The organism is Acetobacter senegalensis, assembly GCF_001580995.1.
GTDB classification, from domain to species: Bacteria; Pseudomonadota; Alphaproteobacteria; order Acetobacterales; family Acetobacteraceae; genus Acetobacter; species Acetobacter senegalensis.
Window position 1 is genome coordinate 1 of the sequence record NZ_LHZU01000126.1, and the last position, 57,671, is coordinate 57,671.

At 57.6% G+C, this 57,671-nt stretch carries 49 protein-coding genes, 1 tRNA gene and 1 riboswitch (1 of these 51 running past the window's edge); of the genes, 19 read left to right on the forward strand and 31 right to left on the reverse strand.

Annotated features, from left to right (window positions below; translation table 11 throughout):
- Positions 1–221: 221 nt before the first annotated feature.
- From AD948_RS07815 to AD948_RS07845, 7 genes are all read right to left on the reverse strand, one after another.
- Positions 222–1,481, reverse strand: a complete 1,260-nt coding sequence (locus AD948_RS07815) for an NAD(P)/FAD-dependent oxidoreductase (RefSeq protein ID WP_061471409.1) — start codon at positions 1,479–1,481, stop codon at positions 222–224.
- 102 nt (positions 1,482–1,583) lie between these two features.
- The gene (locus AD948_RS07820) at positions 1,584–1,823 is read right to left on the reverse strand and encodes a DUF3297 family protein (protein WP_006560414.1); all 240 of its coding nucleotides are present in this window, start codon (positions 1,821–1,823) and stop codon (positions 1,584–1,586) included.
- 80 nt (positions 1,824–1,903) lie between these two features.
- Positions 1,904–5,248: an efflux RND transporter permease subunit gene (locus AD948_RS07825; protein WP_061471410.1), complete on the reverse strand. Its 3,345-nt coding sequence runs from the start codon at positions 5,246–5,248 to the stop codon at positions 1,904–1,906.
- A 171-nt stretch (positions 5,249–5,419) separates the two neighbouring features.
- Positions 5,420–6,256, reverse strand: a complete 837-nt coding sequence (locus AD948_RS07830; RefSeq protein WP_061471411.1) for a hypothetical protein — start codon at positions 6,254–6,256, stop codon at positions 5,420–5,422.
- 111 nt (positions 6,257–6,367) lie between these two features.
- Positions 6,368–7,330, reverse strand: a complete 963-nt coding sequence (locus AD948_RS07835) for an efflux RND transporter periplasmic adaptor subunit (protein WP_006559761.1) — start codon at positions 7,328–7,330, stop codon at positions 6,368–6,370.
- A 15-nt stretch (positions 7,331–7,345) separates the two neighbouring features.
- Complete coding sequence (locus tag AD948_RS07840; RefSeq protein WP_006559760.1) at positions 7,346–7,552, reverse strand: DUF1656 domain-containing protein; 207 nt, start codon at positions 7,550–7,552, stop codon at positions 7,346–7,348.
- Entirely contained in the window at positions 7,552–9,636 is a 2,085-nt protein-coding gene (locus AD948_RS07845) for an FUSC family protein (protein ID WP_058987050.1), read from the reverse strand. The genes AD948_RS07840 and AD948_RS07845 overlap by 1 nt, the downstream gene beginning before the upstream one ends.
- A gap of 315 nt (positions 9,637–9,951) precedes the next feature.
- Between AD948_RS07845 and AD948_RS07850 the strand changes: the two genes are divergently transcribed.
- Complete coding sequence (locus tag AD948_RS07850; protein WP_061471430.1) at positions 9,952–11,100, forward strand: metallophosphoesterase family protein; 1,149 nt, start codon at positions 9,952–9,954, stop codon at positions 11,098–11,100.
- Positions 11,097–13,823, forward strand: coding sequence for an AAA family ATPase (locus AD948_RS07855; protein WP_061471412.1), 2,727 nt, complete (start codon positions 11,097–11,099; stop codon positions 13,821–13,823). Before AD948_RS07850 ends, AD948_RS07855 begins: the two co-directional genes overlap by 4 nt.
- Here AD948_RS07855 and AD948_RS07860 read toward each other — a convergent pair.
- Positions 13,807–15,267, reverse strand: a complete 1,461-nt coding sequence (locus tag AD948_RS07860) for a carbohydrate porin (RefSeq protein ID WP_058987047.1) — start codon at positions 15,265–15,267, stop codon at positions 13,807–13,809. The two genes, AD948_RS07855 and AD948_RS07860, sit on opposite strands and share 17 nt — an antisense overlap.
- Before the next feature lie 207 nt (positions 15,268–15,474).
- Between AD948_RS07860 and moaB the strand changes: the two genes are divergently transcribed.
- The 3 genes from moaB to AD948_RS07875 all read left to right on the forward strand — a co-directional run bounded on the left by moaB (position 15,475) and on the right by AD948_RS07875 (position 17,330).
- On the forward strand, positions 15,475–16,029 hold the full coding sequence (moaB, locus tag AD948_RS07865; protein ID WP_006559877.1) for a molybdenum cofactor biosynthesis protein B: 555 nt from the start codon (positions 15,475–15,477) through the stop codon (positions 16,027–16,029).
- Positions 16,022–16,603 (forward strand): DJ-1/PfpI family protein, encoded by a 582-nt coding sequence (locus AD948_RS07870; protein ID WP_006559878.1) that lies wholly within the window; start codon positions 16,022–16,024, stop codon positions 16,601–16,603. Before moaB ends, AD948_RS07870 begins: the two co-directional genes overlap by 8 nt.
- A gap of 67 nt (positions 16,604–16,670) precedes the next feature.
- On the forward strand, positions 16,671–17,330 hold the full coding sequence (locus tag AD948_RS07875) for a POTRA domain-containing protein (protein WP_058987046.1): 660 nt from the start codon (positions 16,671–16,673) through the stop codon (positions 17,328–17,330).
- Positions 17,331–17,637: 307 nt separating this feature from the next.
- On the opposite strand, the gene folE is transcribed toward AD948_RS07875, so the two are convergent.
- From folE to metZ, 3 genes are all read right to left on the reverse strand, one after another.
- On the reverse strand, positions 17,638–18,252 hold the full coding sequence (folE, locus tag AD948_RS07880) for a GTP cyclohydrolase I FolE (protein WP_035379600.1): 615 nt from the start codon (positions 18,250–18,252) through the stop codon (positions 17,638–17,640).
- A gap of 41 nt (positions 18,253–18,293) precedes the next feature.
- The gene (gene apaG / locus AD948_RS07885; protein ID WP_035379548.1) at positions 18,294–18,767 is read right to left on the reverse strand and encodes a Co2+/Mg2+ efflux protein ApaG; all 474 of its coding nucleotides are present in this window, start codon (positions 18,765–18,767) and stop codon (positions 18,294–18,296) included.
- A 175-nt stretch (positions 18,768–18,942) separates the two neighbouring features.
- The gene (gene metZ, locus AD948_RS07890) at positions 18,943–20,145 is read right to left on the reverse strand and encodes an O-succinylhomoserine sulfhydrylase (protein ID WP_039905454.1); all 1,203 of its coding nucleotides are present in this window, start codon (positions 20,143–20,145) and stop codon (positions 18,943–18,945) included.
- Positions 20,146–20,258: 113 nt separating this feature from the next.
- Positions 20,259–20,338, reverse strand: a riboswitch (SAM riboswitch).
- 166 nt (positions 20,339–20,504) lie between these two features.
- Here metZ and AD948_RS07895 point away from each other — a divergent pair.
- Positions 20,505–20,936, forward strand: a complete 432-nt coding sequence (locus tag AD948_RS07895) for a nucleotidyltransferase domain-containing protein (protein ID WP_061471413.1) — start codon at positions 20,505–20,507, stop codon at positions 20,934–20,936.
- A gap of 59 nt (positions 20,937–20,995) precedes the next feature.
- Here the strand turns inward: AD948_RS07895 and mutT are convergent, their stop codons facing one another.
- The 4 genes from mutT to AD948_RS07915 form a co-directional block, all read right to left on the reverse strand.
- Positions 20,996–21,982, reverse strand: coding sequence for an 8-oxo-dGTP diphosphatase MutT (mutT, locus tag AD948_RS07900; protein WP_006559885.1), 987 nt, complete (start codon positions 21,980–21,982; stop codon positions 20,996–20,998).
- Positions 21,975–23,081: an aromatic ring-hydroxylating oxygenase subunit alpha gene (locus tag AD948_RS07905; RefSeq protein WP_061471414.1), complete on the reverse strand. Its 1,107-nt coding sequence runs from the start codon at positions 23,079–23,081 to the stop codon at positions 21,975–21,977. Before AD948_RS07905 ends, mutT begins: the two co-directional genes overlap by 8 nt.
- Before the next feature lie 112 nt (positions 23,082–23,193).
- Positions 23,194–23,688: a DUF2721 domain-containing protein gene (locus AD948_RS07910; protein WP_006559280.1), complete on the reverse strand. Its 495-nt coding sequence runs from the start codon at positions 23,686–23,688 to the stop codon at positions 23,194–23,196.
- Between the two features lie 44 nt (positions 23,689–23,732).
- A complete protein-coding gene (locus AD948_RS07915) occupies positions 23,733–24,605 on the reverse strand; it encodes an ATP-binding protein (RefSeq protein WP_061471431.1) in 873 nt (290 codons plus the stop codon).
- Positions 24,606–24,775: 170 nt separating this feature from the next.
- On the opposite strand from AD948_RS07915, the gene yajC reads away from it, so the two are divergent.
- Positions 24,776–25,141 carry a preprotein translocase subunit YajC gene (gene yajC, locus AD948_RS07920; protein ID WP_176364820.1) on the forward strand — a complete coding sequence of 122 codons (366 nt, stop codon included), beginning with the start codon at positions 24,776–24,778 and terminating at the stop codon, positions 25,139–25,141.
- Between the two features lie 126 nt (positions 25,142–25,267).
- Here yajC and AD948_RS07925 read toward each other — a convergent pair whose 3' ends face one another.
- Together AD948_RS07925 and AD948_RS07930 are read right to left on the reverse strand one after the other, a co-directional pair.
- Positions 25,268–26,737 carry a phospholipase D-like domain-containing protein gene (locus AD948_RS07925; protein WP_061471415.1) on the reverse strand — a complete coding sequence of 490 codons (1,470 nt, stop codon included), beginning with the start codon at positions 26,735–26,737 and terminating at the stop codon, positions 25,268–25,270.
- 359 nt (positions 26,738–27,096) lie between these two features.
- Positions 27,097–29,358 (reverse strand): primosomal protein N', encoded by a 2,262-nt coding sequence (locus AD948_RS07930; RefSeq protein ID WP_061471416.1) that lies wholly within the window; start codon positions 29,356–29,358, stop codon positions 27,097–27,099.
- 119 nt (positions 29,359–29,477) lie between these two features.
- Between AD948_RS07930 and AD948_RS07935 the strand changes: the two genes are divergently transcribed.
- Genes AD948_RS07935 through AD948_RS07945 form a run of 3 tightly spaced genes read left to right on the forward strand, consistent with a single transcriptional unit; the run spans position 29,478 to position 32,428 of the window.
- On the forward strand, positions 29,478–30,509 hold the full coding sequence (locus AD948_RS07935; RefSeq protein WP_061471417.1) for a tyrosine recombinase XerC: 1,032 nt from the start codon (positions 29,478–29,480) through the stop codon (positions 30,507–30,509).
- Complete coding sequence (gene pip, locus AD948_RS07940) at positions 30,506–31,468, forward strand: prolyl aminopeptidase (RefSeq protein WP_045542441.1); 963 nt, start codon at positions 30,506–30,508, stop codon at positions 31,466–31,468. The genes AD948_RS07935 and pip overlap by 4 nt, the downstream gene beginning before the upstream one ends.
- 3 nt (positions 31,469–31,471) lie before the next feature.
- Complete coding sequence (locus AD948_RS07945) at positions 31,472–32,428, forward strand: aspartyl protease family protein (protein WP_211264453.1); 957 nt, start codon at positions 31,472–31,474, stop codon at positions 32,426–32,428.
- A 90-nt stretch (positions 32,429–32,518) separates the two neighbouring features.
- On the opposite strand, the gene AD948_RS07950 is transcribed toward AD948_RS07945, so the two are convergent.
- From AD948_RS07950 to AD948_RS07970, 5 genes are all read right to left on the reverse strand, one after another.
- Positions 32,519–32,998: a hypothetical protein gene (locus AD948_RS07950; RefSeq protein ID WP_006559271.1), complete on the reverse strand. Its 480-nt coding sequence runs from the start codon at positions 32,996–32,998 to the stop codon at positions 32,519–32,521.
- Between the two features lie 203 nt (positions 32,999–33,201).
- A complete protein-coding gene (locus tag AD948_RS07955) occupies positions 33,202–34,596 on the reverse strand; it encodes an ammonium transporter (RefSeq protein ID WP_061471418.1) in 1,395 nt (464 codons plus the stop codon).
- A 270-nt stretch (positions 34,597–34,866) separates the two neighbouring features.
- Positions 34,867–36,279 (reverse strand): O-fucosyltransferase family protein, encoded by a 1,413-nt coding sequence (locus AD948_RS07960; RefSeq protein WP_061471419.1) that lies wholly within the window; start codon positions 36,277–36,279, stop codon positions 34,867–34,869.
- Positions 36,280–36,303: 24 nt separating this feature from the next.
- Positions 36,304–37,110 carry a glycosyltransferase family 2 protein gene (locus AD948_RS07965; RefSeq protein ID WP_061471420.1) on the reverse strand — a complete coding sequence of 269 codons (807 nt, stop codon included), beginning with the start codon at positions 37,108–37,110 and terminating at the stop codon, positions 36,304–36,306.
- A gap of 147 nt (positions 37,111–37,257) precedes the next feature.
- A complete protein-coding gene (locus AD948_RS07970; protein ID WP_006560253.1) occupies positions 37,258–37,596 on the reverse strand; it encodes a P-II family nitrogen regulator in 339 nt (112 codons plus the stop codon).
- A 213-nt stretch (positions 37,597–37,809) separates the two neighbouring features.
- Here AD948_RS07970 and AD948_RS07975 point away from each other — a divergent pair, with 213 nt between their 5' ends.
- A complete protein-coding gene (locus AD948_RS07975; RefSeq protein ID WP_061471421.1) occupies positions 37,810–39,060 on the forward strand; it encodes a UbiH/UbiF/VisC/COQ6 family ubiquinone biosynthesis hydroxylase in 1,251 nt (416 codons plus the stop codon).
- Between the two features lie 29 nt (positions 39,061–39,089).
- Complete coding sequence (cysE, locus tag AD948_RS07980; RefSeq protein WP_006560251.1) at positions 39,090–39,944, forward strand: serine O-acetyltransferase; 855 nt, start codon at positions 39,090–39,092, stop codon at positions 39,942–39,944.
- 444 nt (positions 39,945–40,388) lie between these two features.
- Here cysE and ade read toward each other — a convergent pair whose 3' ends face one another.
- From ade to groES, 3 genes are all read right to left on the reverse strand, one after another.
- Entirely contained in the window at positions 40,389–42,092 is a 1,704-nt protein-coding gene (gene ade / locus AD948_RS07985; RefSeq protein WP_061471433.1) for an adenine deaminase, read from the reverse strand.
- Positions 42,093–42,320: 228 nt separating this feature from the next.
- Entirely contained in the window at positions 42,321–43,961 is a 1,641-nt protein-coding gene (gene groL / locus AD948_RS07990) for a chaperonin GroEL (RefSeq protein ID WP_006557940.1), read from the reverse strand.
- Positions 43,962–44,015: 54 nt separating this feature from the next.
- Positions 44,016–44,309, reverse strand: coding sequence for a co-chaperone GroES (groES, locus tag AD948_RS07995; RefSeq protein WP_035379617.1), 294 nt, complete (start codon positions 44,307–44,309; stop codon positions 44,016–44,018).
- A gap of 212 nt (positions 44,310–44,521) precedes the next feature.
- On the opposite strand from groES, the gene AD948_RS08000 reads away from it, so the two are divergent.
- Both AD948_RS08000 and AD948_RS08005 read left to right on the forward strand, forming a co-directional pair.
- Complete coding sequence (locus AD948_RS08000) at positions 44,522–45,208, forward strand: dienelactone hydrolase family protein (RefSeq protein ID WP_039903710.1); 687 nt, start codon at positions 44,522–44,524, stop codon at positions 45,206–45,208.
- A gap of 128 nt (positions 45,209–45,336) precedes the next feature.
- On the forward strand, positions 45,337–45,540 hold the full coding sequence (locus AD948_RS08005) for a cold-shock protein (RefSeq protein WP_006557943.1): 204 nt from the start codon (positions 45,337–45,339) through the stop codon (positions 45,538–45,540).
- A 410-nt stretch (positions 45,541–45,950) separates the two neighbouring features.
- Here AD948_RS08005 and AD948_RS08010 read toward each other — a convergent pair whose 3' ends face one another.
- On the reverse strand, positions 45,951–48,956 hold the full coding sequence (locus AD948_RS08010) for an ATP-dependent DNA helicase (RefSeq protein ID WP_061471422.1): 3,006 nt from the start codon (positions 48,954–48,956) through the stop codon (positions 45,951–45,953).
- Positions 48,957–49,141: 185 nt separating this feature from the next.
- Here AD948_RS08010 and AD948_RS08015 point away from each other — a divergent pair, with 185 nt between their 5' ends.
- Positions 49,142–50,206, forward strand: a complete 1,065-nt coding sequence (locus AD948_RS08015; protein ID WP_061471434.1) for an NAD(P)-dependent alcohol dehydrogenase — start codon at positions 49,142–49,144, stop codon at positions 50,204–50,206.
- 330 nt (positions 50,207–50,536) lie between these two features.
- Here AD948_RS08015 and AD948_RS08020 read toward each other — a convergent pair whose 3' ends face one another.
- A complete protein-coding gene (locus tag AD948_RS08020; protein WP_039903713.1) occupies positions 50,537–51,364 on the reverse strand; it encodes an inositol monophosphatase family protein in 828 nt (275 codons plus the stop codon).
- 41 nt (positions 51,365–51,405) lie between these two features.
- Positions 51,406–51,972 carry an elongation factor P gene (gene efp, locus AD948_RS08025; protein WP_006557949.1) on the reverse strand — a complete coding sequence of 189 codons (567 nt, stop codon included), beginning with the start codon at positions 51,970–51,972 and terminating at the stop codon, positions 51,406–51,408.
- A 160-nt stretch (positions 51,973–52,132) separates the two neighbouring features.
- Here efp and AD948_RS08030 point away from each other — a divergent pair.
- Positions 52,133–52,222, forward strand: a tRNA-Ser gene (locus AD948_RS08030).
- A gap of 968 nt (positions 52,223–53,190) precedes the next feature.
- On the opposite strand, the gene AD948_RS08040 is transcribed toward AD948_RS08030, so the two are convergent.
- The 3 genes from AD948_RS08040 to AD948_RS18165 all read right to left on the reverse strand — a co-directional run bounded on the left by AD948_RS08040 (position 53,191) and on the right by AD948_RS18165 (position 55,520).
- Entirely contained in the window at positions 53,191–54,000 is an 810-nt protein-coding gene (locus tag AD948_RS08040; protein WP_061471424.1) for a hypothetical protein, read from the reverse strand.
- Positions 53,997–54,830 (reverse strand): P-loop NTPase family protein, encoded by an 834-nt coding sequence (locus tag AD948_RS08045; protein WP_061471425.1) that lies wholly within the window; start codon positions 54,828–54,830, stop codon positions 53,997–53,999. The genes AD948_RS08040 and AD948_RS08045 overlap by 4 nt, the downstream gene beginning before the upstream one ends.
- Positions 54,831–55,064: 234 nt before the next feature.
- Positions 55,065–55,520, reverse strand: coding sequence for a hypothetical protein (locus AD948_RS18165; RefSeq protein ID WP_140386082.1), 456 nt, complete (start codon positions 55,518–55,520; stop codon positions 55,065–55,067).
- Positions 55,521–56,004: 484 nt separating this feature from the next.
- On the opposite strand from AD948_RS18165, the gene AD948_RS08055 reads away from it, so the two are divergent.
- From AD948_RS08055 to AD948_RS08065, 3 genes are all read left to right on the forward strand, one after another.
- A complete protein-coding gene (locus AD948_RS08055) occupies positions 56,005–56,244 on the forward strand; it encodes a hypothetical protein (protein WP_061471427.1) in 240 nt (79 codons plus the stop codon).
- 93 nt (positions 56,245–56,337) lie between these two features.
- The gene (locus AD948_RS08060) at positions 56,338–56,997 is read left to right on the forward strand and encodes a hypothetical protein (RefSeq protein WP_061471428.1); all 660 of its coding nucleotides are present in this window, start codon (positions 56,338–56,340) and stop codon (positions 56,995–56,997) included.
- 374 nt (positions 56,998–57,371) lie between these two features.
- The coding region annotated (locus tag AD948_RS08065) for an NACHT domain-containing protein (RefSeq protein WP_156478987.1) crosses the window boundary (this coding region is incomplete at its 3' end): on the forward strand, positions 57,372–57,671 show 300 of its 3,265 nt. 2,965 nt of the annotated region lie beyond the right edge of the window.

Sequence of the window (57,671 nt, forward strand, 5' to 3'; positions counted from 1 at the left end):
CAGTGCCAGTGCCAGTGCCAGTGCCAGTGCCAGTGCCAGTTTGCGGGTGTTTTTGAGGCTGAAGGGGAGAATTTTTGTCTCGACGCCTTGCATCAAGCACCCAACGCCAACGCCAACGCCTTCCGCCACACATACGCCTCGGCAGCGTTTACGCGTTGACTTTACCCAGCGTTTAAAACGTCCCTCTCCGTCAGGAGAAGGACGCTGGTATCATCAATGGGTCAGCCTTTGATCCAGTCCGGATGATGCGGCACGGTGACATCCCGGCCTTTGAGCATCATGTCCCAGTACACGCGCGGGAACACGGTGGATTTCAGGAACCAGGCAAAACGGCTGGGTTTGCGCTGATCATAAGGGAAGCTGGGGGCAGGTTTGCCGCCATACAGGAACTCGGCCAGCACAATCTTGCCGTACGCCACCGTCAGCGGGCAGGCGCCATAGCCGTCGTAAGCCCCTGTCAGCGGTTTGCCATCCAGAGAGGCGAGCAGGTTTTTGGTGATAACGGGCGTCTGGGCGCGGGCTGCGGCCATGGTCTTGGCGTTTGACGTGCCAATAACGTCCCCAAGCCCGAAAATGGCGGGGTATTTGGTGTGTTGCAGGGTGGTGGGGTCCACATCCACCCAACCGCCACCATTGGCCAGCGGGCTCTGCTTGATGAAGTCCGGCGCGCTCTGTGGTGGGGTGACATGCAGCATGTCAAACTCTTTCACCACATGCTCGGTCTGGCCTTCCGCATTGGTGAAGGCAAATGTCGCCTTGCGTTCCGGGCCGTTTACGGCAACCAGATTGTGCTTGTACTGCAGGTTGATGCCGTAATAATCAACGGCTTCCTGCAACGGCGGACGGTAATAGGCCACACCGAACAGGGCATCCCCGGCAAGGCAGAATTCCACATTGGTACGGAACAGCGTGCCGTGCTTGCGCCAGTAGTCAGATGCCAGATACGCGATTTTCTGCGGAGCGCCTGCGCATTTGATAGGCATGGGCGGCTGGGTGAACAGGGCGGTGCCGCCAGCCAGGGACTGAATGCATGTCCAGGTATATTCCACCGTTTCCTTGGAATAATTGCTGCACACGCCATTGCGGCCCAGCGTTTCCTTCAGGCCCTCAATCTTGTCCCAGTCCAGTTGCAGGCCGGGGCAGACCACCAGACGGTTGTAGGCCACGGTGCGACCATCTTCCAGTGTCACCTGATTTTCATCCGGCTGGAAAGAGGCGGCGGCAGCGCGCAGCCAGGTGCAGCCAGAGGGAATAAGGCCGCCTTCCTGGCGTAGCGTGCTTTTCAGGGTCATGGTGCCAGCGCCCACCAATGTCCAACCCGGCTGGTAAGCGTGGGTGGTGGAGGGCTCGATAATAGCGATATCAAGGCTCGGACGTTCGTGCAGAAGACGGGCCGCTACCGCGATACCGGCAGTTCCGCCCCCCACGATAACAACAGTGTAGTGAAGGTCCGGCTTGGTACCGGTTTCAGGCTGGGCCATGAGTGTCTCCCTGGACGCTGTCACATTTACACAATTACGTTAACACACATCGATAATTAGTTAAGTCCCCTAATTATCGATGTGGTATGTGCTGAGAGCAGTTCAGTCCTTGATCCAAACTTCCACCGGGCCCTGAAGTTTCATGGTCAGGGGGTTGCCGTGCCGGTCAACGGTTTTGCCCACGGCCACGCGGATCCAGCCTTCGCTGATGCAGTATTCTTCCACGTTGGTTTTTTCCACGCCCTTGAAGCGCACCCCAATGCCGCGTTCCAGAAGCTCACCATTGAAGAACGGGCTTTCCGGGTTGACGGAGAGGCGATCGGGCAGGGTATCGGCTGACATGGTTTTTCTCGTCCTTGTCTGGTTGGATGAATGGCGTGTGTCTTACCGTCTTTTGGCGGGAATGACCATGTGAGTTGCCCTCAGGAGGGATGAGAGGACGCAACATCCGCATCGGGCCGGTGCCTGCCGGTAAAGCGGTTGCGCAACGCGCTGGCCTTGCGGCGTGTCCACGCGCTGAGGCGATGCATGAACAGATACACAACCGGCGTGGAATACAGGGTGAGCAACTGGCTTGTGGCCAACCCGCCTATGACCGCAATGCCCAGCGGGCGGCGCAGTTCAGAGCCATAGCCATGCCCAAACACAAGCGGCACCGCGCCAAAGGCGGCGGCAAGGGTTGTCATCAGAATGGGGCGGAAGCGGGTGATGCACGCCTGATAGATGGCCTCCCGCGGGGGCAGGTTTTGCTCGCGCTCGACATGGAGGGCGAAATCAATCATCAGAATGGCGTTTTTCTTCACAATCCCGACCAGAAGAATAACACCGATCATGGCGATCAGGGAGAACGGTTCCTGACAGATCCAGAGTGTCAGCATCGCGCCCACGGCGGCGGATGGCAGGGTGGAGAGAATGGTCAGGGGCTGGATGTAGCTTTCATACAGAATACCCAGCGTGACATACATGGTGGCCAATGCCGCTATGAACACCAGCAGTTCATTGATCATGTTTTTCTTCATATCCCCGGCCTGACCGGAGAAATCTCCGTGCAGGGCAATGGGCGTATGAAGGCTGATCATGGCCTTCTGAATTTCAGACGTTGCATCGCCCAGGGATTTTCCGGGGGCGAGGTCAAAGGATATGGAGCCGGAGATAAACCCGTTCTCGTGACTGACCTGTAGCGGGGTGGGGGTAGTGACCAGCCGCGCCACGGTGGGGAGTGGCACCATGGTTTCAGAGGAAGAAGACACAGCCGACCCGTTGGAGGCTCCGGCACCGCCACCTGCCAGCCGGTTGGCAATGGCGTTGCGGAAGGATTGCTCGCTCAGCGTGACGGCCTGCGATGTTGAAGCATCGGTCGGTTTTTTGACGCGCACCGTGTTGGACGCAATGGCGCCAGAGGCCGTGCCGCCAGCGGTGGAGACCCAGAGCGTTTTGAGCGTGTCCGGGTTTTCACGGAAATATTTTTCAACTTCCATCACCACGTAATAGGTTGTTAGCGGTGTGGATATGGCGGAGGCTGTTCTCTGCCCGAAGGCATCATACAGCGCATTCCCGATCAACTGGGGCGTTACCATATAGCGGGCGGCGGTATCACGCTGAATGAGCACATGCATGGCGGTACCGTTGCCGGAAAGCTGGCTGTTGACCCCAACCAGAACCTTGCTTTTGCGCAGCAGTTCTGTCAGGCGCGGCACCCACGTATAGATGTCCTCATCATTATCGCTCTGGAAGATGTAGGTGTAGGTGCCCTGATGCTGGCGCTGCCCACCACCATTGATATCCCCAGCATTGGAAATACTGGCGGTAAGGCCCGGAATATCGCGCACCCGCGCCCGCACACGGGCGGCAATCTGCTCCGGTGTTGATGTGCGGCTTGCCTTGTCCGTCAACTGCGCAAAAACCTGCGCTTCATTGGCGGAATCCTCGCCAGCAAAGCCCAGAACGGCTTCAACATCATGGTCCACCATCATGGCCTGCACCACTTTGCGGGCCTTGTCTGATGTAGCGGTGAAGGAACTGGTCTGGTCTGTGCTCAGATAGCTTTCAATCAACGAGATATCTTCTGCCGGAAGAATGGTTTTGGACATCACGATCAGAATGCCGATGGTGGCAAAGAAGCTGAGCGGCAGGGAAGATAAAATGAGCCACGGATGCCGCAACGCCCAGCGGAGCGAGCGCGTGTAGCCGCGCATCAGCCATTCCAGCCCCTTATCCGTGGCGTCGGCCAGAAGGGAGGCCATGCGGACCAGAATGTTCCTGCTGACGGTATGATGGCCCCCTTCATGATGCACTTCCAGCATGTAGGCGCACATCATGGGGGTGAGCGAGATGGACAGGAAGAACGAGACCGTGACGGCTGTTGTCAGCGTCATGGCGAATTCAAAGAAGATCTTGCCCGGCACACCACCCAGCAGAAGCAGGGGCAGGAAAACCGCAATCAGGGAAATGGTGATGGAGAGAATGGTGAACGCAATCTCGCGCGAGCCCAGAAGTGTTGCCTCCATGCGGGTCATGCCCGCTTCCATGTGACGGGCAATGTTTTCCACCACCACAATGGCGTCATCCACCACAAAGCCGGTGGCGATGGTGAGCGCCATCAGCGAGAGGGTATCCAACGAGAACCCCAGCACATGCATGATGGCCAGAGAACCAGCCAGTGAGATGGGCACGGTAATGGCGGGAATAAGCGTGGAACGCCAACTGCGCAGAAACGCCAGCACCACCAGCACCACCAGCAGGACCGAGATCAGCAAGGTATATTGCGTATCAATCAGAGCGCCACGGATGGATACGGACCGGTCTGACACCAGCTTGAAAGACACATCAGGCGGCAACGCATTGCTGAGAATTTCAGCGCGCGCGCGGATGGCGTCTGTCACTTCAATCACGTTCGCGCCGGGTTGCGGGCGGATAACCGTGATAATGGCGGGCTTTTTATTATACCAGCCCGCCTTGCGCTCATCCTGCGGGCCGTCGCGCACCTTGGCCACATCGGTCAGCCGCACGGGCCGCCCGTTGCGGTAACCAATCACCAGATCCCGATACTGCTCTGCCGTGCGGGCCTGATCATTTGTTTCCAGCGTCAGGCGCTGGCCGCCGGAATCCACAAATCCCTTGGGGGTATTGGCGTTGGCAGAGGCCAGCGCCGAGCGCACATCTTCAAACCCCACGCCATATTTATAGAGCAGCAGGGGGTTCATTTCCACGCGGACCGCAGGCTTGGAGGCACCTACCAGTTCCACCCAGCCCACGCCCTTTACGCCGGAGAGCAGAGGCTTCAGCCGCGTTTCCGCCAGATCCCGCAGAGCGGAGGGGGACCGGGTATCCGATGTCATGGCCGCCAGCATGATCGGGCTGTCAGAAGGGTTGGCCTTATAATATTGCGGCGGCATCAGCAGGGTGTTGGGCATGTCCTGCCGAGCGGCCTGCAAGGCGGCTTCCACATCACGCGCGGCCCCGTTGATATCCCGGCTGTCATCAAAAAACATCAGGACAAAGGCGTCCTTGTCCGTTGAATCGGAGCGCATGCTGGTCAGGCCCGCAATCTGGCCCAGATGCCGTTCAAGCGGGGTGGTGAGGGAACTGGCCATCTGCTGTGGCGAACTGCCGGGCTGGGATGCCACAACATAGATTACGGGGACGGAAATATTGGGCAGATCAGCCACCGGCATGGCGCGGTAGGCAAACACGCCTGCCAGCACAAAGGCCAGGGCCATTAAAATGGTGCCGACAGGCCGCATGATAAAAAGTCGGCAGAGGGACAAGCGTGATCTTCCTTAGCGTACGGGGAATTTTCCCGGCGCTGCGGTGCAACGCGGGGTGAGGTGGGGCACCGTGTCTGTTCCCGGCAGCATAATGTTAAAACTGGGTAACGAAAATACGAATCTGTGGGCCGGGGGCGCTTCTGCGCAAGGCAGAGGGAAAAAAGCGCAGGCTCATGGTATTGCGGTCACACGGTCAGCATGGGTGCGGGGTGGTGGTGCGCTGGCGTCTGGAATAATTTTGCCGCTGCCATCGCGTTCCGTCGCCAGAGTGTCGCCTACCTTGTCCACAATAATGCTGCCGCTGGACATGACATGAAAAACGCCCACATCCGTAGTCCCATGCATCACGGCATCCCCCGTGCTGGCGGAGGTGATTTCAAGCGCCTGCAAATGGCCAGACTGTGCGGTGAAGGTGGCTGATCCACCCAGATAGAGCGCGAGCGCAGGGGCCGTAATGGCGCGGATGGTGACAGGTGCTGCCGTTTCAGAGCGGATGCGCGCGGAATCTGACAGGATGCGGATGGTAATGGGGCCGGTGGAGGTGGAGACCAGCCCCAGTTCGCCCGCCTTGCCCATTTCCACCGGTGCGGACCCGGCACGGATGAACACCGTGCTTTTGCGGTCATCCAGCAAAACTGCCGTGCGGTCTGCGTTGTCTATGGTCAAAGGGGTTGTGGGGCGGGTGGTAATGGTCAGGGCACTGGCCAGTGGTGTGGCGGCCGTGCAGTTGGCCTGGGTAATGTAGATTACGTTGTCCTTGCCCACAGTGGCGGTCACGCCGGAGGGGAGGACGTCTGGCAGTTGGGCCGCGCCATGAATGTCGGTTGAAGCCGCCACATGCAGGCGCGTCAGGCACGGCGTGCTGATGCTTACACCTTTACCATCCAGATCAACCGCAGCGTGCGCTGGGCGTGTGGCCAGTGCCAGAAAGGGAAGGATCAGGGCGGCGCGGGATACAATGTGAACTAGTCGGGCGGCGGAATGCATCATGGCGGTATTATGTGCCATGCCTCAGGCTGGGCCGTCCAGTTGGCGTTGCACCGTGGGCGGCCCAAGTCTTCATAAAAATACCCGGGTGGCCCGTGTTGTTACAGGGGCCGTTTTTTATGCGCAGGGTTGTCAGTCGTGGGTGCCGCTGCCTCCTGTGCCTCCCATAAGGGTGTCATGCAGGCGGTTCAGGGTTTCAGTCAGCGTATCATGGGCACGTTTGCCTTTACTGCCCACAACGGTGACGGTTGTTGTCATGCCCGCGGCAAGCTGGGTGCCGGGGGGAATGCTGTCAATGTGAACACGCACCGGAATACGCTGGGCCAACCGCACCCACGTATAAACCGGATCAACCGAGGGCAGACCCTGCGTGGCGGGTGTTGCGTTGGGGGTTGCAATACCACGGGTGATGCTCACTACATGGCCCCACATGGGGGCGCGGTACCCCATCAGATCCATGCGCACGCGGTCCCCGACATGAATGGCGCGGATCTTGGTTTCTTCAAAATAACCATCCACCCAGTAGGATGACGCATCAATCACCCGGATGTTGGGCTGCCCCGCCGTGGCAAAATCCCCCACACGCATGATCAGGTTGGTGACATAGCCTGTCACCGTGCTGCGAACATGGGTTCGGTCCAGATTGATCTTGGCCTGCGAGAGCGCGGCCAGAGCCTCCCCATACTGGGCTTTGGCAATGTCCGCCGTGGCCTGATACACCTGCTTTTCTTCCCGTGAGGCCGCAGCTTCCGTCAGTTTGTCACGCCGGGTCTGCTGGGTGTCCTTCAACACCATGTCCGCCTGCCGCTCATTCACGCGGGCAGTGGCCGTTGCAAGCGCGACCTTGAAGTCAAAAGGATCGATATCGTAAAGAACATCGCCTGCATGGACAAACTGGTTGTCCCGCACGCGGACATCAATAATCTGGCCGGAAACACGGGGGGCGATATCTGCCACCTGTACACGCACCTGGCCGTTACGGGTCCAGGGCGCGGCGGTATAATAGTCCCACAGCACAAAGGCAACAACGGCGGCAATGGCAAGGATTGTCCCGGTCGTGACAAACTGCAGGGCGCGGCGGGCGCGTTCAAACACGGTGGGAAAGTCCTTTCACAGCAGAATAGTATAAAGGCCGATCAGGCAGACAAGCAGCCCGAATTCAGCCAGTGGCAGGTTCCAGATCACGCGGCGGGCGCGCACCTTTGCCAGAATGGGGCTCAGGATCAGCAGCGTGGCAATGGCCAGCCCGGCATGCACCACAAAAGAGGACACAAGCAGTCCCCCCACATCCAGAACGGGCCTGAGGTCAAGTTCCATCAGGTGGCCTTCCAGCGTTGGTCAGGCAGCGGCAGCAGATCATACAGATGCAGGGCCGAGCGGTTATGTTCCAGCAGCCGGATGGCCCCCACCATGGCGGAGACAGCCGCCAGCGCCGTGGCCATCTGGCCATGTGGCAGGGTGATGCTGTGGTCAAGCAGCAGGCGGGCCTTGTGGCGCATGCGGTAAACGGCGGCATCAATATTGTAGATAATGGTGGAACGGTAGGCGGCCTCTGCATCCGCACGGATGGCGGGAATGGTGGCGGCACGTTGCAGGTGGCGGCGGGCACGGGCTAGTTCCACGTTCAGTTCATCCAGACTGGAAAGCCGCATGAACACGCGGGTCTTGGCCTTGTTGGAGGGCAGGTAGCTGTTCCATTCCAGAATACGGCACAGGCGATCATAATGGCGGCTGATCAGGGCGGAGCCTGCCTGTTCCCCATGTCCTTCAAACTGGAGCCGCAGATCATGCCCGATTGTCAGCGCCACGCGGAAGCGGCGGCGGTTGGCGGAGGGCGGCAGCAGCAGCACCAGTGAAATGAAGATGATGATGGCCGAAAACAGATAGAGCACATTGCGGTCAATAAAGGCCGAGGGCTCGTAATTCTGTTCGTTCGCCACGCCCAGAATGACAAAGAAGAACACGCCGGCGTTGAACCCCACGGTGGCGGTCTTGGGGTTGAGCAGCAGTAGGCAGGCCGCGAAAATAACGGGCAGAATGGCCATGGCCAGAAACGGCATGTCTGCCCCGTGTGGCAGCACGCCAAAATTGAGGACTGCCGCAACCGCAACGGCCAGAGGGGTGCCGATCAGCGCCCCCATGCCAAAGCCGCGGGCATTATAGGTGGTGGCGGCCAGCGTAAGAATAATGGCCACCTGAGACAGCGCCGTATAGGTGGCTGGAATATCGGAAATCACGCACAGCCCGGCAGCGACCGTAAAGCCGACCAGTGTGCGCAACCCGGCCAGCAGGGCGGCAATCACGTCCTGATGTTGGTCAATTTTCAGGTCGGGCGCGGTTGTGCGGGCGCGGCGGCCGTTCTCGAAGGCATCAATGCCGTCCGCGGCCCAGCGGGCATCAGAAAGGAGCGCCATGGAGCGTTCAATCAACCATGCCTCATCCAGTGTCGGCCCGCGGGAGAGTTCCTCGGCATGGGCTTCCCGCGCCAGATCTTCCAGATCATGCACGGCCTGACGGGGGGACGCGACGGGCGTGCCATCTCCAAAAGCTGTACGGATATGGTTGAGCACCGGGCCGGAAATTTCTCCGCGCCGCAGAACAGCGGCAATGGCGCGGCTACAGCTCAGCATTTCCAGCAGGGCCACCATGGCGGAGCGTGCTCCGGCCAGCCGCACATGGGCATCGGGCAGTTCCGTTTTGGCGAAGGAGGCCTGAGACGTCAGGGCGATGATCTCGCCTGCCAGCCCGGCGCAGGCTGTCTCATCAGGAATGCCGTGGCCCGCTATGGCCTCACGCGCAATGCGCTTCACCATGTCTGCTGTGCGGTGGAGGTTGGCGGCCAGTTTTTCAAAGGCGGTGGGGGAGCCAAAAAAGTCGTTTACGGCGGCAGTGGCGGCAATCCCCACGATAATGGCGGACACACGGTTAACCGTGACATCAAAGGCGGCTGCCGGATTATCAATGCAACTGATACCCACAATGGCCACGGTGTAGCCGGAGAGCATGGCGGCATAGGCACGGAAATCTTTTTCCAGCGTGCCGATAATGGTGCACAGCGTCAGCCACAGTGCCACGCCCCCCAGAAACACGCCGCGCTCCTGATTAAAGCAGGCGGTAAGGAACAGGGCCACAAACGCGCCGATCATGGTGCCAGCCAGCCGGTACACCGCTTTGGAGAGCACCTGCCCGCGCAGGGGCTGCGCCAGAATCATCACGGTTACGGCGGCGGAACCGGGGGAAGAAAGTTGCAGCCAGAAGGCCGTGCTCAATGCCAGCACGGCGGAAAGCCATGTGCGCAGGCAGAACAGGAACCAGCCCGGCGGAAACACGCCTTTGGGCAGTGGAAGGCGCACGCCTTTCCAGAAGCCGACAGTAGAGGCGGCTGGGTGTTGTATACTCATCCTTTTTCCGCCCGTGCCGCTTTACTCGAAACCATTTGCGCCAGACATGCGCGACTCAAACCAGCCTGCCCCCGACTCCTATTGGTATAAAGTCTATTAAATTAAAATATAAACTCTGGCGTGATGCCTGTAACGCTGGTCGGGGTTGCGTGGAATGCGCAAGACCCCGCGCCTCCGGCTTTCGGGGCCCGTAACCCTAGAGCCTGCCTTCTTTTATGGCACCTGAATAAGGTGTCACAAAGGCGCACCCGCCATGGTTTTCTTCTTCGGAATGTGATGTTCAAGGGAAGGAATAAGGCCGGATGGGATCATGTGATGAAATTTGTGCACACGTCTGACTGGCAGATTGGCCGGACATTCCGTTTTGCGGATGATGACACTCTGGGCGCCCTTCAGGCCGAACGGGTGGAGGTGATCAGGCGGCTGGGGCAACTGGCCCGGCAGGAAGGGGCTGCCCATGTGCTGGTGGCGGGGGATGTGTACGAGCATGAAACCCCAACCGAGAAAACCCTGCATCAGCCCATGGAGCGCATGCGCCAGTTTCCCGATGTGCAATGGCACCTTATTCCCGGCAATCATGATGCGGATACACCGGAAGGCGTCTGGGCCCGGCTGCTGCGTGAGGAAGCCGTGCCGGAAAACGTGACGGTGCATCGGCAACCCGGCCCCGTTCGGCTGGTGGGGGCTGAAGAGGCATGGTTGCTGCCTGCCGTACTGCAGCGCCGCCATGTGCTGAGTGATCTGACGGCTTATATGGATGAAGCGCCCACCCCACCGGATGCCTTGCGGATTGGCTTGGCCCATGGGTCGGTAACCGGCTTTGGTAATGGAGAGGAAGCCGACCATAATCCGGTTGCCATAGACCGAGCCAGAAAGGCGGGGCTGAGCTATCTGGCGTTGGGAGATTGGCACGGGTTCTGCCAGATTGATGCCCGCACGGCGTATTCCGGCACGCCGGAGACAGACCGTTTTGGAGCCGGTGGTGGCGGTGGCGGCGAGGCGCTGGTGGTAAACCTGCGTTGTCCACGCGCCGAACCAGAGGTTACCCGGCACAGAACCGGGCGTTATGTCTGGAAAAAGTTTGAGGATGTGACCTTAACCAACGCTGAGGATATTCACGCGCTGGAAGCCCGTGTGCGTGGTGTGGCACCGGATAATCCGGGGGCTGTTCTGGTGTGGCTGGTGGTTTCCGGTTTGCTGAATGTGGACGATATGGCGCTGTATGAAAGTACCATCATCCGCCGTTTGAGCGGGGCGGTGGCGTGTCTGCGCCTGTCTGGCGCGCCACAGCTTTCTGCCGGGCTGGATGATCTGGAACGCTTTGGCCCCGGTGGGGCCGTGCGCACGGCGGCGGAGTTGCTGCTTGAGCAGGCGCAGGGCGGAGGAGAGGAAGGCGCAGTGGCCGCCGATGCATTGCAACGGCTTTTTCTGTTCTGGAACGAAGTGGGAGGGCAGGCAGCATGATCCTGACTGATGTGCAGGTTGAAGGGTTTCGCCGTTTTGCTTCGCCCGTAAGGCTGGATGGGCTGGGGCCGGGGCTGAACGTGCTGGCTGCCCCGAATGAAGCCGGAAAATCCACATTGTTGCTGGCGCTGCGGGCTGCGTTGACCCTGCGCCATTCTTCCAAAAGCAGCGTGATCAAGGGGTTTGCACCCTATGGTGGAGGCGCGCCGCATGTGGCCCTGAGTTTTACCTGGAAGGGTATGGCCTGCACGCTGGAAAAACGGTTTCTGAACAAAACCTGCGCGCGATTGCGGCTGGGGCCGGAGCAGTTTGAAGGGGATCAGGCGGAAGAAAAGCTGCGGGATCTGCTGGGGTTGGCGGACGCAGGGAAAGGCGAGGCCGCAGGGTTATGGAATGCGTTGCTGGTGGGGCAGGGAGAAAGTTTTACCCAGCCAAACCTGAATGAGGCAGGCCATGCCAGTTTGCGGGATTGCCTTGAACAGGGCGTGGAAAAAGCCGTGGGCGGTGCCGCGGCCAGTGCCGTACTGGCTAAAGTGCGGGACCGCCTGCTTCTGTTGCAGACAGCCTCTACAGGCAAGCCGACTGGCCGCTACAAACAGGCGTTGGAGCAGGAACAGGCCGCACAGGACCGTTTGCAAACTCTTGAAGCGCGTAAAGCGGCTTTGGAAGAAGATCTGGTGGCGCTGGAACAGGCGCGCCGTATTCTGCGGGAGCAGGAAGACCCGGAGCGCAGGGCGCATGAAGAAGCCGCGCTGAAAGAATTGCGCCTTGTGCGGGACAAGGTGCTGCGGCTGGATGCCGAGGAACACGCCGCCCGTGCTGCACTGACCGCTGCCATTACGGCCTGTTCAAGCGCGCGGCAGGAACAGGAAAGGCGGCAGGAAAATAAGGTAAGGCAACTGCACCTTGAGCGCGCGTGTGCCGAGAGCCAGCAGACGCTGGATGGGCTGGCGCAAAAGGTGCGGCAGGCCCGGCGATGCCTTGATCTGTGTCGTCAGAAACGGGAACAGGCTGAACAGCAACACCAGCACCGCAGACAGCAGCGTATGGTGGCGGCCCGGCGCGCGACGTTGCAGCAGATGCAGGACACGTTGGCGCAGGAGCGGGCGCTTTTGCATCGTGCGGAAGCCGCTTTTGCGCGGCTGGAGCAGGAGCAGGCTATTCTGGCGGCTCTGCGCGTGGATGAAGCGAGCATCCAGCGTATTCGCAAGGCCGCGCGGCAGCATGAGCAGGCAGTTGCCTTGCTGGAGGCAAACGCCCCTGTTCTGAGCATGGCCCTGCTGCCCGAAGCAGTGCAGCGCGTAACGCTGAACGGCGCCCCCTGCCGTGAGGGTGAAATACGCCTGACTGCGATTACTACCGTACGGATCGAAGGTGTCGGGCAGTTTCAGATCACACCGGCCCGGCAGGAACAGGACGATGTGCAGGGTAAGGTTCAGGCCGCCCTTACCCAACTGGAAACCCTGCTGCAACAGGCTGGTTGCCAGAATGTTGCGGAGGCCGAGCACCGTTTTGAGGAGCATCGACAGGCGGAAGTTCGTCTGGTGGAAGCGCGTGCTGCTTACAGGGCGACATTGCCAGACGGCACCGATCTGGCGCGCGATAACGGCGGCCAGGCGCTTGCGGCGTTGCGCAAGACGATCATGCAAAAGGATGCTGATCTGGTGCTGGCCCGTAAGGAAAATATTGCCGAGGGAGAGGGGGCTACAGCCGACGCTGACGGCGTGCCGCCGTGTGGTGCTGATACGCTCCTGACGCCTGATCAGGCGGCTGAGGCCGAAGACCAGGCTGCGCGCGAGGCCGAGAATGCTCGTCACGCCGAACGGGATGAGCAGGCCGCCTGTGCCGTGCTTCAGGCTGAACAGGACAAAGCGGACGCCGCGTTGCGCGCATTAACGCAGGCACTGGAGCATCTTCAGCGTGAGCAGGCCGTGAGCGTGGCGCGGGAAGCAGATGAGGCTCTTGCCCAACGGGCTGAGGAGGCACAGCGCGCGCAGGCCACCGCACAGGCCCGCGTGGAACAACTGGCGCAGGCTCGGCAGGAGGAACAACCTCTTTCCGTGGTGGAAAGCGGTATCAGACGGCGCGAACAGGCTCTGGATACGGCTCGGACCGCCATCACCCGGTTGCGGGAAGATATTCGCGGGCGGGAAACCCGCGTGCGTCTGGCAGAAGGCGAAGGGGTGGATGAGCAGATAGCCGAGGCCCGCCGTGCGGTAGAGCGCCTGCGCCTTGAACGCGAGGGCTGTGAACGGGAGCGAGCCGCGCTTGTGCTGCTGCAAAACACGCTGGGGCAGGCAGAGCGAACCCAGACCGAACGTTATCTGGCCCCGTTACGGCGTACCATTCAGCCTGCTTTTTCGGCTGTTTTTCCGGGTGCCAGCGTGGCGTTTGATACAAGTTTCGGGGTGGAGGCACTTACACGCAGGCAGGCGGAGGAGTTCAACAAGCTCTCGGATGGCACGCAGGAGCAGATTTCCGTTCTGGTGCGGTTGGGCTTTGCAGAACTGCTGCATGCGCGGCAGGGCAGCAGCATTCTGGTGCTGGATGATGCACTGAGCTTTTCTGATTCCCTGCGGCTGGAGCGCGTGTTTGATGTGCTGGCTGATGCCGCCACACGCTTCCAGATTCTGGTGCTGACCTGCCGGGCGGAAACCTTTGCAACGCTGGGTGGCAGGGCGTTAACCCTGCAATCCTTGCTGGAGTTTACAGAACCACGTTGAACTGAAGCGCCATAACGGCGGCATCATGGAAGGTGGTGGTGCCGCCGGGGCGGTTGATATACTGGAAGTCTGGCTGAAGGGTCAGCCCGTTGGCCACATGGGCGTTATAGAAGAATTCGTAAATGTTTTCGTGCGACTGCACGCCCCATACCTGCCCCCACTGGTTGGACTGGAAGGGCTGGCCACCAAAAATGGAGGCTTCCTGCTGCAAGGCCACCGTGCGGCTCATGTTCAGCCACTGATACATGACGCCAATGCTGTCCAGCGGGCGGCCCCATGGCTTTCCGGTTTCCAGCATGCCGGTCCAGATATGGTGGGACATGGCGGTGGTCTTGCCGTCCGTCCACATATAGCCAGCCATGGCGATCAGGCCGTTGGTGGGGCCTTCTCCGTTGCGCACAAGCATCTGGTCTGCATGCACCCAGGCGCTGGCACGGCCCGCATGGTAACGGGCAGGCTGGCCGGTCAGCACCCACGGGTTGCCGTTCACGTCCTCATACAGATCCTTGTATTTGGAGTTATCGTAGCTGTACCCGGCCTTGTAATGGCCTACCAGCTTGTCCTTGCCGAAGGACGGCATCCAGCCGATTTCAACCGGGGTTGAAAATTTGCCCAAGCCGTCCTGTGCCCATGCCCAACCGGAAATACCACCGTTGAAGGCATGGGGAGAAACGGCAAACAAACCAGCCATAATATAAGTGTCATTTGTGGGCATGACACGAGCAACAGCACCCAGGTTGCCGGAGGGCCAATCCCGGTTGCCTTCTGTGTATTTGTTGGGGGCAGGGTTACCGCACACCGCCACGTTCATATACATACAGTAGAGGGGGGAGGCGGCAAAAAAGCTGCCAACCGGAATCCAGCCTGCACTGATGTCCAGATGATTATTCAGGAAGGAGTGCTCCCCATACAGATAGACAAGATGCGCCACCACGTTCCCACGCGCACCGTAGATCTGCTGCACACCGCCAATGGAATCTCCAATGTAATCCGTGCTCAGGTTCCGCCCGTGGCCGTTCACCACCATCATGTGGGTCCAGAACCCGTCCATCAGTTTGGTGTTGGTCAGCTTGCCCCAGTCCACATCCAGTTCCACCCCAACCTGCCCGGCGTTGGTGACACCCTGCTTGCGGCCCCCTTTGAAGTTGCCCGCCAGTTCTTCATGCACGTCAGCCAGAATATGAATGCCGTGGTCCAGCAGCCATGGCTGTGCGCCCCACCAGTCCCCAAAAAAATGGTTGTGGCCATAGGGGGCAGAAAACAGAGGGCCGGGATCTTCTACCGGGCTGGCTTCATTATTGGCTTCCAGGCTGGGCCAGAGCCCGACCGAACTGTTGCCGCCCGTAAGGATCTGGGCATGAGCCTGACCGGAATAGGCCGAAACAAGCAGACAGGTAAGGGAAAGCGCGCAAAAGGAAGAAAGGCCAGGAGAAGAGAGTGCCATGATGTGTTGATTTTTTCTCGTGGATTAAAGAAACTTCGCCGAAGTAAAGTTTTCGTTTTTGGAGAGGGCGGGGTTCGGATTAAAACATTTTTACATGGTTTGGTTCCCAATATGCGTGTTTGATGGTGATTTTCGGGCGCTGGTCTGTATTTTTTTGACGAGTGATGCGTTGCTGCATCAGAAACTAAAGGGAATAACCCCACTCTTATGAGCAAGATTGATACAACCCGCCCGTTTCTGCCGGTGCGTATTGCAGTCATGACGGTATCGGATTCACGTACATTGGAGACCGATACATCAGGCCAGGCACTGGTTTCCCGCATTGAAGGCGCGGGTCATGTGCTGGCGGACCGCACCATTGTGCGGGATGATGTGCAGCAGATTACAGAACAGCTTAGAAACTGGATAAACGATCCTCTGGTTGATGTTGTCATAACCAACGGCGGTACAGGTGTGACCGGCCGGGATGTGACGCCCGAAGCGTTTGAGGACGTCCTTGAAAAGCGCATTGAAGGCTTTGGCGAACTTTTCAGGATGCTATCCTACAGGAAAATCGGCACGTCCACAATCCAGTCACGCGCGCTGGCCGGTGTGGCGAACGGCACCTACCTGTTTGCGCTGCCCGGTTCCACGGGCGCTGTGAAGGACGGATGGGACGATATTTTGGTGTTTCAGCTTGATAGCCGGCACCGTCCCTGCAACTTTGTGGAACTGATGCCCCGCCTGCGGGAACATCTGAGCGAAGGAGACCACCATGGCTGATGATGCTGTAAAACTGCTGATGCTGGCAGGCGACTATGTTGAAGATTATGAAATCATGGTGCCGTATCAGGCGCTCCTGATGCTGGGTTACAAAGTGGATGTGATCAGCCCCGGCAAAAAGGCAGGGGACAGCGTGATAACCGCTATTCATGATTTTGAAGGCGCGCAGACCTACAGCGAAAAACGCGGCCATAATTTCACGCTCAACGCCACGTTTGAGGACGTTGATACGGATGATTATATTGGGCTGGTTGTGCCCGGTGGGCGTGCACCGGAGCATCTGCGCATGAACCCGCGCGTGATCGAGATTGTCAAAGCCTTTGCTGATCGGCCTCTGGCAGCCATCTGCCATGGCGCGCAGCTTCTGGCCGCGGCGGATATCATCAAGGGGCGCAAGGTTTCTGCCTATCCGGCGTGCCGCCCGGAAGTGGAACTGGCGGGTGCGACCTATGCCGATATTCCGGTAACGGATGCCGTGACCGATGGCGAACTGGTAACAGCGCCTGCATGGCCGGCGCACCCCGCCTGGCTGGCACAGTTCATCACGGTTTTGGGAGCATCAGTCTCTATTTAGTGCATTGGCATCTCCATCCTGTTGTGCATCATAACGGTGTATTTTCAACAGGATGGAGCCAGTTTTGATGCGTAACGCCGTACCTTGTGCCGTAATTGGGCTCTCTCTTCTGGGGGCAGCCATTCCGGCATGGGCGCAAACGCCAACTTCCATCCCGCCGTCTGATGCACCATCCCAGACGCCACAGAGCAAGGAAACGACGGCACTCCCGCCCGTCAACAAGCCTTTGGTTCTGAAACAGCTCACCATTGCCGGTAACCAGCGTATTCCCTCAAACCGTCTGATGGCGGCAGTGCCCTTTCATGTTGGAGACACCATTTCCCAATCCCGCATTACCGAGGGATTGCAGGATGTGATGAAAGTCTACCAGCAGGAAAACGTGGGCGGGAAATTCCACCAGAACCTCAAGATCAACGGCAAGGACGTGATTGTGGAGTGGACGGTTGAGGAAACGGGCGCTGCTGCTGATCCGGTCCGTCCTCTCAAGCTGGAAAGCGCGGACTTTACCGGCAACCTGCATATTTCCACTGCTAACCTGCGTAAGGCGCTTCACATTCAGCCCGGCGGCATCGTCACACCAGCAGAAGTGCTGAGTGATGAAAAATCCGTGCAGGCCATGTATGTGAAGAAGAACATCGGCGTGACGATTGTGCCGGAAGTGCGCTACCCGCATCATGATGATCGCGTGGCCATTACCTATCACGTGACCGAAAGAGCTCCCGACTGATCAGGAGCGGTAGCTGAGGCAGATATGTCTGCCCGGCCCGGTGTTCATCACGTTTGTCCAAACAGGTTATGGCAGGCGTGAGGAAGGATTTTCCTTCTGACAGGGCATCGGCGTTTCAAGAAAACGCAAACGGGTGCCAAGGCGGCGGCGTCCCTTGGAAAAGAGGAGACGGGCTACTTTGACCGTGGAACTTGTCTTGGAAAAAAGCAGGCGCGGGGCCGATGTGGCCCTTTTGGGGCTTAAAAAGCCCCTGCCTTAAGGAAGAAAAAGCCTGCCAGACAAATCAGGCAGGCCTTTCAGTCGTTTCTCAGTATTCGCAGGCGCTGGGACGATTGAGCATGGCCATCAGTTCGCGCCGCGTGTCAGAGTTGGTGCGGAACACGCCCAGCATGCTGCTGGTAACCATGGACACGCCGGGGCGATGCACGCCGCGCGTGGTCATGCATTCGTGGCTGGATTCAATGATAACCGCAACGCCATGAGGTTCCAGTACATCGTTGATGGTGTTGGCAATCTGGGCGGTCAGCCGTTCCTGAATTTGCAGGCGGCGGGCGAAGGCATCCACCACACGGGCCAGCTTGGAAATGCCCACAACGCGGCTACGCGGCAGATAGGCTACGTGAGCGCGGCCGATAATGGGGGCCAGATGATGTTCGCAGTGGCTTTCAAACCGGATGTCCCGCAGCAGGACAATCTCGTCATATCCTTCTACTTCTGAAAACGTGCGTTCCAGCAGGGAACGGGGGTCTGTTTCATACCCTTCAAAGAATTCTTCATACGCACGCACCACGCGGGACGGGGTATCATGCAGCCCTTCACGGGTGGGGTCATCCCCGGCCCAGCGCAGCAGGGTGCGAACGGCCTGTTCGGCTTCCGTGCGTGACGGACGGTTATCGTTTTCGGGCAGAGAGTCGCTGCTCATGCCAAGCTCCAGCATATGTCTTATGGAATGAAGGGGTGGGTCTAATGGATCTGCCGGATCTGAAACGGGCTATCCAGACTGAAGGCCGGAATGGCGATTTCAAACCGGCGGCCTGAATTGAGGTCCCGCATGTGGTAAGACCCACGCATGAAACCGCCAGCCGTGGTGAGGGACACACCAGAGGTATAATCAAACCCGTTCTGCGGACGGATGACGGGTTGTTCACCCACCACACCTTCTCCATGCACATATTCTGTGCGGCCGGAGGCATCCGTGATGTGCCAGGTGCGTTCTGTGAGTTGCACAGTGGCGGAGCCTGCATTTTCAATGCGAATGCGATACACCCAGCAATACATGTGCTCATCAGGTTCAGACTGGTCGGGTAGCCAGAACACTTGCACACAGACGCGCACATCCTCGGTTACGGCCTCGTAGGCCGGAACTGAAGAGAAGAGTTCGTTCAAGGCGTCTTCCGGATCATGGGACATGGGCGGTGAAGCCGACCAGTCGGACATGGGTTCTCCTGCTCCTGATGCGTGGAATGGCGTGTTTTGTGCACAAAAAAGAGGAAGGCAGTGCCAAAACAGGCAGCAACTGTGCTTTGCCCCTATCATGAACACGCGCAGCAGGGAAGCCGCCTGTGCCCTTTCTGCCACGGCGCGGCAGAAAGGGAGAGTAAGCTCGGTCTGTTTAGCTGCGGGGCAGGGCCGCTACGCCGCGGGCCAGATCCTCAATCAGGTCTGCACTGTCTTCCAGCCCAACGGAGAAGCGGATGGCGCCATCGGAAATGCCAAGCCGTGCCCGTTCTTCCGGCCCGATCTTCATGTGGGTGGTGGTGGCCGGATGCGTGACCAGAGAACGCGCATCCCCCAGATTGTTGGAAATGGCGATGAGTTGCAGCGCGTTCATGAACGCAAATGCACCTTCCTGCCCGCCAGCCACTTCAAACGCCACCAGGCTGCCGCCGCCAGACATCTGGCGCTGGGCCAGTTCATATTGCGGGTGATCCTTGCGGCCCGGATACCGCACGCTGACAATACCCGGTGCCTGCGCCAGATAATCAGCCACGGCGGCAGCGTTGCGCGTCATGGCATCCACACGCAGGGAGAGTGTTTCAAGCCCCTTGAGCATGACCCACGCATTGAAGGGAGACAGCGCGTTGCCGGTATTGCGGGTGAAGGGCTGAAGTGTTTCGGTAATCCACTCCTTGGGGCCCAGCACGGCACCGCCCAGAACGCGACCTTGCCCATCAATGTGCTTGGTACAGGAATACACAACCACATCAGCCCCCAGTTCCAGCGGCTTCTGGTAAATGGGGGAGGCAAATACGTTGTCCACCACAACCAGCGCGCCTGCCTTGTGGGCCAGATCTGCAATGGCGCGGATGTCCAGCACATCCAGCATGGGGTTGGATGGGCTTTCCAGCAGCACGGCGGCGGTGGGTTTGGAAAGGGCTTCTGCCCATGCGTTCAGGTCTGACCCATCAACAAACACGGTTTCCACGCCGTAACGGGGCAGCAGGTTGGCCACAATCCAGTGGCAGGAGCCAAACAGCGCACGCGAGGCCACAACCCGTTCACCAGCCTTGACGTGAGAGAGCAGAGCGGAGGAAACCGCGCCCATGCCGGTGGAGGTGGCCACACAGGCTTCCGCGCCTTCAAGGTCGGCCAGGCGGCGTTCCAGCGCGGTAACAGTGGGGTTGGCAAAGCGGCTGTACTGATAGTGCTCTACCTCACCCGTAAAGGTTTTGGCGGCCTGCTCGGCATTGTCATACACAAAGCCGGAGGTCAGGAATACGGCTTCACTGGTTTCACCAAATTCCGTGCGTTCCAGGCCTGCGTGCAGCAGGCGGGTTGCGGGGCGCCAGGTGGAAGGGGTCTTGTTTTCACTCATAATGAGGTATCCGGTTCTTTCCTGCTCATGATGGCCTGAAGAGAAGCACGGACAATGAGGTGTTTCCGCTTCAGTCATACTTGCTCATCTGACCGTGGAAACCATGGGACAGGACACGCCTGCCCAAAGCCTCTTTAGCGCGTCTGTTTTACCTCGCCGCAAGCCGGCCGTACAAATCACGAGGGCCCAGCGCGGGAAAATAAAAGCACCAGACAGAAATGGTTATGCGAACTGCTCTGTGTTTCGTCAAGAGTGGAATAGAGCGGCACCTGCGTTGTGCCGAGAGGGAGGCTTGATAAAAACCTTTACAAGCAGCCTCCATAAAAGAGGATGACACGAGCGTTTCAAGGAGAAAGCAGATGGATGCGCCCGCCGTATGTCAGGCTCTGGTCTCATGGGCTTTGACACAGCCCACCGTTCAGGGCGTGGCTCTTGTCGGCTCCTATGCCAGAGGCACGGCACGCGCTGAGTCTGATATGGACATCATGATTTTGACCACCGCGCCGGAAGGTTATCGTGAAAATGGCGCGTGGGTGCGGGATGTTGCATGGCCAGCAGAGATGGGCCTGCCGCAGCAGATACAGGATGAAGATCACGGTGCGGTCTGGTCCCGCAGGGTCTGGTTTGCGGCAAAAGGGGATCAAGTTGAACTGAGCTTCGGTTTGCCCTCATGGGCAGACACAACCCCACTGGATAGGGGCACCTATCGGGTTGTGTCTGACGGCTGCCGCATCCTCTATGATCCGGCAGCCTTGCTGGAAAAACTTCTCCGCGCCGTGCGGCAGAGCTGAGGAGAGAGAAATGTTCTCTCACCCACTCTGCGCCGCCTGATTGGCGGATACGGAAAAAGCTACAGCAGTTCCTGAAGGAGCGGAATAAACGGCAGATCAGCTTCGGGCATCTGATACTGACCAAGATCTTTTGGAGCAACCCACGCCAGCGCCTGTCCCTCACGCGGTGTAGGGGTGCCACTCCATCTGCGGCACAGATAAAGCGGCATCAGCAGATTAAAGGCACGGTAGCTGTGTGAGGCAAAGGTGAAGGGAGCCAGGCAGGCGCGTGAAACGTCCAGCCCCAGTTCCTCTTCCAGTTCACGGATCAGCGCGGCTTCCGGGGTTTCTCCGGCTTCCACTTTTCCACCGGGAAATTCCCACAGCCCGGCCATGCTTTTCCCTTCCGGGCGGCGGGCCAGCAGAATGCGGCCTTCCTTGTCAATCAGCGCCGCAGCGGAAACCAGAACAAGCCGCCGCACTGTGGCAGGCTCCGGGTTCGGGTGGGTGGTGTGATCCATGTCTGCGCGTGTCATTTCAAAAATCTGCACAGGGTAGTCCTTGCCCCGCGCCACAAACATCTGTTTGTCCGTGCCAATGGGCTTGAACCCGACAGTGGCAAGCACGCGGGCGGAGGCCACGTTATCTTCCGCAACAGTGGCGCGCAGGCGGGTGATATCCAGATTGGCAAAGGCCCAGCGCGCCACGCGGCCTGCGGCCTTGGAGGCAACGCCAGCCCCCCAGTAGGGGCGGCCAACCCAGTAACCCAGTACGCCAACGCGCCCCACCTGTGGCAGGGTTTCAATGCGCAGACCCACGCAGCCCAGAAAACGGTCCTGCGCGTCCAGAATGGCAAAATGGTAGCCTTCCCGTGCCCGGTGCTGGTCAAGGGTGGAGGCAATCCAGTCATCCGCCAGTTCACGCGGGTAGGGAAAGGGCAGGCGGCTGAGCATGCGCACTACCTCCCAGTCATTGACCAGGCGGTGGAGGGCAGTGGCATCATCTGGCAGAAGGGGGCGCAGCCGGTAGGGCGGCGCCTCAAGCATCAACGAGACGATATCATGCATTTTTGGCGGGTGCGGGTGGAACCCCACATTCTGCCAGCAGGCCCCGCAGGGCGTTGATGACAGGGAAGACCTCCACATTGTGGTCTCCGCCCAGTTCGCGCCATGCGTTCTGTTCCAGTTCCACAATTTCACGGTCTTCGGCAAAAATCCGTTCCGTGAAGGCGACAAGGAACGGCCATGCCAGTTCCAGAACACCCGGCATTTTGGGCCGCTTGACCGAGAGCAGACCAAATGTGCGGTTTGTCAGTTCCTCAGCATCCTGCGGGGTATAGACAATCCACAGATCCATCACCGGGTCTTCATCGCCCGTCTGGATGCGCAGGGTCTGATACGGATATTCCGTGCGGATGGTCATGACATCGCGGTGCTGGAACTTCTCGGAAGAATCCCGCCGCTCGCCAAAAATCAGCGCTTCACCCAAGGGCTGCTTGCCGCTTGTGCGGGCAAAGGAATAACGCGCTTCCACCAGACCGGCTTCGCGTTTCTGGCCCAGAAAGCGCGGGCGCATCTGGCCCATCTGCTTCATGTGCATGAACTGGTGGTTCATATCCATCAGGTTTTCATGCATGAAACTGTAGTGGCATTTCACTTCCCGCCCGAAGGAGCGGGTCTTGTAGCCAGCATCTCCCACACGGGCCAGACGCGGAGCGAGCGAAACCGTGTCTGCTTTTTCCGGATCACCGGGGAAGATGAAGATCAGGCCGTCCTGTTCCCGGCAGGGGAAGGTACGCACGCCGTTGGGCAGTTTGCCCTTGCCCAGATAAGGCACATCAATGCAGCGGCCTGAACGGCCATAGGCCCAGCCATGGTAACAGCATTGCACGGACTGTCCGTTTACTTTGCCTTTGCTGAGGGGTACCTGACGATGAGCGCAACGATCTTCAAGTGCGAAAATCGGCCCTTCATCCGGGCGGACCAGAGCAATAGGCGTGCCCGCATACCGTGTGCCGATGGTCTTGCCAGGCTTCAGTTCCTTCGACCACGCAACAGGATACCAGAAATCCGGATTGGACCGGATGCGCCGAAGGTCCGTTTTAAGGGGATCCGCGCCGTGCGTTTCGGTTTGGGCTGGGGTATCGGTCTGAACGGTGTGGTCCATCTCGCCTCAATCAAATGAATACCAGGGCTGCGTCACTCTGATGCTGCCGTATCGCGACGCATGCAACCTCATATCACACAAAGAGGCAAGGCGTGGAAGCAATAGCGCGTCGTTACGCTGTTTTTGGCGTGGGCCGGGGCAGCGGGCCTTCACGCTTCAGGCCGTGCCAGGAAATCAGGCTGTCTCCCAGAAACAGGCCCAGCGCGCCCACCGTACAGGCCAGCGCCGCGCCGAACAGGAACACCAGCCAGTTGGCCACAGAAGAGTCCCGCACGCTGCCCATGAACAGGACAAACGCCGCCCCGCAGGAGGCTGCTCCGCCAAGGCCACCGGCCAGAATGGCGGCATCCAGCATCAGGGTGCGGCGGTGCAGGCGCACCAGATGCCGCTCAAGGATCCTGTTGCGGACCATGTCATCATTATCATCCGTCAGCAGGGCGTTGGCCTGTTCTATGTGGTCTGACACGCGCGCCAGCCGCGTATTGAACAGGTTCAGCAACGTTCCGATGCCCGACAGCATGAACACAGGTGTCAGGGCAATCTGGATAATGTGGGCTACGCTATCAACAGGTTCAGCAGCAATACCTCCAAAAACGGGGAGGGCCATAAAGCAGGTTCCTTGGTACTATGGGCAGGCAGTATGAGAAGGAGCTAGCGGCCTTCCGCCAGTTGGGCGGTCAGATCCTCAATGAACTGAAACGCCACCCGGCCGGAGCGCCCACCGCGGGTAATGGCCCACGTATTGGCCTGAGCCGCAAGATCCTCATCACTGATGGGAAGGGCGCGTTCTCTCGCATAGGTGCGCACCATGTCAAGGAACACATCCTGCGGGCAAGCGTGAAAGCCGAGCCACAACCCGAACCTGTCAGAGAGAGACACCTTCTCTTCCGTGGCTTCTGAAGGGTTGATGGCAGTTGCGCGTTCATTCTCGATCATGTCACGCGGCATCAGGTGGCGGCGGTTGGAGGTAGCGTAGAACAGGACATTCTCCGGGCGGCCCGCAATGCCACCATCCAGCACGGATTTCAGGGCTTTGTAGTCACGGTCTTCCTTTTCAAAGGACAGATCATCACAGAACAGGATAAACCGGCGGGGGCTTTCACGCAGCATGGCCAGAAGCTCCGGCAGGGTGGCCAGATCTTCCCGCTGAATTTCAATCAGCGCCACGCGGCCCTTGCCGGGTTCGCACGGTTTGCCGTCCACACTGTTGACCAGTGCATGTGCGCCCTTGACCAGTGAGGATTTGCCCATCCCGCGAGCCCCCCACAGCATAGCGTTATTGGCGGGCAGACCGCGCGCAAAGTGCTCGGTATTGTCCAGCAGCGTCTGGCGTTGGGAGTCCACGCCCTGCAGCAGAGTGACGGGCACATGCGCCACATGGGCCACTGGCAGCAGCTTTCCCCCTTCCGGATGCCACACAAACGCATCGGCCTTGTCCACGCCCTCAAGGCTGGGGGGCGGGGGGGAGAGGCGTTCAAGCGCTGAGGCAATACGTTCCAGAACAGAAAGCTGGGGTGTGGTCATATCCATCAGTCTGGGGTCCTTACAGCTTACAACGGGGTCTTTGGCCGGAAACCTAAGCCAACATGAGCGTTGAAGAAAGCGCCATTCCGCACACAGACGCTTGACGCGCGAGCAGCGAAAATTATGGTCAGCCACTCTGTTGATGCAACCAGCCTTCTGGAAGGCCCGCCATAATGTCTGATTTCTTTATTTCTACAGCTTACGCGCAAACGGCCGGAGGGGGCGGCGGCATGTCCAGCATTATGTCCTTTCTGCCGTTTGTGGCGGTGTTCGCCATCATGTATTTTCTGCTGATTCGCCCGCAGCAGCAGCGGCAGAAGCAACTGCGGAATGAGCTGAAAACCCTGCGCCGTGGTGACCGTATTGTTACAGCCGGTGGCGTAGTGGGCGTTGTGCAGAAAAGCCGTGAAGACGCTGCCGAGGTGGAAGTTGAAATTGCGCCTAACGTGCGCGTCATGGTGCTGCGGGACACCATTACCACGGTCCTGACCAGCACGGCCAAGCCGGCCAATGATGCCGCGCAGCCTAAAAAATAAGCCCAAGGCCTCATAGCCTCGGTATGAAAAAAGCGGGCATGGTCCCGCTTTTTTTTGTCTGGCTTTACCCCTTTGTTCCCCTTGGGGCTGCCAGAGTGCGACACCGGCGAGCGTGCCGCCGGGGAATCAGCCGCGCGGGCGGCACTTCCTCCGCAGGGCGGCCCATCCTTTGAACAGGCTATTTCGGCCCGGCATCTCAAAAATCTCGTCCGGCCCATGTGGGTCCAGAATTTCATTGTCAGCCAGCCATTCTTCAATGCCTGACAGAGCGGGCACGCGGTAAGGGGTCAGCGTGCGGCCGGGGGAGCGCAGGTGCTCAATGGTTTCAATCAGGGAGCCTGTCTGCTCCAGCAGGTCTGCCACTTGAGCAGGGGTGACGCCCAGATGTTCGGCCAGCAGATCATTCCGCAGTGCTGCAATTTTTGGGCCAGATGATGCGTTGCCCCCTTCATCCGTGCAGAGAAGGACATCGCATTCGGTATCCAGCCGCAGGGAACGGTTGTTGAAATTTGAGGAACCAACCCGCAGGATATCGCTATCAACCACTGTTACCTTGGCATGAACGTATATGGGCGCGCCTCCCTCCGTTACCGGATGGTAGAGGCGGAAGCGGCCATGCGTGTCCAGCCGTTGCAACGCCTCAACCAGTCTGGCGCGGGCGGTATCCATGGCCACAGGCTCCAGCCAACCCTCGGCTGAAAGCGGATTGATGACGACTATTTCCGGCCCATCTTTTTCCGTCAGGCGTTTTGCAATGGCGTGCGCCACCTTTCGGGACGCAAAATACTGGCTCTCAGCATAAATGAATCGCTGCGCACGGGCGATAAGGCTCAGATAGGCCCCTTCAATTTCATGGCAAGGGGCTGTGTCTTCCATTTTGGGAATGGTGCGGGCTATGCCCAGCCGTACGGCCTCAAAGGCGGGGGTAAACCCCTCGGGCCAGCATGTGTGTCGGCTGGCGGGCAGGGGCAGACAGTCGCCTGTTACGGTCTTCCAGCGGTCACGGGCCAGATCTCCAATGGCGCGGGCTGCTTTTCCATCAAACATGCTGGTGGCGTCGTGCCAGGGTTTCAGCGCTGCGCCATCCGGGCTTTTGCGTCGGGGGTCATGGTCCCGATGTGCGCGGGTATCCCATCGCCCTACGGTCATGTCTATTCCGCCACAGAATGCAAGCTGGTCATCAATGGCGACAATTTTGTGATGCTGCGAGCCCGAGAACGGGTGTTTTCCATCCAGCCGCAAGGTAATACGGGGGTGCATGGCCCAGCGGGCAAGGGTGCGCAGTGAGCGCCAGCATAGCAGGGACTTGAGTGCCCCCGTATCCCAACGGAGCAACCGGATTTGCAGCGTGGGTGTTCTTTCTGCAAGCCAGAGAATGAACTCACCCAGCGTGGCGGGCTCTCCTTTTTCGGGCTCGCCAAATTTTATGCGCGGGTCAAAGTCCCAGCCCAGCAGCAGAATACTGTGCCGGGCCTCCAGCATGGCGCGACGGGCTGCCACAAAATAATCAGCAGCATCAATAATAACGGAAAAACGGTCGGCATCTTCAACACGCCAGCATGTTTTTCCGGGCTGCAAAAGCTGCCTGTCCATCATATGCCGGTGGTGTCCTGCCGTTAGGGGTGTGCCTGTTCAGGGCCGTGAGACGCGTGGTGGTTTATGCGGTATGGCTTGTAAGCTGTTTTCCCAGCGCTGGTCCAGCCATCGGGCTGCTGGCTTTTCAAACAGGCTCGCGGCTCTATTGAAGAGAAAATTATGTTTATAAAATGACTGATCGTGCGGCATTCAAAATAGTGGACACGTTCTTTCTTTCACAAAACAGCGTCTGACTGTTTTGGTGTGGACCCACATTTCTGACAATAAACACAGGCTGTTCAGGAAGAAAGGGAGAGCACGTGCGTATTATTGCAGTAATAGTGTAATAGGTTTCTGGTTATTTCGGCTTTCCTGGCTCATTACAGGAAGGAGACCGGGTCAATATCCACGTCCACACGCACGCCTTTGCCGGGTTTGACCATGCTCAGCCAGCGGCGGAGGATGGGCTGCACCGCAATGCTGCGGACAGTGCGCAGCAGAATACGGCGGCGGTGGCGGTTGCGTAGAACGGCAATGGGGGCAGGGGCGGGGCCAAGCACTTGTATGCCCTCTCCATACGGCGCTTTGCGGCCAAGTTCGGCGGCCGTTGCATCGGCTTCCCTGGCGTCTTCCGCGCTGATGATCAGGGCCGCCAGCCGACCATAAGGCGGCCAGAAGCCGGGGCGGCGTTGTGCGGCTTCCTGCGCCATGAAGGCATCAAAATCCCCAGACAGAAGCGCCTGCATGACCGGGTGTTCCGGCGTGTAACTTTGCAACAGCACGCGCCCCGGTGTGCTGGCGCGGCCTGCTCGGCCTGCCACCTGATGCAGAAGCTGGATGGTGCGCTCGCCAGCGCGTAAATCTCCGCCGCCAAGGCCAAGATCAGCATCTACAATGCCAACCAGAGTTAGATGTGGAAAATGCCAGCCCTTGGCGACAATCTGCGTGCCGATAACAAGATCAACCTCCCGACGAGAGATCTTGGCGACAGCTTCCGCCGTAGCGGCAGGGCCACCGAGCGTATCGCTCGCCATCACCAGAATACGGGCATCGGGAAACAGGTTTCTGGCTTCTTCCGTAATGCGTTCAATGCCGGGGCCAATGGCGGTCAGACTGTTCTCCGCCCCACAGGTGGGGCAGGTGGGGGGCATGGGCTCGGTGTGATCGCAATAATGGCAGGAGAGCAGCTTCTTGGCCCGGTGTTCCACCAGCCATGCGGTGCAATGGGGGCATTCCATACGGTGCCCGCAGGCCCGGCAGAGAGTGAGTGGCGCATACCCCCGGCGATTGAGGAACAGCATGGCCTGTTCCTGCCGCTCAAAGGTGGCGGTCATTTCTTCTGTCAGGGCGGGGGAGAGAAACAGCCCGCGTGGTGGCGGGTGGTCCCGCATGTCCAGAATCCGGGTTTCCGGCAGCGATGCTCCCCCATGGCGTGAGGGCAGAACAAGGTGGCGGTACCGGCCAGCTTCCACATTGGCCAGCGTTTCAAGGCTAGGGGTGGCAGATACCAACATGATGGGAAAACCGGAAAGCCGCGCGCGCACCACGGCCATGTCCCGCGCGTTGTAAATCACCCCTTCTTCCTGTTTGAAGAGGGATTCGTGTTCTTCATCCACAATAATCAGGCCGAGTTTTTCAAACGGCAGAAAGAGGGCGGAGCGTGCGCCCACCACCACCGTGGCGCTGCCGTCCGCTGCTGCGTGCCATGTCAGGCGCCGGGCCCGCTGGCCAATTTCAGAATGCCAGATGGCGGGCTGGGTGCCAAAACGGCGGGTAAAGCGCTGCATCCATTGGGCGGAAAGCGCAATTTCAGGCAGAAGCACCAGTGCCTGTTTGCCCTGTTCAAGGCAGGCGGCAATGGCTTCCAGATAGATTTCCGTCTTGCCTGAACCCGTTACCCCTTCCAGCAATGTGACGGAGAAGCCGCCTTCCTGCACGGTCTGGCGCAGGGCGGCGGTTGCGGTTGCCTGCTCCCCTTCCAGCACGGGTGGTTTGTGGTGCGGGTCCGGCGCCTCAAACGGGCGTTCCGGGCCAAGTTTGACGGCTTTCAGGGCTCCGGCATCGGCCAACCCCTTCACCACGCCCGGCCCCACGGCGGCGGCATTTGCAATATCCGTGGTGGTGCGGGCTGTGCCGTCCTGCAGCAGGGTCAGCACTTTTTGCCGGGCGGGGGTTATGCGCAGAGTTTCTGGCAAAGGGGAGGCGGCCAGCCAGCCAGTGCTTGGGGTGGGTACGCCCCGCATATGCAGCCGCAAGGTCATGGCCAGCACCATGCCGGGGGGGGAGAGCGTATAGGCCGCTACCCAGTCAATAAAATGCCGGAGTTCAGCAGAAAGAGGTGGCAGGTCCAGCAGTTCAGCCACCGGGCGCAGGCGGGCCGCTTCTACCGTGCGTTGTGGCGGGGGGGCAAAATCCGCAGGCAGGGCGGGGGCTGATTCCCACACCACGCCTGTCTCACGCCTGCGGCCCAGCGGCACCACCACAATGTCCCCCGGTTTCAGCGCCATCTCGGCCGGGGCGGCGTAATCAAAGGGGCCGGGAAACGGCATGGGCAGCAGAACAGACACCCTTTGCCGCTGCCGCGCCGGGGTGGTCGGGCTGTCCGGCTCAGGCAGAAGGGAGGAGAAGGAAGCTGGCACCATGTGTTCCTGTTTAAGCGGCTGTGCGGCCAAAGAACAGTGCTTGCGTGATAAGAAAAACTCTGACCAAGTAAGGCGTTGTTTCAGGTGCGGCCAGACCGTTCAGAGGTGTAGGAGGAAGCATGACTGCGGAAGAGGCCGTCCAGACTTTTCTGGCGTGGATGACCACGGAAAGGCGCGCTTCACCGCTGACTGTTGAAGCCTATCGGGCTGATCTGGCCCGTTTTCTGGGGTTCATGGCCGAACATCTGAACGGCCTGCCTGATATGGCGGGGCTGGCCAAAATAAGCCTGCGGGATATGCGGGCCTGGCTTGCGCATGAACAGGCAAAGGCCGCCAGTGCCACGGTGCGCAAGAGCACACCAGACCGCGCGGCGCGCACACGCTCGCGCCGGGTTTCGGCTGTGCGGTCTTTCTTCCGCTATCTGGCGCGGCGGCACGGGGTGGAAAACCCGGCAGTTGGTTTGCTGGCCACGCCGCGCACCAAAAAGCCGTTGCCTCGGCCCCTGAGTGTGCAGGATGCCAAAGCCGTGCCGGAAGATATTGCGGCTCTTGCTCATACGGATATGGCGCAGCAACGGGATGGGGCCCTGTTCCTGCTGTTGTATGGATGTGGGTTGCGTATTTCAGAAGCGCTGAACCTGAATGTAGGTGATCTGGGTGTTATGACATCCAGCGGCGTGTTGCGCATCAAGGGGAAGGGCAACAAGGAGCGGCTGGTGCCTGTGTTGCCGCAGGTGCAGCGGGCGCTGGAGCATTGGCTGAAACATCACCCGTCCCCTCTTGCCGGGGAGCCGCTTTTTCCCGGCGTGCGCGGGGGGCGGCTGCAACCCGGCGTGGCGCAGAAGGCCATGCGGGAATGGCGTGGGCTGGCTGGCCTGCCAGACCATGTTACGCCCCATGCGCTCCGCCATTCCTTCGCCACGCATTTGATGGAAGGCGGGGCGGATCTGCGTGTGATTCAGGAATTGCTCGGCCATGCCAGCCTTTCCACCACGCAACGCTATACATTGGCTGATGAGGCGCGATTGCTGGATGTTTGGAGCCGTGCTCACCCTCGGGCCGGTTCCGGCGTTCAGGGTGAAGCGCGCTCTGTTGCTTCTGCACCGCGCTCCGAACCAATTTTGGAAAAAGAAGGACCCCACACCTCATGACACCCGCCTACCGCGCCCCGTGGCCAGAGATTGATCCCTACAAACATGGCTATCTGGATACAGGTGAGGGCCACCAGATTTACTGGGAGGAATGTGGCAACCCGGATGGCGTTCCGGTGGTTTTCCTGCATGGGGGGCCGGGTGGCGGCTGCAATGCGGCTCAACGGCGGCTGTTTGATCCTTCCCTGTATCGCATTGTGTTGTTTGACCAGCGCGGCTGTGGGCGGTCCCGCCCGCATGCGTGTTTGGAGAACAACACCACGTGGCATCTGGTGGCGGATATTGAACGCTTGCGTGAACAGTGTGGCGTGGAAAAATGGGCTGTTTTTGGCGGCTCGTGGGGGTCCACTCTGGCGCTGGCCTACGCACAGACGCATCCCGACCGTGTTCAGGCCCTGATGTTGCGTGGCATTTTCACGCTGCGCCGGGCTGAGCTGCTCTGGTATTATCAGGAAGGTGCATCCTGGATTTTTCCAGACAAATGGGCAGACTTTCTCGCCCCAATACCGGAAGCCGAGCGCGGTGATCTGATGGCGGCTTATCGCAAACGTCTGACATCGGGCGATGTGGCGGAACAGCACAAGGCTGCCGTAGCGTGGAGCCTTTGGGAAGGCCGGACTCTCACCCTTCTTCCTGCCCCAGCGATTGAACAGCAGCACGAAGAGGCCGATTACGCTTTGGCGTTCTCGCGCATTGAAAACCATTATTTCGTGCATGGCGGTTGGCTGGAAGAAGGCCAGTTGATCCGGAATGTGGAGCGTATTCGGCATATCCCCACCGTGATTGTGCAGGGCCGGTATGATATGGCTACCCCGGTCCGCACGGCATGGGATCTGCATGAAGCATGGCCAGAAGCGGAGTTTCATCTGATTGATGCCGCAGGCCACGCCTTGTTTGAACCCGGTATCCTGACGGCGTTGTTGAATGCCACGGACCGCTTTGCGCGGGAACTGGCCTGAGCCATGACGCACGCACGCTCCTTTCCCCGCCATCTGGCTTTTGCATCTTCCATGGCGTTGATGGCTGTGGTGAGTGCTTTTGCGCCGCAGCCAGCCAGCGGGGCAGAAGGGGCGTGCAAGCATGAGCGCGTGGCGCGTCTGCCCTTGCGGAATGATGCCGGTTTTCTGAATGCGCCGGTGGAGATCAACGGCCATCCCGCAAGCATGATTGTGGATACCGGGTCTGAGGGAAGTCTGATTTCGCCTGAAGGGGCGGACCAGTTCGGTCTTTCGCTTGATCCTTCCGTGCATACGGTGGTGCGCGGTACCGGGGGGCTAGGCCGTCTGGTGCCAAACGTGATTGTGCAGAGCTTCAAAATGGGCGGTCTGGAGACGGGGCCGCTGTCCATCCCTGTTGGATATCTACCCGGAAAGCCACAGACCCAGCCCCCAATAGAAGGGTTGGTGGGGGGAGATCTGCTCTCCCGCTATGATGTGGAATTTGATGTGGCCGGTGGTTGGCTGACGTTCTGGGATACCAGCAAAACATCAGCTGTGTGTGCCGGGCCGCAGGATTGGCATGTGATCTACCGCGCCTTGCCCATGCAGTTTGATGGACGGCGCGTGACCATTCAGGTGGAACTGGATGGAAAGCCGTTGAAAGCGTTGGTGGATAGCGGCGCGCGTTCGCGCATTGTCTCAGAGGCCGTTGTGGCCCGTCTGGGGGTGACGTCCACCATGCTGGAGGCTGATCCCGGTGGAATTACCAGCGGTGTGGATGGGCACCGGCAGGTGTATCACTGGCACAAATTTCGGTCATTGAAATACGGGCTTGAAGAAGAAAAAGCCCCGGTTCTGACCGTGGCCCCCATTCAGGATTCCGTGGATATGCTGCTTGGATCAGACTGGTTTGCTGCGCACAAAGTCTGGATTTCTTACCGGACCGGCAAGCTGTACGTCATGCCGTCTCTCAAACGGTAAGGCGGAGCGTTCCGCTTTTCTCGAAGCACGGGCGAAGGGTTGTAAGAGGAAAAGGCCGGAACACCCGTGGGGATGCTCCGGCAAGGCAGCTTAGCCGCCCTTGAGACGGGTGTTGCACTGGCTGTAGTAGCCGCCACCCTTCTGAATCCACTTCAGTGAGCCGTTGCCACCGCTCGTCTTGTTAGCCTTGTACTGATCCAGGCAGGTTTTCATCCGGCCTTTGCCCGCGCTCAGACTGGCGTATTGTGACGCAATGGCGGAAGGGAAGATCACGCCGGCTGAGCTGACAGGGGTTGTGGCAGGCTTGGCAGCTTCCGTGGGGGTGGTGCCGGTGGTGGCAGCAGGAGCCGCCGGGCTGGTGGCGGGAGTCTCGGCCGTGGTTGCTGGTGCATCACACGTAGCAGCCTTGAATTCCTTGTAGCTCTTGCCATTCAGGGTACCAGCGGTCCGCGCTGCGGCAAAATTCTGGTGGCACTCTTTGGCAGTCAGAGCGTGAGCGGCAGGTGCGGAAAGCGCGGTAGCGCAGCTCAAGGCCAGTGCGGCCAGCGCAATGCGGGCAGAAGATGTCATGCGGACAAAACCTCATCCAAAGCCAGGGTTGGAAAGACACGGCCCTATGCCGTCACGCCCTGTATTGTCCGTAGCATATGACGAAGTTGTGTCTTTGGGAACGACCGTCTTGTTCTGAAAGCAAAATCCGGCCCAGACATGAAAAACCCCTCCCTGCGGCTGGCGCGGGGAGGGGTTCAGAATTGAAAAAGGGCAGGCGGAGGTTAGTTGATCCGTTCCCCATGCAAGGACATGTCCAGCCCTTCCAGTTCCTGATCCGCCGTGACACGCAGACCCATGGTCATGTCAATCAGCTTCAGCAGAATGAAAGAAATGGCGCCACACCACAGGATGGTGACAATCACGGCTTCACTCTGCACCACAAGCTGGTGGACGGAACCCACAATACCCGTGGGGTTGGTGTCTGTTGCGGAGAGCGGGCCGTAGGCGAAAACGCCCGTCAGCAATGCGCCCACAATGCCGCCTACGCCGTGCACGCCAAAGGCGTCCAGACTGTCATCATAGCCCAGCAGGTGTTTGAGGGAGGTCGCGCTCCAGAAGCAGACAACGCCGGTAATCAGGCCGATAATCAACGCGCTGCCGGGCAGCACGAAGCCCGCAGCGGGGGTAATGGCGACAAGCCCCCCCACAGCGCCGGAGATCACACCCAGCACGGTCGGTTTGCCGGTGCGCAGCCATTCGGCCAGCATCCACGCAACACCGGCTCCTGCTGCGGCAATCTGGGTGGTGGCCATGGCCATGCCTGCACGGCCATTTGCACCAACGGCAGACCCCGCATTGAACCCGAACCAGCCAACCCACAGCAGGGAGGCCCCGATAATGGCGTAGGTCAGGTTGAAGGGGGAGAGATCATCTTGCCCGTACCCTTTCCGGCGGCCCAGCACCAGCGCACACACCAGCCCGGCAATACCGGCGTTAATGTGAACCACTGTACCACCTGCAAAATCTGCTGTGCCAAGGCCTGCAAGCCAGCCCACGGGGCTCCATACCCAATGGGCGATGGGTGCATAGACAACCAGAGACCAGATGATGGAGAACACGCACATGGCGCTGAACTTCATGCGTTCCGCATACGCCCCGGAAATCAACGCCGGGGTGATGATGGCAAACGTCATCTGGAACATCATGAAGATGCTCTCGGGAATGGTCATGGTCGTGGCGTTGGGAGAATCCGCCCCTAGGGTGAAGGCGATATCCGACCCATTATGGATGTGAGCACCCAGCCCATTGAGGAACATGCGGGAGAGCCCGCCAATCCATGGCGTGCCAGTGGTGAAGGTAAGGGAATATCCGGCCACCATCCACACAATGGACATGATGCAGCACAGCGCGAAGGACTGCATGAGCGTTGCCAGCACGTTCTTCTTGCGCACCATGCCCGCATAAAACAGCGCCAGACCGGGAATGGTCATCATCAGCACCAGCGCAGTGCTGACCAGCATCCATGCCGTGTCACCCGTATCAATGGCAGGCTCGGCGTCAGCAGCATGGGCAAGCCCGGAGGGAAGAAGCAGAATACCACCCACCAAAGCGGAAATAACTGCCTGCCTGTTCAAACCGCCTGAAACAGGCGAAACCGTAAAGGACCGCGAGGCCATGGAGTCTTGTTCTCCCTGTAGTGCTTGTGCCGAATTAAAGGGCACGGACAGAACGTCGTGATATCATATTTCTTTCTTTTACCGTAGCCTGAACGAAATGATTTTCTCAGGAGCGGATTTTTCTTCCCATAAAAATCAGAAGCGGGAAGGGAGCTGAAATATTTAGAAAAATAGAATTATTTATTTTTGGCTATCATATGGAATAAATTTATAAATTCATTCCATATGAAATATTATCGTTATAGATTGATATCTATTACTGTTTTCTTTTCATGATTTCGTTTTGGGACGGAATAAAAGGTGCAAAGCCGTTAAAGGAGCACCATCTGGCGCACGGCACCATTCTCCATTCTGGGCAAATATAATTTCTGGATGTCCATCGAATCGTCCAGCATAAAGACAATCAGCTGATAGGCTGGCGGCCCCCGTAATGCGGAAGGCAAAACCGCATAAAGGACGTGCTTGCCCACGGGAGCCGCAGAAGGTTCCTGTGCTGTCCCAAGCGCTTTCGTGCTGATGGATATCAAGAGTTCTGTATTCTATGTCTGGGAGCTCTGTGCCGCCTTCGAGACTGAAACCTTCTAGACTTCGGGCAACAGGATATGAAGCATCAATAATGAGATCGCCTGATGGTATACCCTTTACGGAGGAGGTTTCACTCCTAAAGTCACCGAGCGTTGAAACGTGAGCAGTTAAAGCCAAGGGCCATTTCAGATCAGAAGAAAGAATGTCCCTTAACGGAGCCCGTCCGTACAAGGTGTCTATCGCTTGTTGAGGCACCATCATTGCCCCGTTGTCTCGTCGTTTACCTAAAAAGGGGCCGGGAAGGTTATAAATATAATGGGATGTGGGGGCTGTGAGTGTTCGGCATATTTTTTCAAAAGTCACAAAGCAGGAAAATGTTGACCGGCTATTGCCTACAAATGTGGAAAGATGAAGGGCAACTTCAAAATCGAGAATTGATGAGACCAGTTTGGATTTTAGGAGATCAGAAGGCAGAAAATCTGATTTCCAGAATAGCTCTATGCCGAAAGCATCAAGAACATGCTCACGGATAATGTCTTTACTGACAGGCAGGCATCCTTCATCACACAGCACGTAAGCCTTTTTTAGCCCCTTCCCTAAGGTCGCCACTACCTTCTGCATGATGCCTTGAAAATCGGGACAGTAATCTTCGTCTTTTTCAGAAAATGTGGGCAACACATCCGCGGAATACCCTTGCCAATCATTTTCTATACGCATTTGAATGGCGCAATCTATGTTGGCCGCTTCAACTTTGGCCAGAAGCAGTTTTGCGCAGTCAGAGAGTAAAGGGGCCGGAACAAGGTGGCGGATAATCTGGCAGGTTAGGTCAGGGAGTGCCGCCATGCCTGCTCGACCTGTTTCTCCCCATCGGTCTGCGCCTTCCCAGAAGCATTGCCAACCATCCACATTTTCTATCTCTGTCTGGGATTGTTGATTGCTGTAGGGAATACCAAAGGCATCAAAAACTTTCTCTAGTGGCGCGCGCTGGTAAATTTCATCAAAATCGCAGAATTCGTGCGCTCCACCCTGCGGGTGAAAAGAAACAATCTGAGGCAGAACTAAAGGAGTGTTATCTCTTAATGCTTTATGGATAAGGCCAATCAGGGCGATTTTCTGATTGGTCAACCCAGCCGTGATGCCAGGATAGCAGATTGCCATTTTCTTGGGTGCTCCAGAAAGTTTTCAGAGGCAGGGCAAAAACATGTCAGGGATACGGCGTAATTTGCTGTATCCACCTTCCGCCAGAAGTGAGGTTATGGGGAGACTATCAAGGGAGGCATCTTCCTGCTCGTTCACAACAGTTTGGACGAGATGGATCAGATCTTCGTCTCTGCTTCTCTGATGGTGGCCAAAAGCTGCGCCCTGCTCACTCCATTTCATTGATCGTGTGAGATTCAGGCGTGTCAGGCTGCGTTGCAGATCGCAATGTTTAAGGTGAAACAGCCAGAGATCTTCATCAAGAATTGAGGGCTGGTTGCAATTATGAAAGCCAGGGCTCCATTCCGTAGGCACTTTGGTCACCAGAGGTTTGGATTCCCAAGGTGTTATAAAGCCGTACGGGCGTTGAGGGAGTATGTTTGAAGCAAAATTGACCGGAGGCAGCAACATGGCATTGGGCATCACATCCACACCCACTGCGCGCACAACGTTCCCGTGATGCTGTTCGCGCAGATAAGTTACAAGTGAGTTGTAACGGGTTGGGCGTGGTACCAGAAACTCATCACAGTCAGTATAAAGCACGCAGTCAAAATAGGTGAGGAGGGACGCATGAAACTTATTGATGAAACCCACACGCTGTACATCATCAAAATTATCACGAGGGATTTTGATGACATTTCCAGGTATTCTCGCCGTGGAACCATCATTTGATCCATGATCAATAATGTATAAATTCTCGAACCCTAGATTTTTACCGTAATAATCTATCCATATAGGTAAGAATTTGTCTTCATTATATACCATGGTAACAGCAGCAGAACGAAAACCCATAACTCACCCTCAAATAAGCCTTAGGGGGAGAGTAGCATAGTTTTTCGGATGGCCCGAATACCTAAGAACGAGAGAGGGCCGAACTGCTAAACCAAAGCCAAAGAATGTGATGTGAGGTAAAGAGACGCGCTTGGTGGTAATGAAGCTCTATAGAGCATCATCACCCGTCTCACGGGTTCGGATGCGGATGACCCGTTCCAGTTCGCTCACAAAAATCTTGCCATCGCCAATCTTGCCGGTGTGTGCGGCATCCAGCACGGCTTCAATCACCTGATCGACCAGTGTGTCGGATACGGCAATTTCCACTTTGATCTTGGGCAGGAAGCTGATGCGGTATTCTGCGCCGCGATAAATTTCCGTCTGGCCCTTCTGGCGCCCAAAACCTTTGACTTCAGAGACAGTAAGGCCCTGAATACCAAGGGGGGCCAGAGCTTCACGAACATCATCAAGCTTGAAGGGCTTTATAATCGCGGTCACCAGCTTCATCTGGCCTGTGTTCCTTCTGGCTCCAGACATAAAGCTTCCCCTCTGGCAGGACGCTTTATGAGCGTTAAATTCGTTCCGGATGCAACATGCCAGATTTTTCCGGCGTTGACGAGCCTCCGTCTTTGGCCTTTCTGCGGGGGTAGGGTAGAAGAGAGACCTTCAGAACCCCGGGCAGGCTTTACGCGCGGGGGATGTGCATAAGGAATAAAGACCATGGTTGCCTCCACCGCATCCGCTGTTCATGACACCGCGCCCGCAGGCCAGACGCTGCCGGATGTTGATGTCTGTATTGTCGGCGCAGGGCCTGTTGGGGCAACCTTGGCGTGCCGGCTTGCAAAGGAAGGGATCAGGGTCGCCATTATTGACCGCGCCGACCTGCCGCCCATGGAGCATCCTGATTTTGATGGCCGGGCCTACGCCATTGCAGCCGGCCCCAAGAAGCTGCTGGAAGAAGCCGGTGTGTGGGAGGTTCTGCCGCTGGAGTCCTGCCCCATTGAGGATATTCTGGTAACGGATGGGCGGCCGGGCGAACCAGCGTCCTCCCTGTTTCTGGAATTCACGCGGGACGATGCCTCCCAGCCGTTTGGCTGGATGGTGGAGGCACGGGCGCTCCGTGTGGCTCTGAATGAAACCTTGCACACTCAGCCTAACCTGACGGTTCTGGCCCCGGCAGAGGCGACTGTGGAACGGCAGGCCGATGGCGCGACGGTGCGGTTGCACGATGGCCGGACTTTCCGCGCTTCTGTTGTCGTCGCGGCGGATGGCCGGAAAAGCCGCCTGCGTTCGCAAGCTGGTATTCCATTGACCAAACTGTCCTACGGGCAGACGGCCATTGTCTGCGCCATTGCGCATGAATTCCCGCATGATAACGGCGCGTTGGAACATTTTCTGCCCGCAGGCCCCTTTGCCCAACTGCCCATGACCGGAACAGAGAGCCACCCCTATCTGTCCGCTATTGTGTGGAGTGATAAGGATGGCGTAGCCGAACGGTTTGCCGCTCTGCCGGATGAGGTGTTTGCCCGCGAAATCGAACGCCGTATGGGGAATACCCGGCTGGGTAAGGTGACGCCGGTGGGGCGGCGCTGGACCTATCCGCTTTCTGCTCAATATGCGCAGCGTTACACGGATACGCGTCTGCTGCTGGTTGGGGATGCCGCCCATGGCATTCACCCTATTGCGGGGCAGGGGCTTAATCTGGGGTTTCGGGATATTATCGCCCTGAGTGACATTATGATTACTGCGCACGCAAAGGGCGAGGATCTGGGTGGCCCAGCATTGCTGGCCCGGTATCAGGCGCGCTGCCGTCCGGCCAATATGCTGATGCTTGCGGCAACCGATACACTTGATAGACTGTTCAGCAACAACAATCCCGTTATTCGTCTGGCGCGTGATCTGGGTATTGCAGGCGTCAACCGGTTTCCCAAGCTGCGCAAGGCCTTTGTGCGTCACGCCATGGGGATTTGATCGTTTCTCATTCTGGAGAGAACTCACCGATGAACAAGGTGCATTCCAATTCTGTTCTATCCAGTCATTTTGATGAGGCCAGCGTGGCGTGCGGCCCTCAACTGGAAGTCCTGTGGCAACAGATGATCGCCCAGGCCTGCGTCTGCAATGACCCTCTGGTGCGCGGCCTTCTGGCCACCGGGATACGCAGCCACTCCGATTTTGCCTCCGCACTGGCAGCCCTGTTGGGGCGCAAGCTGGGGGATCGCTCCGTTGCGGCAGATGCGCTCTCTGAACTGGTGATGGAAGGGTTTGAAGCGCAGCCCGAAATTGTCTGCGCTTCTGCCGCTGATATGGTGGCCATTCGGGAGCGCGACCCTGCCTGCCCGGATTACGTGACGCCGTTTTTGTTCTTCAAGGGCTTTCATGCCGTGCAGAGCTATCGTGTGGCGCACTGGCTCTGGCATGAAGGCAGGCGGCATCTGGCTTTGCATCTGCAAAGCCGCGCGTCCGAACTGTTTGGTGTTGATATTCACCCGGCTGCCCGTCTTGGCAGGCGCATCCTGTTTGACCACGGGACCGGTATTGTGGTGGGGGAAACCTGCATTATTGAGGATGATGTCTCCCTGTTGCAGGAAGTGACGCTCGGCGGCACCGGAAAACATAGCGGAGACCGTCACCCCAAGGTACGGCGCGGGGTGCTGATCGGGGCTGGCGCTAAAGTGCTGGGCAATATCGAAGTTGGCGAAGGCGCAAAAATAGGGGCGGGCTCCATTGTTCTGGAATCCGTACCGCCCTTCACCACAGTGGTTGGCAACCCGGCCCGCAAAGTGGGAACCCGTCATTCCGGCATGCCCGCTTTCACCATGGACCAGATGCTACCGCCGATTGATTATATTATCTGAGCGGTTTGCGACGCTAAGGCACCCCGCAATTTGCACGCCTAACGGAAAGTAGCGAGTGGAAGCAGAGTGTGTTTTTCACACGCACCCTGTTCGCCACGCCGAACACGGGCTTTCTCATCCTGATGGGACAAAGGAATGAGAGACGTTTCTCTCACCAGCGTGGGTAAACGTTCGCCCTAAAGGCTTCTTGTTTGTTGTCCCCGGTCCTTCTTTCGCCTGATCCTGATGCTCTTCAAAAACCCGTTCTAGCCCCAAAAATCCTTTGCATTGCTTGGGACTGGACCTTTTGAATAGCCTCCCAGCCTCCCAGCCTCCCAGCCTCCCAGCCTCCCAGCCTCCCAGCCTCTGGTCTGGGGAGGTGCAATCACTTTCTAAAGCTCTTTAAAAAAGCAAGTGAGAGGGGCGGTGACGGGAGGCTATGGCCTTCTTGGGACGTGAGAGGGTTCAGGAGAGCACTTCCATTCTGTTCACATCGACCATCCCGAAATCCGTGATTTTCAGGTGCGGAATAACGGGCAGCGGTAGGAAGGCCAGTTGCAGGAAGGGTTCTTCCAGCGTGCAGCCGAGGGTGCGGGCAGCGGCGCGGAGCGTGATAAGCTGGTCACGTACGGTCTCGAACGGTGCATCGCTCATCAGGCCAGCCACGGGCAGGGGCATATCCGCCAGAACCTTGCCGTGCTGCACAACAACAAAGCCTCCGCCCAGCTTTTCCAGATGGTTCACAGCCTCTGCCATGTCAGCCGGGTCCATACCCACTACGCAGATATTGTGACTGTCATGCCCCACGGAGGAGGCAATGGCCCCATTGGTCAGACCAAAGCCCTTCACAAAGCCCCGACCTATGTTGTCGTTATGGCCGTGGCGCGCCACCACACATACAGCGGCGATATCCTGCGTGACATCTGGCAGCACCACGCCCTCTGCAGTAGGCAGATCGGCCTTGAGGAAAGGTGTTATGATCTGGCCCGGTATCAGGCCAATAACGGGGCGTTCTGTCCCATCACCATGCACAAGCAAATCAACGGCAGCCACGGGGGCAGGGAGTTGCACGCTGCCAATACCTGTTGCGGGGAGGATATCCCGTGTTTCAAACAGGGCATCATTTACCAGCCGGCCCGCGCTGATCACGTCTGAAACGCGACATTCGCGTAGGTCATCCAGCAGGACAATATCCGCGCGGCGGCCGGGGGCGATCAGCCCTCTGTCCCGCAGGCCAAAAGCCTGTGCCGCGCTGAGTGTGGCACAGCGATAGGCGGCCAGAGGCTCCACGCCCAGAGAGATAGCAAGCCGGATGAGGTAATCCAGATGGCCTTCATGGGCGATTTCAAGCGGGTTACGGTCATCCGTGCAGAAAGCGAAGAACTGTGCCGTCTGTGGCGTGAGCAAAGGCACGAGGGCCCTGAGATCCTTGCAGACGGAGCCCTCGCGGATCAGCACCATCATGCCTTTGCGGATTTTCTCCAAGGCTTCTTCGGCTGTGGTGGCTTCATGATCGGTGGTGATGCCAGCCGCCAGATAGCCATTCAGCTTGCGGCCACGCATAAGGGGCGCATGTCCATCAATGTGGCAGCCTTCAAAGGCTTCCAGCTTTTCTATGCACTCCGGGTCACAGTTCAGAACCCCCGGAATGTTCATGAATTCCGCCAGGCCGATCACCTTGGGGTGTGTGCGGTAAGGGGCAAGGTCTACGGCCCGAAGGCATGCGCCGGAGGTTTCCAGCGCCGTAGAAGGCACACAACTGGAGAGATTGACCCGTAGATCCATGATGGTGCGGGTCGCGGCCTCCGTGAAGTAGTCCAGCGCTGCCTGCCCCAGAACGTTCGCCATTTCGTGCGGGTCGCAAATGGCGGTGGTTACACCATGGGGCAGAACGCAGCGGTCAAATTCAAAAGGCGTGATCAGCGAGGATTCAACATGCAGGTGCGTATCAATAAAGCCCGGCACGGCAATGCGGTTCTGGCCTTCAATAACGCGCTTACCCTCGTACGTGTCCAGCGTGCCGACAATTCTGTCCCCACACAGGGCGATATCCGTGGGAATAAGCTCTCCGGTTACCAGATCAAACAGCCGGACATTCTTGATGACCGTATCCGCTATTTCAGTTCCGCAACCTTGTGCAATGCGGTTGGAAAGTGTGCTGCCTGTCATGCCTGTTTCATTTCCCCCGTAAAGCAGGAGGCTGGCTGAGGCCTCAGTCTCCAAAAATCCTCATCAGCCCCGATCCGTTATTGTTCCTGATCCGGGAGGGGAAGGCAAATGCTGTTTCTTTAAAAGAAAAAGGCGAGGGCAACCAAAGTTGCCACTCGCCTTTCAGGCTTTCCGCCCGTTTCGGAACGCAGCCGGAGCCGCCGTCCGAAACGGTAAGGAAAAAGGACCTTAGAAGTCCATACCGCCCATGCCGCCCATGTCAGGGCCGCCAGCCGGAGCTGCTTTCTTTTCCGGACGTTCTGCCACCATAGCTTCGGTGGTGATCAGCAGACCGGCAACAGAAGCTGCATCCTGCAGAGCCGTGCGAACAACCTTGGTCGGGTCGATAATACCGGCATCAACCAGGTTCTTGTATTCGCCAGCCTGTGCATCGAACCCGAAAGCGTATTCTTTGGATTCAAGCACCTTGTTGGCGATAACCGCACCATCTTCACCAGCGTTGTGAGCGATCTGGCGCAGCGGAGCCTGCAGAGCCTTGCGGATGATGTCACCACCAACGCGCTGATCGTCATTGTGGTAGTGCAGGTGAGACAGGTTGGCAGAAGCGCGAGCCAGAGCCGTGCCACCACCAGGAACAATGCCTTCTTCCACAGCAGCGCGGGTTGCGTGCAGGGCGTCATCAACGCGGTCCTTGCGTTCCTTGACTTCTACTTCTGTGGAGCCACCAACGCGGATCACGGCAACACCGCCAGCCAGCTTGGCCAGACGTTCCTGCAGCTTTTCACGGTCGTAGTCAGAGGTGGTTTCCTCGATCTGCGCACGGATCTGCTTGCAACGGCCCTTGATGTCGTCAGACTTGCCAGCACCATCAACAATGGTGGTGTTTTCCTTGTCGATACGCACCTTTTTGGCGGTGCCCAGCATCGGCAGGGTAACAGTTTCCAGCTTGATGCCCAGATCTTCGCTGATCACCTGACCACCGGTCAGGATAGCGATATCTTCCAGCATGGCTTTACGACGGTCACCAAAGCCAGGAGCCTTGACAGCAGCAATTTTCAGGCCACCGCGCAGCTTGTTGACAACCAGGGTTGCCAGCGCTTCACCATCAACGTCTTCTGCAATGATCAGCAGCGGACGGCCAGACTGTACAACGGCTTCAAGCAGCGGCAGCATCGGCTGAAGAGAAGACAGCTTCTTTTCATGGATCAGGATGTAGGGGTTTTCCAGATCAGCCGTCATCTTCTCCGTGTTCGTCACGAAGTAGGGAGAGATGTAGCCGCGGTCGAACTGCATGCCTTCAACCACGTCCAGTTCTGTCTGGAAGTGCTTGGCTTCTTCAACCGTGATCACGCCTTCGGAGCCAACTTTCTGCATGGCTTCGGAGATCATCTGACCGATTTCAGATTCACCGTTAGCGGAGATCGTGCCAACCTGGGCTGTTTCAGCCGGGGTGGTGATCTTCTTGGTGTTCTTCTTCAGTTCTTCAACAACCGCAGCAACGGCCTTGTCGATACCGCGCTTGAGGTCCATCGGGTTCATGCCAGCGGCAACGGCCTTGTGGCCTTCACGCACAATGGCCTGAGCCAGAACGGTTGCAGTGGTCGTGCCGTCACCAGCGATATCGTTGGTTTTGGAAGCCACTTCGCGCAGCATCTGTGCGCCCATGTTTTCGAACTTGTCAGCAAGTTCGATTTCCTTGGCAACGGACACACCGTCTTTCGTGATGCGGGGAGCGCCGAAGCTCTTGTCCAGCACAACGTTACGGCCTTTGGGACCGAGCGTGACCTTAACAGCGTCTGCAAGGATGTCGACACCGCGCAGCATACGCTGGCGTGCGTCACCACCAAACTTTACGTCTTTGGCAGCCATTGAAATTCTCCTGTGAGGATCAGTTAAATATTGAAAAGCGGATCAGGGCGTCACTCAGGCGGAAATAATGCCCAGAATGTCGCTTTCTTTCATGATCAGCAGCTCTTCACCGTCGATCTTCACTTCTGTGCCGGACCATTTGCCGAACAGGATCTTGTCGCCAGCCTTGACATCAAGCGCTACGATCTGTCCCTGCTCATTGCGGGCACCCGGACCAACTGCGACCACTTTGCCTTCCATCGGCTTTTCTTTGGCCGTGTCAGGGATAATAATGCCGCCAACTGTCTTCTCTTCGCTTTCGAGACGACGGACGACTACTCGGTCGTGTAAAGGACGAAACTTCGTCATTATGGATCGCTCCACATTCATTTTTGCTGCGGTGGCGCCCTTGTCTGGAAGCGACACCACCTGCTTTTACCGCGCGTAACGAACGCCGCGTTGCGTTAGCACTCCCACCCCGGGAGTGCCAGAACAGGAGATAGGTTTGTCCTCCCCGAGAGTCAAGAAATGTGGAAAACTTTCTTCCAGTTTTAACACTTCACGCAAAAGGAGTCGCCGCCATGGGGCATGCAATCACACTACAGGCTGAGGACGGACATAGCTTTTCAGCCTATGAGGCAGGCGGAGCGGATCTGCCCTATGCGCTTGTTGTGGTGCAGGAAATTTTCGGCGTGAACGATCATATCCGCCATGTGTGTGATGATTTTGCGGCTCGCGGTTTTCATGTGATTTCGCCCGCTCTGTTTGACCGCGCCCAGCCGGGGACGGAACTGGGGTATGACAAGGCAGGAATTGATCAGGGCCTGGCTCTTCGTGCCCAGATCCCCCCGGAAAAAACCTTGTTGGATCTGCGGGCAAGTGCGGCGGCACTGGCGCATAAACGTGGCAGCGGGCGCAGCAAACCGGGCATTATTGGCTATTGTTGGGGCGGCACGCTGGCATGGCAGGCCGCAACCCATACGCATGATTTTGCAGCCGCTGTCTGTTGGTATGGTGGTGGTATTGCCGCCAGCCGCAACGAGACTCCGCATTGCCCGGTGGAAATGCATTTTGGCGGGCAGGATAGCAGTATTCCTCACATGGATGTGACCGCCATCAGGGAGGCGCAGCCGGGAATTGAAATTTTCGTGTATGACGAGGCAGGGCATGGCTTTGGCTGCGCGGAACGCTCGTCTTTCAACGCGGAGGCCTACCTTCTGGCGCAGCAGCGCAGTGTGGCGTTTCTGGAAGCGCATCTGAAGGGCTGAAACTGCCGGAATCGCGCACAGGCGGGGTATTTTGATTGACATTCCCGCCGCTTCATGAGCGGATAGAGGGGTCCTGTAGCCGGCATATGGTTGCCCGGCAGGAGACTATCAGGGAAAGTTACCCGCCTATGCCGACCGGTACAGTAAAATGGTTCAATGCCACCAAAGGCTTTGGCTTCATCGCTCCTGATGATGGAGGCAAAGACGTTTTTGTTCACATCACCGCTGTTCAGGCTGCTGGCCTGCGTGGTCTGAATGAGAATGAGAAGATTTCTTATGAACTCGTGACAGAGCGCGGCAAAGTGGCTGCTACAGAGCTCAAGCCTCTCTAAGGCTGCCTGCGGGGCGAGGGCGTTTACGCAACCTGCTCCGCACTCTCTGCAGAGACTGTCTGTTGGTTTCGCTAAAGCCGTGCCAACTGACACCTGTGGCACGATCTGGCAAGAAAACGCTACGCCGTTATTCTTGGTGGTTCCTGTTTGTCTCTGCGACAAATTTTGATTATTCCAAAAAGTATTTGAAAAGCCTGTCAGCTTTGCGTGGCAGTTTTTCTGCGTTGGATGACGTTGGTGTTTTTAAGCCAATATCCTTGCGCTGAGCTTTTCTATTCTGCTTTCAGCACAGGTGGAAACGCATGCTGTTTCCGATTACTGAGGGTTTAGACGCAGCCTTTTGACTTCAGCATGCAAAGCCGCCTCGTAAGGCATGTTGTCACGCCCCGAGCGCGATGAGCCATCGCCGTTCAGTTTTGAGGCGTGCGTGGCAGAAAGCTTTCAATTTCCCGTGCTGTGTCCGCCAGCCCCATCCGTCGTACTTCGGCCCCCGGTGGGAAGGCTGAGAGCAGGCGCGAAGGCGTTCTGCGATCCAAAAGCACAAAAACACCCCGATCTGACTGGCTGCGGATGAGTCGCCCAAACGCCTGACGCAGCCTGAGCCGGGCAATCCGGTCATCGTATCCGGTTGTATCGCCGCCAGAGAGATGAATGCGCCGTTCACGGTGCAGAATATCAGGCCGGGGCCACGGAACGCGCTCAAAAACCACCAGTCGCAGGGCATTTCCCGGCACATCCACACCATCACGCATGGCATCCGTACCTAGCAGGCAGGCATGTTCTTCCGTGCGGAAAATATCCACCAGCGTTGCGTTATCCATTGCATCGACATGCTGCGCATAAAGAGGCAGGCCGCTTTCCTCCAGCGCAGGCGCAATGCGGGAGTGAACGCCTCGCAGGCGTGATATGGCGGTAAACAGCCCGAGCCCTCCGCCGCCAGAGGCTTGAAACAGGGTGCGATAGGCGGCTGCCAGATCGGCAATACTTCCATGGTCTATGTCATTGACAATAAACGTGCGCGTCTGCCGGGCGTAATCGAAAGGACTACTCAGGCTGGCCCGAATGGCGGGGGCCGGAAAGTGGTTTGCTCCGGTTCGGGCTTCAGCCGCTTCCCACGCACGTTCCGATTCTTCCGAGTAAAGGTCTTCCGTCTGTCCCTCTTCTGTCGGGGGTTTGCGCGGGGTGTCTGACTGATCGCGCAGGGTCGCGGACGTAATCAGCATGCCCTGTGCAGGCATGGCCATAACCGCAGCAAAAGGCACGGTGGGGTCCAGCCAGTGGCGGTGCAGGCCTACATCCTGCTCGCCCATGCGTTGTTTTTCCCGACGATCCAGCCGGATGAAATGAATGTGGGTCGGGGTGGCATCTGCTGGCGGTGGGTGATCCAGCGCGTCCAGCATGGCGATCCAGGCGTCCAGCCGGGTAATGGCCCGGCGGCGCAAGGCGCGCACCATAGCCTCAATTCGCCCTCGGGTGACGCTGTCCAGACTTTCTGCTTCATCTTGCAAACGGGCGTGCAGGCGTTCCGCCAGTGTGCGGAGCGGTTCCGCCAGCCGCCCCAATGCCCGCGCCAGCGCCTGCCCGGCCTGTGCAAGGTCGGGCAATAAAGGGTGCAGGTCACATTCCAGCGCGCCGTAGGCATGGTCTGCACGGCCGCGTTCCTGACTGCGCGCCAGAACCTGTTGGCGCAGCAGTTTGAGAAACATCTCGGTCGGGTTCTCAAGCACGGGCTCAACGGCATTATGCACCATGGGGAAAAGACCATCTTCTCCCTGTGCAGGCACGTCTTCGGCGGGATGAGGCGGTGGTTCGTTCTCACCGTCTGTTCCGGCCAGCCGCGTGGACCAGCCGGGGGCGGGCAAGGCGTGGGCCGCCATCAGGGCAGCGTCCAGCGGTGTTTCCAACTTGGGCAGGCCGACGACCAGATCATCCAGCCGCCGCTTGAGGCCGCGCGCGCGGGAACGGCGGCCTTCCGCGCCCAACAGCCAGCGCCGCAGTTCCGCAGCTTCCAGCCCCGAGAGTTCGGCGGAAAAGGCACCGTCTGCCGCATCCGCCAGATGATGGCCTTCATCAAAAACATAGCGGGAAGGCGTGCTGTCTTCTTCACCTTCTTCCGAATCATCCGCCATGGCGTTTTCAGAATAGGCCGCCTGCGCCATTACCAGCGCATGATTGGCAATGACCAGATCTGCCTCCCGCGCCCGGCGGATGGTATGTTCAACAAAGCAGCGCTGATAATGTGGGCAGGCACCGTGAATACATTCACCGCGCCTGTCCGCAACGCCGGTAATGTTGCCGTGGCCAAACAGATCTCCAAACCAGCCGGGCAGGTCTCCGCCTGTCAGATCACCATCAGCGGTGGCGCGGGCCCAGCGGGCGAGCATCGCCAGCGCAATGGTCACGCCTGCGGGGCGGGAGGCCGCACTGTTGACGGCTTCTTCCATGTTTAGCAGGCAGAGGTAATTCTCGCGCCCTTTGCGCAGCACCACATGCCGGCGGCGTGTGGCGTCATCCGGAAACAGGCGGTGTGTTTCCTGCTCAATCTGGCGTTGCAGGTGGCGCGTGTAGGTGCTGATCCACACGCTGCCGCCATTGCGTTCTGCCCACACGCTGGCGGGTGCGATATACCCCAGCGTCTTGCCCGTTCCCGTTCCGGCTTCCGCTAGCACCACGGCGGGATTGCCGCGCATGGTGCGAGGTTCGAACGCAGCGGTGGAGACACTGGCAAAATCTGCCTGTCCTGCGCGGCTTTCAGCCCCTTCGCCCAGCAGCATGGTCAGGCGGGCGCGGGCTTCGGCAGACGTGATGGGATGAGACGCTGGAGGCGGGCGCGGGGCAACATCCTCCCATTTGGGCAGCACGCGCCACACGCGCAGGGCATCCCCCGGCTGCATGGCGGCTTCTGGCAACTGTCCGCGCGGTCCCAGTTTTTCGTGCAGGCCGAGGGTTTCCGCGACAGTTCCCGCCCAGGGCCAGCCCGCTTGCCCCAGCCGGACGGTCAGCGCGGCCAGAAACTCTGCTTCGGGGCCACTTTTGAGGCGCGCGAGTTCCGCCAGCATCAGGGAGGTCAGAAGAGGGAGTAGATCTGCTTCCGCCTGCCCAATTCGTTCCTCTTCTACCCCAAGGGCGAGAGCCAACCCACGCGGTGTTGGGGCGACGGAACGGGCCGGATAGACAAAGGCGAACAGTTCCAGCAGGTCCAGCCACGGGCAGGGTTGGCCCGGTGCATGCAGGCCCAGTTTGCGGGCAAAGGCAGGCGCATGCACCACCAGCGGGCAGGGCATGGTTTGCAGCCGCTCGCGTATTTCCGTGATGGAAAGGGTGAGAAATTCCCCGTCCTCCGTCAGCACGGAAATGCCGCGATGATGCGCTGTGAGCGCGGGCGCATCATGCGCAGAGGGAAAGGATGACTGCATGGAAGCCTTACTCTACGCAAGTTGGGGCGTACGAACCAGAGGCTATTCCATATGGTGAAAGCCTGATGCCCACAGTGCGCTGTTTCTGAAGCGGGCCTGATACCGTATGATCATCCCAGTATTTTGTGCGGGAAGGGATGGATATCGCCTGCCTGCTTTTGCTCTCAGTGGAAAAGGACAGACACGTGTTTTCCTGTGTTGGTTATGCTGCTTCCAGTGCCACGGCTCCCTTGGAAGCCATTACGTTCGAACGGCGGGACTGCGGCCCGCGTGATGTGCAGATAGATATTGCCTATTGTGGTGTCTGCCACTCCGATATCCATACGGTGCGCAGTGAATGGGGGCCGAGCTTTTACCCCTGCGTGCCCGGCCATGAAATTATTGGGCGTGTGGTCCAGACGGGCGGAGATGTCACCCGCTTTAAAAAAGGTGATCTGGTGGGTGTGGGCTGCATGGTCAATTCCTGCCGCCATTGCCATTCCTGTGAAGCCGGGTTGGAACAATATTGTGATGCCCTGCCGACCTGGACATACAACAGCCCGGACCCGGCTTTCCCGAAAGAAGGGGCTCATACCTATGGGGGTTATTCCCGCACCATTGTGGTGGATGATCATTTTGTGCTGCGCGTGCCTGAAAATCTTGATCCTGCCGCCGCTGCGCCGCTTCTGTGTGCGGGGATTACCACGTGGTCTCCGCTGGCGCACTGGAAGGTGGGCAAAGGGCACCGTGTTGGTGTTGTCGGGCTGGGCGGCCTAGGTCATATGGCAGTCAAGTTTGCTGTGGCGCTTGGGGCGGAAGTCACGTTGTTCACGACATCCCCCAACAAGGTGGAAGACGGCAAGCGGCTGGGCGCGCATCGCGTGGTGATTTCTCGAGATGCCGAGGCCATGCAAGCGGAAGCTAACCGCTTTGACTTCATTCTGGATGCAGTTTCTGCCGAGCACGACGTGAATGAATATCTGGGCCTGTTGCGGCAGGATGGGCACATGGTGCTGGTGGGGCTGCCGGAAAAACCCATGTCTGTGGGGGCGTTCACACTGGTGGGCAAGCGCCGCAGCCTGGCCGGGTCAGCCATTGGTGGTATTCAGGAAACGCAGGAAATGCTTGATTTCTGCGGCAAGCACAACATCACGGCCGATATTGAAATGATCAAAATGGATCAGATCAATGAGGCTTATGAACGCGTCCTGCGCTCTGATGTAAAATACCGGTTTGTGATTGACATGGCGTCCCTGCCAGAAACGGCGTGAGAGAAAGCCTCAGAAGTTTTGGCGCAGTCTCATGGAGAGCAAAGTAACGGGAGGCGGGAAAGGGCGGTGTTGAGTGGCACGCGGGGAAGGCGGGCGCAAACACGGCCTTCAGCCACACATCGTCCTCTAGGCGCTTTACCCGAAGAGGCCGAATAAGCTGGTTAGGCTGATCTGTTAAACCGTAATGCGTTTCCTGATGGGCTGTTTGAAAAGTCCATCGGGGCAGTCTGGCGTGTTTTTTTAACGCGAGGTGGAAGCACCTAAAAAAGAAGGCCGCCCACAGTAAATGTGAAGGCGACCTTCTTTAAAACCGAAAGTGGGAAAAGTGGCTCAGGCGTCCTGAAGGCTTTCCGCAACCACTTCAAGCAGCTTGCCGTGCATGTTGGCGTTGCCAGCCACAATCATCACATCGTCCGGCATATCATCCAGATCCTGCCCAGCGGGGTCAGTTACCTGACCGCCAGCTTCACGCACGATCAGGATGCCTGCTGCGCAATCCCACGGTTTGATGCCAAATTCCCAGTAACCTTCGTACCGGCCAGCGGCAACCCATGTGAGGTCCAGAGCCGCGGCACCAAAGCGGCGGACACCAGCCACACGCGGCATCAGGTGGCCCATCACGCGGGCGAAGGGCAGGCGCTGCCGTGCAGGCACCTTGGCGAAGGGGATGCCTGTTGCAAACACGGATTCATGCATGTCCCGGCGTGCGGAAACACGAATGCGCCGTTCGTTCAGGTAAGCCCCGCTGCCTTTTTCCGCCCAGAACATTTCACCCGCGGCCGGGTTGTATACCAGCCCGGCTGCAAGTTCGATCTTTCCATCGGGCAGGCGGCGTTGCAGACCAATGGAAATGGCCCAGTGCGGAATGCCGTGCAGGAAGTTTGTGGTGCCGTCCAGCGGGTCCACAATCCAGCGCCACGTCCAGTTATCACCGCCTGAAGCGCCGGATTCTTCCATCAGGAAGGCGTAGCCCGGGCGGGCCCGTTCCAGTTCTTCGCGTATGGTCTGCTCTGCCCGAAGATCTGCCTGAGAGACAAAGTCACCGGGGCCTTTGATGCTTACCTGAAGCTGCTCGACTTCATTGAAATCGCGCAGGAGACGCTTGGCTGCCTTTTGGGCAGCTGTCTGCATCACCATCATGACGGGGGAAAGACGCATGGCCACTGTGTTTTGTCCTGCTCTGGAGTGGTGCTGAAAGATCAGTCTTTGGCGCGTTCTACGTAAGAGCCGTCTTCTGTTCTGACGACAACCCGTTCGCCCGCTTCAATGAAGGGGGGCACCATGGTTTTAACACCATTGGAAAGTTTGGCCGGTTTGTAGGAGGAGCTTGCCGTCTGCCCTTTGACAACGGGGTCCGCTTCCACAATTTCCAGCGTTACCTGCGGGGGCAGATCCACGCCAACCGGGTCACCTTCAACAAGGTGGAGGTTGATGGTCATGTTGTCCTGAAGGAACGGTGCCTGGTCACCCAGCAGATCAACCGGGATCATGTACTGTTCGAACGTTTCCGGGTCCATCAGCACAAGCGTTTCACCATCGGTGTAGGAATACAGATATTCCTTGTCCTCGGTCATCAGCCGTTCAACGCTGTCAGCGGTACGCCAGCGTTCGTTGGTTTTGTTGCCGGTTTTAAGGTCACGCATTTCCACCTGGATGAATGCGCCGCCTTTGCCGGGGGTGATGATCTGCTGTTTCAGCACCGTCCAGCGACGGCCATCATGCTCGATAACCTGTCCGGCCCGGATCAGGTTCGCCTGCTGTTTCATAACTCGTCCCTGAATGGATTGGGTATTAAAGAACGGCGTTCTACAACTCCAACCCCGTAAGAGCAAGCGTGAGGGCAGTGAAACCCTACAAACAGTTTCTGCCCACACCCCCGCTAGACAGAAAAAGAAGGCGTGTTTATAAGACGTTCGACCTGATGCAGGAAGGGTGGCCGAGTGGTTGAAGGCTCCAGTCTTGAAAACTGGCGTGCGGGTAACCGTACCGTGGGTTCGAATCCCACCCCTTCCGCCATCAGGTGATAAATTTTCCAATAAAAACAAATAGTTATGGACCATCTTCTTATTGGTCCCATCATGCATCCCATCTTATGGTTTGCGGTTTCCTGCGGCGTCGGGCGGCGTAAGAACCGCTCCTGATAATTTATGTTGGTAATAAGAGCTGGGTTCTGATAGAACAAAACGAGATTTTGCTGAGGAGCTTTATCTTTAACTACCCTTCCACGTCATCCTCATACCTTCCCAACGAAGATAACTTTGTCATAGTACGACATCTCCCCAAGACAGCTCCGATCACCTGATGCTCCTCAGCATGGTGGTTTCGACAAGACGGCTGGCCGTCAGCCGTCAGGCTTGGGAGTGCGTATCATGCACGGTACAGACATATCGGTCCCAAAAGGGGCGTTTGTTACCCGGAAGGAGGCGGCGGCAATTCACCTCCATTGCCACGTGAAAACAATTGATCGTTATGTCGCCGCGGGGGCGCTCACCAAATACAAATTCGGGCGCAAAACACTGTTTTTACTGGCGGATGTTTTGGCGCTTATAAAGCCTGTGGGTGTTTTGCCGTCCACCTCCGGCCGTGGGCGGGCGTGTGCTCCTTTTCTGTCTTGGGGTATGGTGACCTTCATAGTCTCGAGCGTTGCCATTCTGTGGGCAACGTTCTTTCTCATTCATTAGCGAGATAGCTTTGTAGCGAAATGGGGACGCTTCTTTATGTATGTCCCCATGGTTGCGTGTGAGGCGAGAACTATTCTGTTAAATGCATCACGCGAGGAAATCTTGGACACTACATGAGAAAGTAATGGCAGTTAACATAATTAGGATTTTTTGCATTGAAACAATAATAAAATCTCATAAAATTCTGTTTGAATTATCTATACTTTAAAGATGGTCCAAAAATTAACAGGCGTGGGGAGTGACGCGTTTGTATCTCCCGCGCGGCAAGTTCTTATCAAGCTTAGACTATTAAAAACGCTGCGGTCAGTTCCCTGCAATCGCGTTGACAGCATCTTGCGATTCGAGAGTTATTTCAATTGAACAGGAACGCCTATAGGGCGGCTGTTGGCTCATGCGGATCGTCTCACGGCATTGATCGCGCATGGTGGCAGTGAATGGGCTGCTTTTTATCACGGCAGCCCATGAAATAATGGAGGGCGGTGCCTGCGTCATGGCACTCTGGAACTCCGCGACTGCAGCATCATGCTCATGGGCAGCGATGACGACTTCGGTTGCATGCTTCTCAGCCTGTGCGACCTTGTTTTGGGCTTCTTCCCTCTCCTGATCAATCTGGACGCTTGCTGCGCTTACGGTCTGGGCCATCTGGCGACTCATGGCGTCCTGTTCCATTATAACGCCCAACAAAAACGAAGAGAAAATCAGTCCACCAGAAAGCAGCAGCCGATATCCTGGTCGTCTGAGGAATGGAAGTATATCGGCAGCCAGTGCGAAGAAGGCCGCGAGCATTCCATGCGGGGCTCCCACGACGTGACCTTCGAGGGTCTTTGGCGGAGGAGGGGGCGTGGAAGAATGTTTCGTAAGAAGAACAGAGATCTGAGTGATTCGGTAGACGGCTTCCTGCAGCCTCTGTAGCGTCTCCTCTTGCCGACTTTCGTTCTCTTCAAAACGGGCCGCCAGCGCCTCGAATAGACGATCGGTGGCTTCTACCCAGGCATGAAGTGGATCTCCAGGTCTGATACCGGCCTGTTCCGCCTTGCGGCGATACTCCTCCAGCGCGGCGGAGAGTTCGGAAAGAGGGAGTTGAGTGTTGCGTGGGGTGATGGGCGATGTCATGTGAACTGGCCTTCCGCTGGTATCCAGGGTAGATCGACGTTCGCTTCCCAGAAGCGTTCGGCAACGGTGCGAAGCCACTGAACCAGCATCTGACGTTTGATGGGGCCCAGAGGTGGTATATCGACAGATTGCCGGTTCTGAACCGCCTCATAAAATCTGAGACGTTTTCGGTCGATATCCGGTGCCGGTAATAGGTCTGGGAGCGAGATCATACGTGCTCCACGCTTTAGAACGTCGCCCAACTGTCTGCTGCGCATGATCGTTTCAAAGGCGACTTCAACAGACTGGGAAGAGGGTTTTATGAATTCGTTTAAAACTACAATCGTTTTTTCTGGGCGGAAAAGACCATCTTCCTCAAGGCTCGCCAGATAAGCAAGATAATCCAGATCGGCTCCTAAATGATGAAAAAGGACAGGCTGGATAGCGTAATCACGAAAAAAACCGACAAGATCAAGACGGAGAGCGAGATTTTTTAAAACAAGATCACCACCTCCAAAATCCAGAATCAGATTATATTTTTCTTCAATTTGACGTTCTAGAATATCCTCCAGGAATGTCATGACATCCCTGTCATCTGCGGTTCGAGGTGCTTCAACCAGATTAGGATAGAATGCTGTCAGTGTGGCATTTGTTCTGTCTAGATCAGCTATTTTTAGAGATAATCCAGATCTTTCGATCCACTCTGCATGCAGTCGTGCATGTGTGCTTTTGCCGGTTCCTCCCCGCCCCGCAAAGATCAGGCAGCAGGGGGTGATGGCACTCTTCTGGGCAAGACTGGTTTTTAGTGTGACAGGCTCTTCATGGTCTGGAACTGGTTTAATCGTTTTCATGGCTTCCCTCCGATTTCGTAGAGGGTGCATTATTTATGCCGCGAGTCCATCTTCTTATTTCGCATTGTCTTAGATGATAAATGAGTTTTTTATCAGATTAAAACAAATGATATATGATCCATTGGTGAAAAGCATAGACGCCTGAGGACGCAGGACGACGCAGAAAGACGCAAGATTTTTGGAAAGAAGATTCAGAAAAATACAGAACCTGACAGAATGATCATGGAATCACATTTAAGTGATGCTGTCCTCGGTGAGGGGCCGGGGGCGTTGGACTGTCGTCCGGGAGAGATTCTTCCGAATGCGCTGCAGGTCGGGGTGAAGATCAGCAGGCGAAGACAGATCTTTTTCTACAGGGCGGGGTGGTGTTGCCTGAACGGTGCGACGGTCGAGTTGTGGGCGGTAATGCTGGACCGGACGCAGCGCTACCTGAGCGACCTTTTTCTGGGCGCGGACCCGCTGCCATGCTTTCCGGGCGGTCTCAAGCGTCGGATGATTTCCGTTGGCATCACGCAAGTCGAGTTGCCGAAAAAGCGCAAGCCATATCGGCCACCGAACACGCTTCGAGCCGAGTTCGACCAGCAACTCGTCATGACGGTACTCCATCCATGCCATTAATGAGCCTTGCCCGCTCTCTTTCGCCGCTTCTGAAAGCATGGCCGCCAGCGGGCCATGTTGGTCGTATTTCATGTTCTTCCCTTCTTCTGTAGGGTTCCGGCCGGTTTCAGTCTGACATCAGGCTTCTGAAAAAGCCAGACGGTTTCGGTCTCAAAGCGGGACAAGAACAGGACGTCATTGTTGAGAGGCTTTTTTAGGCAGGGCGTAATTCCGACTTTCTGCCCCCTGAGATGCGGTTATTTTCGCTCTCCAGAGGCACCTTTTCGTCCCAAATGAAGGCACGCTACCGCAATTTCATATGCACCCTACGGGATGCATATGAAATTGCTGGGTTTTTTCTTCTTTTCTCTCGTTCTATCGCATTTAAAAATGCTCTCTCTCAACTCATTGTTTTGAAATGAATTTTCTAGAAAAGGGATTTTCTGACCGGGGTGGGATGGAGACGCTTTTCCAGTGTGTTCTGGTGACTGTGCATATCCGTCAATGCCCCAGAGGAAGAGGGACGGGATGTGTGTGGTCTTTTTCTCCCTTTTTTTGGACGACAAGGACAAAAATCATGTCTCATTACCCACTGTCTGATCTGTTTCCTGTTACCGATGACGTTGTGCATTCAACGACGGAGCTCAAAGCTCTTCATGTGCTCGAGGGCGTTCTGCTGCTCGAGATCCTTGGAGGCAGCGAAGCCGCTTTTGAGGCTCTTGAGGGCCTGGTCATATTGCATCGCGACATGGAACGTCGTTATGGCCGCCTGGAACAGCTTCTGGCGGCGCCAGTGACGATGAAGCAGGCAGACTGACCACTTCAATCACACCCTATCCTCACCAAAAAAATCTTTTGCTGGCTCCGCTTCACGCAGTGTGATCGGAGCCATTTTTTAGGATATTTCCCTATGACGGCTGATTATCGTTTCGACCCACTTCAGTTTCCGATGCCTGTTAGGACCGGTCTTTTTCCACGCCGGGATATTGACCTCTACGCCGAGCTTTCAGCCCGCGTTGGCGTCTGTGTCCATGGCTTTATGTTGGCGGACCTTGGGCGAAAGGCCTGGGATCTGCGCAAGAAATACTGGCAGCCAGGGGAGGGGGCATGGGTGGCCTTTCGTGAGGCTGTGCATCAGTGCCATCCGCACCTACCTGTCGAGGAAAAGCTCGCACAGGACGGTCATCAGTTTGACTCGCTTTACGAATTGGCTGTGTATCGGAGCATCAAACCGATCCTGCCATCGTCAGTAAAGCTGGACGTTCATCCTGTTGTGAAAGGATGCATTTTTGAGGAAGAAGCTTTTGCTGATTTCAAGGTGAGTTCGGCCTGTACCGGCAAAAGCTGCTTTATCGAAGTGGTCGGTCTGTTTGACCGGACATTTACAGCTTATTCGCCAACACAAAAGGCGCGAAAGGACGAGACCTTAAGGCGACTGCATCGCTATCCATCCAGTCAGCGCCCGATCCTTATTTTTAAGGATATGGTCTGTGATCCTGAACAGGTCACTGCAGCCATCAGGCAGGCAATTGTGGCAGTCGCGGAGGACGGGCTGCGAACCGCTGCCTGATGGGGGGCTTGCAAATGACGCCATGATGACATCTGATTTTGAGCGTCACTGTTTAATCTGTTAAGCATCCGAGATGATAGCGACTGCTGCCTGTCTGCTCCTGTATCATTGAGCAGACAGGCCGATCAGGGGGGGGTAAGCGGATGGTCCGCTTACGGCAGGAGGAATTGCAGAAACTGACCTTTTTTGACATTCCTATTGAGCGCGGCTGACACTTGTTTATTTCTTTGTTTTGCTGACACTCCATCGTTTTCTAGCTAGCCATTTTGTAGACAAGAGATATCCGTCCCCAAATGATACGAAAGTCCCAATTTCTTAACAGGTTTTTTCCTCGCTCGCTCAGGTTTGCTAATTCTGTTGGCGGTCAAGTTGACGTGGCCAAGTTTCTCGCACTTGACGGCAACAAGGTAATTCTCGGCAAGCCGGGCATGGGTAAGAGTGAGCTAATGCGCGAGCTCGGTCGACACCTCGGGGTTGAGCCGGTCACAGTGATCCGTTTTATCAACTCCAAGAATCCAGCCAAGCTGATTGCTCAGAATAAGCCGATTCTAATCGATGGCCTTGATGAGGCGATGGTGCAACGTGAAAGTGACGCCGTCGACGTCCTGTTGGCAAAGCTTGACGAGGCTGATTCTCCACCTTTCATTCTCTCATGCCGCTCACGCGAGTGGCAA

Bases quoted from the DNA above. Each gene is read 5' to 3' on its own strand.
- folE (WP_035379600.1), bottom strand. From the start codon at position 18,252: ATGAGCAGCGACTCTCTGCCCGAAAACGATAACCGTCCGTCACGCACG.
- metZ (WP_039905454.1), bottom strand. From the start codon at position 20,145: ATGAGTGAAAACAAGACCCCTTCCACCTGGCGCCCCGCAACCCGCCTG.
- groL (WP_006557940.1), bottom strand. From the start codon at position 43,961: ATGGCTGCCAAAGACGTAAAGTTTGGTGGTGACGCACGCCAGCGTATG.
- mutT (WP_006559885.1), bottom strand. From the start codon at position 21,982: ATGCATGATATCGTCTCGTTGATGCTTGAGGCGCCGCCCTACCGGCTG.
- AD948_RS08060 (WP_061471428.1), top strand. From the start codon at position 56,338: ATGACGGCTGATTATCGTTTCGACCCACTTCAGTTTCCGATGCCTGTT.
- ade (WP_061471433.1), bottom strand. From the start codon at position 42,092: ATGACAGGCAGCACACTTTCCAACCGCATTGCACAAGGTTGCGGAACT.
- AD948_RS08020 (WP_039903713.1), bottom strand. From the start codon at position 51,364: ATGCGTCTTTCCCCCGTCATGATGGTGATGCAGACAGCTGCCCAAAAG.
- AD948_RS07850 (WP_061471430.1), top strand. From the start codon at position 9,952: ATGAAATTTGTGCACACGTCTGACTGGCAGATTGGCCGGACATTCCGT.
- AD948_RS07860 (WP_058987047.1), bottom strand. From the start codon at position 15,267: ATGGCACTCTCTTCTCCTGGCCTTTCTTCCTTTTGCGCGCTTTCCCTT.
- AD948_RS07830 (WP_061471411.1), bottom strand. From the start codon at position 6,256: ATGGCACATAATACCGCCATGATGCATTCCGCCGCCCGACTAGTTCAC.
- groES (WP_035379617.1), bottom strand. From the start codon at position 44,309: ATGACGAAGTTTCGTCCTTTACACGACCGAGTAGTCGTCCGTCGTCTC.
- cysE (WP_006560251.1), top strand. From the start codon at position 39,090: ATGAACAAGGTGCATTCCAATTCTGTTCTATCCAGTCATTTTGATGAG.
- AD948_RS07895 (WP_061471413.1), top strand. From the start codon at position 20,505: ATGGATGCGCCCGCCGTATGTCAGGCTCTGGTCTCATGGGCTTTGACA.
- AD948_RS07875 (WP_058987046.1), top strand. From the start codon at position 16,671: ATGCGTAACGCCGTACCTTGTGCCGTAATTGGGCTCTCTCTTCTGGGG.
- AD948_RS08045 (WP_061471425.1), bottom strand. From the start codon at position 54,830: ATGAAAACGATTAAACCAGTTCCAGACCATGAAGAGCCTGTCACACTA.
- AD948_RS08055 (WP_061471427.1), top strand. From the start codon at position 56,005: ATGTCTCATTACCCACTGTCTGATCTGTTTCCTGTTACCGATGACGTT.
- AD948_RS08000 (WP_039903710.1), top strand. From the start codon at position 44,522: ATGGGGCATGCAATCACACTACAGGCTGAGGACGGACATAGCTTTTCA.
- AD948_RS07970 (WP_006560253.1), bottom strand. From the start codon at position 37,596: ATGAAGCTGGTGACCGCGATTATAAAGCCCTTCAAGCTTGATGATGTT.
- AD948_RS07915 (WP_061471431.1), bottom strand. From the start codon at position 24,605: ATGACCACACCCCAGCTTTCTGTTCTGGAACGTATTGCCTCAGCGCTT.
- AD948_RS18165 (WP_140386082.1), bottom strand. From the start codon at position 55,520: ATGAAATACGACCAACATGGCCCGCTGGCGGCCATGCTTTCAGAAGCG.
- AD948_RS08040 (WP_061471424.1), bottom strand. From the start codon at position 54,000: ATGACATCGCCCATCACCCCACGCAACACTCAACTCCCTCTTTCCGAA.
- AD948_RS07955 (WP_061471418.1), bottom strand. From the start codon at position 34,596: ATGGCCTCGCGGTCCTTTACGGTTTCGCCTGTTTCAGGCGGTTTGAAC.
- AD948_RS07870 (WP_006559878.1), top strand. From the start codon at position 16,022: ATGGCTGATGATGCTGTAAAACTGCTGATGCTGGCAGGCGACTATGTT.
- AD948_RS07965 (WP_061471420.1), bottom strand. From the start codon at position 37,110: ATGGGTTTTCGTTCTGCTGCTGTTACCATGGTATATAATGAAGACAAA.
- AD948_RS07815 (WP_061471409.1), bottom strand. From the start codon at position 1,481: ATGGCCCAGCCTGAAACCGGTACCAAGCCGGACCTTCACTACACTGTT.
- apaG (WP_035379548.1), bottom strand. From the start codon at position 18,767: ATGTCCGACTGGTCGGCTTCACCGCCCATGTCCCATGATCCGGAAGAC.
- AD948_RS07905 (WP_061471414.1), bottom strand. From the start codon at position 23,081: ATGGACCACACCGTTCAGACCGATACCCCAGCCCAAACCGAAACGCAC.
- efp (WP_006557949.1), bottom strand. From the start codon at position 51,972: ATGAAACAGCAGGCGAACCTGATCCGGGCCGGACAGGTTATCGAGCAT.
- AD948_RS07935 (WP_061471417.1), top strand. From the start codon at position 29,478: ATGACTGCGGAAGAGGCCGTCCAGACTTTTCTGGCGTGGATGACCACG.
- AD948_RS07820 (WP_006560414.1), bottom strand. From the start codon at position 1,823: ATGTCAGCCGATACCCTGCCCGATCGCCTCTCCGTCAACCCGGAAAGC.
- AD948_RS08010 (WP_061471422.1), bottom strand. From the start codon at position 48,956: ATGCAGTCATCCTTTCCCTCTGCGCATGATGCGCCCGCGCTCACAGCG.
- AD948_RS07855 (WP_061471412.1), top strand. From the start codon at position 11,097: ATGATCCTGACTGATGTGCAGGTTGAAGGGTTTCGCCGTTTTGCTTCG.
- AD948_RS07975 (WP_061471421.1), top strand. From the start codon at position 37,810: ATGGTTGCCTCCACCGCATCCGCTGTTCATGACACCGCGCCCGCAGGC.
- pip (WP_045542441.1), top strand. From the start codon at position 30,506: ATGACACCCGCCTACCGCGCCCCGTGGCCAGAGATTGATCCCTACAAA.
- AD948_RS07930 (WP_061471416.1), bottom strand. From the start codon at position 29,358: ATGGTGCCAGCTTCCTTCTCCTCCCTTCTGCCTGAGCCGGACAGCCCG.
- AD948_RS07845 (WP_058987050.1), bottom strand. From the start codon at position 9,636: ATGAGTATACAACACCCAGCCGCCTCTACTGTCGGCTTCTGGAAAGGC.
- AD948_RS08005 (WP_006557943.1), top strand. From the start codon at position 45,337: ATGCCGACCGGTACAGTAAAATGGTTCAATGCCACCAAAGGCTTTGGC.
- moaB (WP_006559877.1), top strand. From the start codon at position 15,475: ATGAGCAAGATTGATACAACCCGCCCGTTTCTGCCGGTGCGTATTGCA.
- AD948_RS07950 (WP_006559271.1), bottom strand. From the start codon at position 32,998: ATGACATCTTCTGCCCGCATTGCGCTGGCCGCACTGGCCTTGAGCTGC.
- AD948_RS07910 (WP_006559280.1), bottom strand. From the start codon at position 23,688: ATGGCCCTCCCCGTTTTTGGAGGTATTGCTGCTGAACCTGTTGATAGC.
- AD948_RS07945 (WP_211264453.1), top strand. From the start codon at position 31,472: ATGACGCACGCACGCTCCTTTCCCCGCCATCTGGCTTTTGCATCTTCC.
- AD948_RS07840 (WP_006559760.1), bottom strand. From the start codon at position 7,552: ATGGAACTTGACCTCAGGCCCGTTCTGGATGTGGGGGGACTGCTTGTG.
- AD948_RS07960 (WP_061471419.1), bottom strand. From the start codon at position 36,279: ATGGCAATCTGCTATCCTGGCATCACGGCTGGGTTGACCAATCAGAAA.
- AD948_RS07925 (WP_061471415.1), bottom strand. From the start codon at position 26,737: ATGATGGACAGGCAGCTTTTGCAGCCCGGAAAAACATGCTGGCGTGTT.